The sequence below is a fragment of the Sabulibacter ruber genome (assembly GCF_017355955.1).
In the GTDB taxonomy this organism is placed as follows: Bacteria; Bacteroidota; Bacteroidia; order Cytophagales; family Hymenobacteraceae; genus Nibribacter; species Nibribacter ruber_A.
Map to the genome: position 1 here is coordinate 1 of NZ_JAFFID010000008.1, position 43901 is coordinate 43901.

At 49.7% G+C, this 43901-nt stretch carries 26 protein-coding genes and 1 pseudogene; 11 read left to right on the forward strand and 16 right to left on the reverse strand.

The genetic code is table 11. The features are described from left to right. The 9 genes and pseudogenes from JT719_RS23920 to JT719_RS23960 all read right to left on the reverse strand — a co-directional run. Window positions 1-155 (reverse strand): galactokinase family protein (locus JT719_RS23920; RefSeq protein ID WP_207436332.1); only part of this gene is annotated, 155 nt, incomplete at its 3' end. Between the two features lie 164 nt (window positions 156-319). Next, on the reverse strand, window positions 320-3691 hold the full coding sequence (locus JT719_RS23925; protein ID WP_242693451.1) for a DUF5107 domain-containing protein: 3372 nt from the start codon (window positions 3689-3691) through the stop codon (window positions 320-322). Window positions 3692-3696: 5 nt separating this feature from the next. After that, on the reverse strand, window positions 3697-5043 hold the full coding sequence (locus JT719_RS23930) for a sugar porter family MFS transporter (RefSeq protein ID WP_207436301.1): 1347 nt from the start codon (window positions 5041-5043) through the stop codon (window positions 3697-3699). 40 nt (window positions 5044-5083) lie between these two features. Then, window positions 5084-7540, reverse strand: coding sequence for a beta-galactosidase (locus JT719_RS23935; RefSeq protein WP_207436302.1), 2457 nt, complete (start codon window positions 7538-7540; stop codon window positions 5084-5086). A 111-nt stretch (window positions 7541-7651) separates the two neighbouring features. Continuing rightward, a complete protein-coding gene (locus JT719_RS23940) occupies window positions 7652-9592 on the reverse strand; it encodes a GDSL-type esterase/lipase family protein (protein ID WP_207436303.1) in 1941 nt (646 codons plus the stop codon). A 29-nt stretch (window positions 9593-9621) separates the two neighbouring features. Then, window positions 9622-9756, reverse strand: a pseudogene (locus JT719_RS25700) (hypothetical protein); the annotation flags it as partial. 188 nt (window positions 9757-9944) lie between these two features. Further along, window positions 9945-12563, reverse strand: coding sequence for a glycoside hydrolase 5 family protein (locus tag JT719_RS23950; protein ID WP_207436305.1), 2619 nt, complete (start codon window positions 12561-12563; stop codon window positions 9945-9947). 112 nt (window positions 12564-12675) lie between these two features. Then, window positions 12676-14193 (reverse strand): RagB/SusD family nutrient uptake outer membrane protein, encoded by a 1518-nt coding sequence (locus tag JT719_RS23955; protein ID WP_207436307.1) that lies wholly within the window; start codon window positions 14191-14193, stop codon window positions 12676-12678. A gap of 19 nt (window positions 14194-14212) precedes the next feature. Continuing rightward, window positions 14213-17320, reverse strand: coding sequence for a SusC/RagA family TonB-linked outer membrane protein (locus tag JT719_RS23960; RefSeq protein ID WP_242693452.1), 3108 nt, complete (start codon window positions 17318-17320; stop codon window positions 14213-14215). A gap of 1163 nt (window positions 17321-18483) precedes the next feature. Here JT719_RS23960 and JT719_RS23965 point away from each other — a divergent pair. Then, complete coding sequence (locus JT719_RS23965) at window positions 18484-18765, forward strand: hypothetical protein (RefSeq protein WP_207436309.1); 282 nt, start codon at window positions 18484-18486, stop codon at window positions 18763-18765. An 86-nt stretch (window positions 18766-18851) separates the two neighbouring features. After that, complete coding sequence (locus JT719_RS23970) at window positions 18852-19697, forward strand: alpha/beta hydrolase (RefSeq protein ID WP_207436312.1); 846 nt, start codon at window positions 18852-18854, stop codon at window positions 19695-19697. A 186-nt stretch (window positions 19698-19883) separates the two neighbouring features. On the opposite strand, the gene JT719_RS25375 is transcribed toward JT719_RS23970, so the two are convergent. After that, a complete protein-coding gene (locus tag JT719_RS25375; RefSeq protein WP_278251898.1) occupies window positions 19884-20117 on the reverse strand; it encodes a nuclear transport factor 2 family protein in 234 nt (77 codons plus the stop codon). A 407-nt stretch (window positions 20118-20524) separates the two neighbouring features. After that, window positions 20525-21142: an SGNH/GDSL hydrolase family protein gene (locus tag JT719_RS23980; protein WP_242693454.1), complete on the reverse strand. Its 618-nt coding sequence runs from the start codon at window positions 21140-21142 to the stop codon at window positions 20525-20527. A 525-nt stretch (window positions 21143-21667) separates the two neighbouring features. Here JT719_RS23980 and JT719_RS23985 point away from each other — a divergent pair. Together JT719_RS23985 and JT719_RS23990 are read left to right on the forward strand one after the other, a co-directional pair. Beyond that, the gene (locus JT719_RS23985) at window positions 21668-22126 is read left to right on the forward strand and encodes a nuclear transport factor 2 family protein (RefSeq protein ID WP_207436315.1); all 459 of its coding nucleotides are present in this window, start codon (window positions 21668-21670) and stop codon (window positions 22124-22126) included. A gap of 94 nt (window positions 22127-22220) precedes the next feature. Next, window positions 22221-23165, forward strand: a complete 945-nt coding sequence (locus JT719_RS23990; protein WP_242693455.1) for a helix-turn-helix domain-containing protein — start codon at window positions 22221-22223, stop codon at window positions 23163-23165. Between the two features lie 275 nt (window positions 23166-23440). On the opposite strand, the gene JT719_RS23995 is transcribed toward JT719_RS23990, so the two are convergent. The 3 genes from JT719_RS23995 to JT719_RS24005 all read right to left on the reverse strand — a co-directional run bounded on the left by JT719_RS23995 (window position 23441) and on the right by JT719_RS24005 (window position 25098). Then, on the reverse strand, window positions 23441-23653 hold the full coding sequence (locus tag JT719_RS23995) for a hypothetical protein (protein WP_207436317.1): 213 nt from the start codon (window positions 23651-23653) through the stop codon (window positions 23441-23443). Window positions 23654-23732: 79 nt separating this feature from the next. Then, window positions 23733-23930 carry a hypothetical protein gene (locus tag JT719_RS24000; RefSeq protein ID WP_207436318.1) on the reverse strand — a complete coding sequence of 66 codons (198 nt, stop codon included), beginning with the start codon at window positions 23928-23930 and terminating at the stop codon, window positions 23733-23735. Window positions 23931-24144: 214 nt separating this feature from the next. Beyond that, on the reverse strand, window positions 24145-25098 hold the full coding sequence (locus JT719_RS24005; protein ID WP_242693456.1) for a class I SAM-dependent methyltransferase: 954 nt from the start codon (window positions 25096-25098) through the stop codon (window positions 24145-24147). Window positions 25099-25536: 438 nt separating this feature from the next. Here JT719_RS24005 and JT719_RS24010 point away from each other — a divergent pair, with 438 nt between their 5' ends. From JT719_RS24010 to bglX, 7 genes are all read left to right on the forward strand, one after another. Continuing rightward, window positions 25537-28428: a two-component regulator propeller domain-containing protein gene (locus JT719_RS24010; RefSeq protein ID WP_207436319.1), complete on the forward strand. Its 2892-nt coding sequence runs from the start codon at window positions 25537-25539 to the stop codon at window positions 28426-28428. Window positions 28429-29156: 728 nt separating this feature from the next. After that, window positions 29157-32132 carry a SusC/RagA family TonB-linked outer membrane protein gene (locus JT719_RS24015; protein WP_207436320.1) on the forward strand — a complete coding sequence of 992 codons (2976 nt, stop codon included), beginning with the start codon at window positions 29157-29159 and terminating at the stop codon, window positions 32130-32132. Window positions 32133-32145: 13 nt separating this feature from the next. After that, the gene (locus JT719_RS24020) at window positions 32146-33612 is read left to right on the forward strand and encodes a RagB/SusD family nutrient uptake outer membrane protein (protein ID WP_207436321.1); all 1467 of its coding nucleotides are present in this window, start codon (window positions 32146-32148) and stop codon (window positions 33610-33612) included. Window positions 33613-33767: 155 nt separating this feature from the next. Further along, on the forward strand, window positions 33768-35390 hold the full coding sequence (locus JT719_RS24025) for a glucoamylase family protein (protein WP_207436323.1): 1623 nt from the start codon (window positions 33768-33770) through the stop codon (window positions 35388-35390). A gap of 48 nt (window positions 35391-35438) precedes the next feature. Beyond that, window positions 35439-36779 carry a glucoamylase family protein gene (locus JT719_RS24030; RefSeq protein ID WP_207436325.1) on the forward strand — a complete coding sequence of 447 codons (1341 nt, stop codon included), beginning with the start codon at window positions 35439-35441 and terminating at the stop codon, window positions 36777-36779. Then, a complete protein-coding gene (locus JT719_RS24035) occupies window positions 36776-38539 on the forward strand; it encodes a family 43 glycosylhydrolase (RefSeq protein WP_207436326.1) in 1764 nt (587 codons plus the stop codon). The genes JT719_RS24030 and JT719_RS24035 overlap by 4 nt, the downstream gene beginning before the upstream one ends. A 220-nt stretch (window positions 38540-38759) precedes the next feature. Then, on the forward strand, window positions 38760-41150 hold the full coding sequence (bglX, locus tag JT719_RS24040; protein WP_242693457.1) for a beta-glucosidase BglX: 2391 nt from the start codon (window positions 38760-38762) through the stop codon (window positions 41148-41150). Window positions 41151-41272: 122 nt separating this feature from the next. On the opposite strand, the gene JT719_RS24045 is transcribed toward bglX, so the two are convergent. Beyond that, complete coding sequence (locus JT719_RS24045; RefSeq protein WP_207436328.1) at window positions 41273-43627, reverse strand: beta-galactosidase; 2355 nt, start codon at window positions 43625-43627, stop codon at window positions 41273-41275. 67 nt (window positions 43628-43694) lie between these two features. Next, window positions 43695-43901, reverse strand: a 207-nt coding sequence (gene galT, locus JT719_RS24050) for a galactose-1-phosphate uridylyltransferase (protein WP_207436330.1), incomplete at its 5' end; no start/stop codon positions are given.

Genomic DNA, 43901 nt, shown 5'->3' on the forward strand with positions numbered 1-43901 from the left:
GCGAAGTAGATCTCCTTGTCAATGGCGGCGGGCAGCACGAACCCCTCGTTGTAGTCGGTGTGCTCGCCGATGAGGTTCACCCGGCCCGCTGAGCGGATCACGATGGGTTCTTGGTTGTAGAGTTTCTGAAAGGTGGTGATGATGTCTTGAACCATGGCTGGATGATAACTGATTAATGGAAACCTTTGCGGCTTCTTATGCCATTAGGCTTATTCTGCTTTGTTTTGACTATATAAACCAGTCCCTTGTCCGTTTAAAGCAGAGACAGACAAGGGACCGGTTTAAATCATTTTATATTCGGAGTCAACCCCTGCCTACCTTAGACTAGATTCACACTTCTATGAATGTCTCTGCTTTTTGATTGCACCCATTCTAAGTGCATTTTAGCACCAAAGTGCATTGCATCCAGTTTAAGAACTTCTTCCAAAGCAGCAACGGCCTCTTCTAGGTTGTTTAACCCAGCCAATCCTAGTCCAGAGATATACTTACAGTGGATAGAATTGCGGACGTTCAGGTCGTCATCGAAAATCAAAAGATTAGGCAGAGATACAGCAAAATAATCAAGTTTCACCTCCTCATCCATATGCTGCTTACCATATAGGTCAAGACTCTTGAAAATTGCATGTGCTTTTTCATGGTCGCCTAACTTCTGCCAGGCTAGCCCTTGGTAAAATATTTTGTCCGGCTGTTGGTCGTTGTAAAACATAGCAGCCCCTGGTTCAGAGAGACCTACTGTGGCTTTCTGGAAAAACTCCCTAGCCTTATCTGCCTCTTCGGTTTCCTCATAAGCACAGCCTAGCAAATAGAAAATATCGTTCTCCTGAGCGCCTGGCAACTTGCCTTCGCTAAGATTGTGTGGATAAACCTGCGCCTGTTCGAGTTGCTCGATTGCTTCGCGGTATTTCCCAGCCCTCATATTTTCTTTTGCCAGCTCTAGGAGACTGTAAACGTACTGTCCGGAAACTCTTCCTTCCCCTCCTTCCCAAGGATGAAATTTACGTCTCATTAGCAGATTAAACGCGGTCTCATGCTGTCCCAAGAAGTTATGGAGGGAAGCGCGCTCCAAGTACACATCGTCACGCTGATCAGCCACCATAAGGTTTTCTTCAAGCAAGGCTAGGCGTTCTTTAGGGTCTCGGTTTAGCCGCTTGTAAAGCTGATCTAATTCCATTAATACCCGGGCATCTGCTTTGTTCAGAGAATAAGCTTTCTCAAAGAAAGTCACTGCTTTGTCGGCGTCATGGTACTTGTTGAAGTAGGCGATACCCAAATTCCGGAAGACCGTTGGGAAAGCATTATCCCGGGCTGCCGACAATTCCCACTGGGCAACAGCCTCTTCATATTGCCTTTTGTCATACCAAAGGTTTCCCAGGTAGTAGGGCGCTTTGGCATCCTCTGGGTTCAACTCACCCGCCAACTGCAGCGCTGCGATATCCTCCAATTTATTAGGGAAGCAGTAATCCGGCTTCGCGGCTGCCGCTTTTCTGAAATATTGAAGGGCTTCCGCTTCATCGCCACGGTTGTAACAAAAATTGCCTAAGTGGTAAAACACCATGGGATTGGTGGACTCCCCCTCAACAGCAAATAGCAGAAGATTAGATGCCTCTAGGTAAAGCCCTGCAGCCGCATAATCAAGGGCGTATTCCAGATAGTTGTTGTAGGCTCCCCGTGCTAACTTGGCAAGTTCTTTCTGGCACTTTTCGACTCTAAGTGTATTGCCAAGAACTTCGTGAGCCTTTATTTGTTCAAACAATATCCCAATATTGAAAGCATCTCGTGCTAACGCGGTTTTGCAGACGTCAAGTACTTCGTCTAACCGGTTTAGTCGCCGTAGAGCTGCGGCTTTAAGCACATAGCCTCTGTTATTGCGTGCATTCCGATCAAGGGCTTGACCGAGGTGTTCTAAGGCCACCTCATAGTCTCCTCTTGACATGTCTATCTGCGCCAATGAAAAATAAGCCGCGTCTTTCCAAGCATTGGACCAAGTAGCTTTGTAAAAAGCATCGTAAGCTTCTTTCAATTTTCCCTGGTACTTGAGTGAGAGCCCCAGATTATAGTAGGGTTCCCCATCATAAGGGTTAGGATTACGTTGTGTAATAGTTGATATAGCGGTACGGAAGTAGGTTTCACTTTCCGAAAACTGCCCCCTACGGAGATACCACGCCCCTAAGGCATTGTTATTGCGAATATCCTTAGGATCACGTCGTAAGGCCTCTAAATAATAAGGAATTGGGCTAAAAGTGGCATGCCGATATTGCTCCAGGTGTTGCCCAGTTAAAAACAGCTGTTCGGTGTTCTCTACCTCCCCTGGCTCCTGCGCCGCTTTTGCCGGTGACGGTATCTCGTTTTTCCGGTTGTTAGCAGGTTCATACCGAATAATTTCCCGCTGAGTTATACTGTTGTGAAGTATCAACGAGAGTTGCTCTTCCTCAGTAGCCTCTCCTAATGTAACCTCCTGCTCAAATACCTCCTCAGGTCTAAGGTCTGTTGTCTCCTCCAACACAACCTTACCCTTGGCTGTAAGTCTGATAGTAACGCCTTGCTGCTCTGAGGTGACAAAGATCTTCATCTTTACCTTCTCCTCCAGAACCTCTAAACTCACCAACACATCCTTCGTGGCGTTTTTCACAACCCCAAGTTCCCGATACGGCATGAAATACTGCGTGAAGGATTTCTCTTCATATGGCATAAGCCACGTGAAATCAGGTTGGTTATCAGTGAAAACGCCTGTCATCAGTTCAATGTAGGGTCCATCCTCATCAGTTAGATTCCGGTCCCAGGCTAAGCCGAAATCCCCATGCCCCCAGGTCCATTGTTTTTTACCCGGAGACACATGGTGGTTAGCCACGTGCAATAATCCGGCTTGTGTATCATGCTCGTATCCGCCTACAAAGTCATAGTCTGAATTAATGGCCATGTAGGAAGTAGGTACAGGAATATTCTTGTACCTGGAAATATCCGTGCCTGGCGAATAGTCTACTTTGTAATAAGTGCCTGTGGCAATTGGAAAGGTGGAGACGTCCCGCTTGCCGTGGTCGAAAACAGCGTTTACATCGGGTGGGAAAACGGATTGGTAATCGTCATTGACTCTTACTGCCGGGTTTGCCCACCAGAGGAATGTCTGGGGCAATGGGGTACGGTTAAACAACTTGGCCTTGATCTCTAGGTAAGCCTTGTCTGGATGCAGCGTGAAGCCTGCCGCCCCTTTGGTACGGAACATCTTCTCCACCTCATTCACCCATACCGTTTTGCTGCCGTCTGGATTCTCCTCTATTGTATAATCTACCGGGTCAAACGTGCTGGGGCGATGGTGCTGAGGCCAGTTAAATTCTATTCCGCCAGAAATCCAAGGGCCACATAAGCCTACTAGCGCTGGTTTGATCACCTGGTTATAGTAGATAAAGTGACGCTCCTTAACTTTATCATAAGCCATCTGAACCCTTCCACCCAACTCCGGAAATATTAGGATCTTCAAATATTTATTCTCCAAGAACAAGCCTCGGTATGCTTTATCTACCTTTTCATCCAGGATTTTTTCAATCACTGGATTTGGATACACGACCCCGCTGCTTCCTTGGTAAACGCGCTTCTCAAAAAACATGGGATTTTTGTCCGGCTCACCCGTTCCGTAGGTTGGGATGATTACTTGCTCCTCCCAAACATTCACATATAAATCGTTCATGGCTTTCATAGGTATTAATGCATAATTAAATTCTGTTCCAATTCCTCCAGAGTCTGCCCTTTCGTTTCTTTCACCTTACTCTTCACGAAGAGGAATCCAAGCATACAGATGACTGCATACAAGTAGAAGGGACCGTATGCGCCTAACTTGTCTGCCAATACAGGGAAAGTAAAAACCAGAATGAAATAGGCGACCCAAAGAGAGACAATGGCAATTGATGAGGCTAAGCCTCTTATGTTATTGGGGAATATCTCTGATATAAGCACCCAAGTGACGGGTGCCAGAGAGGTAGCATACATAGCAATAGCCAACAGCACAAATACCGATACCATACTAGCGGCGGCTTGGCTCTGCAGCAGGAAGGCCAAGATGATGTACACAATCGAAAGCCCTAGTGAACCGATCATCATCAGCGGGCGGCGTCCTAATTTATCTACCTGCCACATGGCCACTAGCGTAAATACCAGATTGACAATACCGATGGCAACCGTCTCAAATAGCTGCTGGTTTAGACTAGCCCCTACCGACTCGAATATCGTGGAGGTATAATTGAACACCACATTGATCCCGCAAAGTTGTTGAAATACAGCTAGAGTGATCCCCACCAGTACAGCAGGACGAACCCCCTTTTCGAAGACAGCACCATAGCTTTGTTTTTTGTAACCTCTTAGTGAAGATTCAATATCCTTCAAGGTAGTTTCAACAAAGCCACTGCTTCCTATTTTTGAAAGAACTTTAGCCGCCTCTTGACCCTTTCCTGCCTGCATTAGCCATCTTGGGCTTTCCGGAAGCCAGAGAACACCCAGCATAAACAATATTGAAGGAACTGCGCCTAAACCAAACATCCACCTCCAAGCGTCAGGTCCACTATCGGCTAAGAAGTAGTTGACTAAGTTGGTGACCAGAATCCCAGTCACGATAGTGAGTTGATTTATGGCCACATTTCTTCCCCGGACATTGGCAGGGGAAATCTCGGCGATGTACAACGGGCTCAACATGGATGCCATACCCACCCCAATACCAGCCGAAAATCGCATGACGACAAACATGGTCAACCCTTGGGAGAAAGCCATTCCTAAGGAGGAAACAGCAAAGATTGCCGCCGCTAACATTAAGCCTGGCTTGCGGCCATAACGGTCCGCCAGGTTTCCGGCCACTAGACATCCTATGATACAGCCCAAGGCCAAGGAACCCGTCAGGAATCCTTCCCACCATACATCAAGCTGAAATTCTGTTCGGAGAAAAGGCAATGCCCCGGCGATAACGGCAAAGTCAAATCCAAAAAGGTATCCGCCTAATGCCGAGATAAATGATATACCAATAATATATCCACTATTAAATTTAATAGTCTCTGTTTGCATGTCTAACTAAAAAGAGGTGTTCGACTTGGAAAGGATTTACTTAGAAGGTTACTACCGTTTTGTATTGCGGAGTAAATGAGAAGCCATCCACCTTCAAATATGAATCTGATGTCCCGAAATCAGGAATGTATTGCGGATATTGCTGAAGATCAAAAAGGTAGGTTGCATTTTTCTGCATAGGCCGGAAGTAGAAAATCTTCTCTTTTGGTTTTACAGAAGAAGAAATAAACTTTCGAAGCCCTATTTGCCAGGGAAGGCCATTGTAGAAGTTATCGGCAACCAACTCACCATTAACAAAATCCATCCCCGTGTCGCCGGTATAATCTACATGAAGATAAATGTCGTTGACACTTGGAGGCATTGTTTGCGGCAAATTAACGACCATTTTACGCTGACTAATCTCCTTTGTATTGGCAGCAAACTCAAACCGCGGCAAGGCGATTTGATAAGACGAAAATGCAGGATAGCCTTCAGTCTTATTTATTGAACCAACAGTCGTTTTTGGCAGTGCTGCCGTTTTCGGATAAACGCTTAGCGTGAATTGATGTACGCTGTCTTTTAGAAGTTCAAAGCCATTTCCGTTTTGCAGCACAACGGCGTCAGAAAAAATTAAGCTTTTTTTACCATTTAAAGAACCGACGTAAGACTTTAACGCAAGTGCCTTATCTATTACCAGAACAGTTGTCTTTTTACCATTCGCCACAACTGTAAACTCGGAAACTTTTCCTTCACATTTTACCAAGGTTTGCTGAGCCGTTTGGTCAACATTAGCTCCCTGTACATTTTCTACCCTTGTTCCGGCAGCAAAAGAAAACTCGGCGTTGGTTCCTTCCGGGTTGAAGAAGACATAGTAAGGATTTGTGCCATCGCTCCTCATTAACAGTTGCGAAGTCGCATAATTCAGATGTGTTCCGTTTAGATTGAAGTTGAAAGGGAAGATAACATTTTCGCCATTCTTTAAATCAAAACCTCCTTTTGCAGGGATCATTACAGCACCATTGGCGGTTTTAATTTTTACCTGAATATTCTTTTGATCCAACATGGTAGTGTCGTCTTGGAAATTGTTCAGGAACAAAAAACCACTATTGCCTTTAAACCTTACAGAATATCGTAGATCTTTTGTGTTTTCAGGCGTTAGACTTGCAGCATTGGCAGGAAGCGCAACTGTCATGGGTGCCAGCAATTGGCCAAAATCCTTAAGGAAAAAATGAAGCAATTTCAAGCGGTGAAACCCTTCTCGCACTTGACCATATTCACCAATCGGACTTTGATATTCATAAGAAATTTTAGGCAATCCATATGCTTCGTCATTCAAGAAATTGTCTTTCCCTCTTGGTGTTGAACCGCCATGGAACATGTAATATCCAACGCCGTTGGCTCCACTACCAAGGCATCTGTTAATCATCGCATCAAAACTCTGGTGAATAGCAATAGGGCGTCTTAGGTAAGTGGCACTAATCCCAGACCCTAATTCAGCCGGAAACGAAGGATAGTCCTCCGGTTTGTAACGAACTGGTGAATAGTCTGGATTAGCATGCATGTTTTTATACAAGAAGAAGGGAGAGTAGTCTCGCTTGGTGGTCCAAAATGGATATGCGTATGCCGCCGTTACAGGAATAGATTCATTTGGGATAATGGCAGCGTACCCCCACCCTGTTGCTGTGTAAAGCGGAGCAATAATACCTTCTTTTACTGCCAACGACTTCAGCACTTTCATGTGATCATTTCCCAATTCGGCATAAGGATTATTCTCAGTTGAAACGGCAACACCCTCGTGCGTCACATTTCGATCTCTTTCTGAGGCGGTAAAATCAAGTGGCTGTCCCGGGTAGGTTAAGCCCCATGGAGCAGCACTGTGCTGATACTCATTTTCGATTTGAATGCCGATTACTGGGCCGCCGTCTTTGTAATACAGACCCTTCAATTGTGCAGCAATCTGTTTATATAGCCGCTGCACATAGGACAGATATAACTGATCGTTCATCCGTATATTCAGGGGCCTACCCAATAACCAGTCAGGCAACCCTCCATTTCTTATCTCTCCGTGAGCAAAAGGGCCAATTCGTACAATGGCGTGCATATTGTTTTTCTTGCACAACTCAATAAACTTGCGAAGATCCCTGTCGCCTGTCCAATTGAATTTCCCTTCCTCTTCTTCATGCAAGTTCCAGAAAACATATGTTGGTATAACCGTAATTCCGCCGGCTTTCATTTTCTTTATGGACTCATCCCAATACTGATTAGGATATCGGGAATAATGAAACTCAGCCGTTATCGGGATCACAGGTTTATCGTTAATTGAAATGTAGTAGTTATTAACCGCTACCTTTTCTCCTTTTGGATTAGACCCTCCAAGTTTCAGATGATCAGAATAAATTTTTTGTTCGGGCACATTAATGCTGATTTCATGAACCTTTTGTGAATAACTTGAAAAGGCACATGTAGTCAATATGAGCGCTATTCCTGACCGTAAAAAATTCTTCCTGGTTTTCTTCATTCTAATTACTGTATTTAAATGATTTAAAGGATTCAAGTTATTACCACTGAAGTCAAAGACGGCTGTGTTGGAAACCACATTGGGTTCGCCAGGTTCTCATGTTTGGCTGTTTTATCGAACGTCAAGTTTCATAACCTTTATTAAGAAATCCTTAACCTGGTATAGGGTTGAGATTTCATATTTGCCACCAGGCGCATAAAAATCCCAATGCGGTTGCCCATCGAAAATCCGGAGGTAAGATGTTCCTCCGGCAGATTTTATGGCTTCGCTGAATTTGGCACTTTGGATGTGGCTAATGGTAATGTCCTTATTACCGTGAATCAATAGTGTTTCCGGAGTTGTGGATTTTATGTGACTGATGGCAGAATTGGCGGACGCAGATGGTGTTTGCTGACCAAAATCATTGCCCTGGCCAAACCTGGCTGTGTTATTTTTTACAAAATCATAAATGCCATTTATACCAATGTAATAGTTAATGGCTGGATCTTGCTGCGCTATCAATGCTGACAAGGGAGCCCCGGCTGATTCGCCACCAATGGCAATTCGTGTTGTATCAAGGTTGTATTTATCAGCATTCGATTTCACATAACGTACCGCATCTTCAACGTCTTGCTTGGCCTTTGTAAAGTTGCCATCGGAACCTATACATCGATAGGCAACTCCGACTACAGCAACCCCCAATTTGTCAGCCAGGTAGCTGGGTGTATAACCTGTGGGCAGCGCCGCATATGACTGTGTTGGTGTACCACCAGTCCAGCCACCGCCATGGACAAAGATTAGTACCGGATGCTTACCTGATTTTTTGGGTACTCGAATGATCATCGGTATCACGTTGTCATCGACAACTTTTACAGTGCCTATGTTGATATCTGTATGTCCGTAATTAGTGCCGTTTTCGGTTATGAAACTGATGATGTCTTTACCATTTTCAAACGTACTTCCAGACGCGCTTCTAAATGTTTTAGGTAGGGTAATGGAAACAAACATGCCCGGCTCAAAACTTTTCGAAGGCTGAAAAACAATGGTTCTTGGGTCGGCAGAAATGGTCCATTTGCCATGAATGGGCTTAACGTCAGCGCCGATAGGCTCCTGGTAGGCTCCACCTTTAGTGATGACAATTTTAGTTAAGGAATTGCGATCGACGGGTTGATTGAATGTGATAGACAACGGTTTGGAAAAGTCAGCAGCTACACCTGTATGGGAGCAACTGGTAATACTAAATTGCTTTATGTTATTCGCTGTCGTTAGTAAGGAGTCTAAGGTAGGGGTAATTAAATTGAACCATCTCTGGTACCCACTTGGTGTGAGGTGTACTCCATCTGTAAAATACCCTGAAATAGTTTCACCTGTCGGCTTTCGGAAATAAGGATTTGTGTTCAGATAAGTGAAACGCCTCATCATCTCCGAACTTAATTTCAACGCCCCCGGTAATTCTTTATTTACTAGGTCAACCCGTTGATTAATCTTTGGATCGGACACAGGCATAACACTCAATAGCAACAACTTTGCTTTAGGGCGCAGGACAAGCAAGCGCTCAACACAAGCCTTGATGCCCAGCACGATCTGGTCCACTGAATCAGACCATAAATGGTTTGTGCCAATCTCCAGTACGATAACTTTAGGGTCAATTGCAGCGTTATCTAAATTCCCCATCCCAGATTGAGATTTCGGCAGAAGGCGGTATAGTACATGTTGGGTGCGATCGCCCGACACCCCAAGGTTAAGTGCATAATAAGGCGAAGAAACGATATTAAAATAAGGCTCCCATATAGCGTATCCATGTGACTTCCATTGCATGGTTATCGAATTGCCGACAAACACCACTTGTACTTTACTTAAGTCTACCCGACCGTTCAAATCAGCAATCATGTCAGGGTATTCTGTCTTGAGATAGTCATCAGTTCTCGGGACAGGAGTTGTCGTTACGTTTCTGGCGGAATCTTTTGGGTTAGGTTGTTGAGCCCACGAAGGATTGAAAAAAATCAAAACCGTGGCACAAAAAAGATAAATTATAATTTTCATCTTAGGAGAATAATCTTTCGGATTAGGCATTTCTGATTTTAAGAGTCTTTATGCCCCCTCTAATTATTGTATCTAAATGCTTTAAATGACTCAAGTTTGTAACCGCTAAAATCAAAGAGTATGGTGTTATCAACTACATTCGGCGCACCTAATTTCCACCCTACCCTAGGAACTGCGATCATCACAGGTTCCCAATAAAAACGCCCATGATCACACCTTTAATGGCCAATTTTAAACCGTTAAAGTTTCTATATAAGTAATGACGTTGCCCTTCCTTGCTGCTTGGATAAATAGTTATGTAGGGCGGTTATGCTCTAATTGCCTGCCTACACCAATGGTCGTTGTGTATTCTAGCTATAATCGTTTCCATGATTTATCAGGCCTAGAATTGTAATGTTGCCGAGCCTATGTCAATCCAAGAGTTTTTTGCAGCCTCTTTATTCCCCATATCCGATTGCCTAAGGGAAACTTGGATCGCTTCCACGTTTTCCATCCTGATTTTGTCGTTTACTCCCCCTCTTTCAGCAGCAGGTGTAAACCAATACGCCCACCTGCCTGGATAGCCTAATGGCAACATTGCTCCTTTTGATAATTCTAATTCAGCTAAAGGGATTTGGACTGTATCCCACTCCGGTTTCAGTACTATTTTTTTGCTCCAGCTCGTGCCATCATTCTCTACCAAGGTGATGTAGGCTTGTTGCTTTTGATTCATGCCCCTCACGTTAAGCAAGAGGGATTTAGCTTGCGATATGTCCCCATTTCGGGAGGAAACTTTATTATTTACCGGAACAGACAGCGTGTAGTCTTCAAGAGGCTTGTCATAGCTTGAGGGAACCTCCAGGTGAAATGCCGCTTCTCCTGTGTGAGAGGCTAGAACTAATTTGTAGATTTCAAACCCAAGGGCCTGATCAATCCTGGTAACCGCCAACTTGTCTGTGTCCTCAGCCGGGTTCAATAACCGAATGGGTGTTCCCTTATTGACAACTTTTGAAGTCCAGTTGTTGCTCCCGTAGAAATCCCAATCAGAGGGTACCTTGTTTATACCTGAAGGAAAATTAACAGTATTGTTCCCCTCTTTCACCCCAATACAATACTCTATCAATCCTTCCTGGAGCTGCTTGGCGGGAAGTTCCGCTTTATAGGTATAGCCTTCCTCCTTCTTCATGGGTATCGGGGCAAATCTTCCTGTACCCTTCGCCTTCCAAAAAAGGGTGATGCTTTCAGGTTCGTTCTTCCCGTAAACATTTGCAGAAATGGTCAGGGGTTTGCCTAATGGATACTCACTTTGGTGGTTGAGTACCACTTGTACTGGTAGTTTAGGGTCTTCTAAAACCTCAAACTCCGCCATTCCTATCTGCCCAATTCTTTCAGGAAGTGATCCTTTCTTGAACCCCTTATCACTCGTCAAAATGTAGACGCCGGGCTGGATGACGAATCCTGCATCTGTGGCTTCTGATTTGAAGTTGTTTCCTGCATTCAGGGCCTGAACGGAGAAAGACTTCCCTAGATCTGGCAGTTGGACCGTGATGGGCCAGCTACGGCTTATGGAACGCGACACGAGTTTCCCTGGACTTGGCATTTTGAAGGGATCGTCCACAAGTACCGCATCAGGGTAAACCTCTAAGCGCCAGGTACCGTTTTTTATCTTGTCTAAAAAATAAATTCCCTTTCCTTCATATTTCACAATAGGGGAAGAACCATACCCAACAATCTTGGTGAGCTTTGAAGCATTTACCGGCTTTGTGGTGGTGGTATTGGCATAAAGGAATTTGTCTGTTGTAACCATTTCACTGAGGTTACTGGCATAATCCACCCTGAAAGGACCAAACGATGTATTGGCTGGATATTTCCCGTAATTCTTATACCGTGGAACGGTCTTCATTACTTCAGCTGCGATAATCCCACTTACCGCTTTCACAGGGGTGTACACCATATTGATATAATGCGTTTGCCACCCAAGGTTGTAAGGAGCGGTTTGCAACATGTCGTATGAGAAAATGGTGGCGAATTGTGCTCCGGCCGTGCGGAATGTCCTTGTCATAGCCGGGAGCATATAACCATTCAAAAGATCAGGGCTGTCAAATTCGTAAACGATCCGGCTTAGCTTGGCCAATTCGGGTTTCAGCATTAGGGAATAATCATCTACTACCGGCAGGTAATTGCCTGGCAACGTTCTATCCGAGTTCAAACCTGAAGGATACCAGGCAAATGATGCTCCTTGGATTTTAGACTGCTGAAAGGCCTTCGCCATGTTGAAATCTTGGCTGATGTTGTGATAGAGTATCTTTTTACAGCCAGTACTTCTCACTGCATCCACCAAAGCATTTATATAGTTAACCGAACCCTGCAAATCATTGCTGTGGTGCCACGGCTCATTTATCATTTCTACGAACAGAATGTTCGGCTCATCCTTTAATGCCGTTTTCGTGTAGGGGTTAATATGATTTAGCAACTGCTTCAAATAGTTCTGCTGGGCCGCGATGGCTCTTGGGTTCTTGCCCAACTCTTCTTTTTTGAAGTAGGTTGAGAACCCTCTTGCACTGACTGTATCCTGCATGGCATCTGGCCATTGAGAGCTATAGGTAACAATTGGGCTAAGAAGAAAATAGATACCCCGTTCCTTAGCCTTGAAAATAAGATAGTCCATCAGGGCCAAATGATCATTATTGATCAGATTTCCTAAGGTATCCGTGTTTTGAAAATCACCCCATAGACACAACCGTAAACCATCCCAGCCCATGCGGCCAAAATGGGCCATATCCTGGTCAATGACCTTCTTCCTGTCTTTTGTCACATAGCCCGCCGCTCGGTAGTCCGTGGCCGAGGGAAGGCAATAATTGGCCCCGAATAAGGCGACTTCTTTCTTAGTTTTGGTCCATCTTATTACTCCTTCCTTGTCCTGGTAAACCAATTGCTGGGTGGAGGGCTGCGCCAGGGATTGAAGGGGAGAACTAAGGGAGAAGAGGATGGCAATGTAGAAAAGCAGAGGGGATATTCTCATGGTTTTGGGAAGTGGAGATTTGGACATCTGAAACTGTAGGGCATAGTCCTGCCTGAAAGGGTGCGAAGACGTACCCTACAGTTGATGATTACCTGATATCAGACTAGTTACATTAATAGCCCTGGGTTTGGCTCAAAGATCCTTTACTTGCATTGAGGGCATACTGTGGGATAGGGAGATACCCGTTAGCCCCGATTGGGTTAGGGGTTTTGCCTGCCGCCTGCAGGTACTCGTCCCACTTGCCGAAGCGCATCAAGTCAACCCTCCGGAAACCTTCAAAGTATAGTTCCCACGCCCTCTCTCTCAAAAGCGCAGCAGAAAAGGCTTCTTTGGAGGCGGTTTCTGCTGCTGTCAGGTCCTCTAAACCGGCCCGGTTTCTTACTTGGTTCACAAAGCCGCTTGCTTCACTTGTAGGACCGGACTGGCCGTTTATCGCCTCTGCCAACATCAGCAACACATCTGCATAACGAACCTGGGGCAAATCGTTCCCTTGGAAGGCTTGGGGAGCATCATCAGGATACTTGTTGATGACGGGTCCCCGCATATTGGCCCTGGTATAGGTTCCACCCCAGGTGGCAGGATAAGTATCAAGTAAAAGCTCCCTTCTCTTATCAGCAGGGTCAAAACTGTCATAAAACTCCCACGTAGCCAAAAGAGCACCTGGCCAAGCCCACCCGCCAGCTCTTGCCGAACCAGTTAATGTACCAGCTGCGTAATCACTGGGGAAGGTATAAAATCCCCATGCATTGAAATTCGGTTTTGGTTCTGTACCGTCACCTGTAGGATCAACTGATACTGCCCATATGGTTTCGTTGTTGACCTCAGTAGGTTCCCGGAACAGGTCTCTGTAACTTTGGTTCAAGCTATATCCCAGGGTAAGGATCTCTCTTCCCGCCTGCTCTGCCTTTGCGTAGTCTTTTTCAAAAAGGTAAGTGCGCATCAGTACAGCCAGCGCTAATCCCTTGTTGAACCTTCCGTATTCGGAGGGGGTTTTCACAAGGTTATCAGCCGCATATCGCAGGTCTTGGGTAATGGAGTTAACGTAGACAGTTCGGTCAGGACGGGTTAGGTTATCTTCCTCCTGGGTTCCAATCTTTGAAGGATCTAGAATAACCGGAACAGGACCGTATAAAGTAAGGAGATTGTACATGAGCCAACCTCTTGACATTCTCACTTCCCCCAGCAATTGCTTCTTTTTTGCTTCACTAATGCTTGATTTTTCAAGATCATCAATCATTTTGGTAAGACGGGTCACAAATCGCACTTTCTCAAAATGAGCACTCCGATCTTGGTTTTTTAAAAACACAAAATCTGCTTTAGTTAATAAATCCCAATTGCCGCCCCATTCAGGAAAATGAGCAATCATATCCGAAGTACCATCGTTCAGCAAAATATTGCTGTAGTCTACTCCGTGGAATAAAAACTGGTATGCGCCGGAAGGATCAGCGTACCCCCATTTTGAACCAAAGGGTTTATAAGCCTCTAATGCGTAAAGCTCATAGTCGCTTTCAGTTTTGGGGAAGTTTATTGGCGATAATTGTCCATAAGAGGTTGCCTCTAAGTCATCTTTGCAACTTCCCGCTGTAAAGCAAATAGCAGCTACGGCAAGGAAAATTTTTATATGCTTCATACAGAAAAACAGTTATAGATTAAAAGTCAGCGCTAATTCCAAGAGAGAATGTTCTAGCCATAGGGTAAGGAGCCGGACCACCTTTGACAGTTGGAGCTGATAATTCGGGATCAGAAATTGGATAGTCAGTAATAATGAAAGGGTTCTGGGCATCTACATACACCCGGAGATTGCGCACATACTTATTGATGCTCTCAGAATTGAAGTTATACCCAAGCGTTATGTTGCGGCAACGAACGAAATCTGTTTTTACTAAACCTATATCGGTCCCTGTCCGCAGCCCCAAAGCGCCTTCATTATAGGCAATACCAGGGCGAGTTCCTCCAGGATTTGAAGTTGTCCAAACCTCATTCAACTGTCTGATACCACTTTGTAAGCCAGCGACAAAATCAACCGGGCTGCTCCATGCTGCGTTTGGATTGGTTCCCCAGCCCCCTAACTGTCCATAGAACATGACAGAGAGATCCAGGTTTTTGTAGCGGAATGTATTCCCAAATCCCAAAGCCAGTTTAACGGCGGGGTCAACCCTTACTATATCCGCAGAGTCCAACTTGGAGTCGCCATTCTGGTCCACAAAGATTGGGAAGCCTGGGGTCTTTCCTGCTGCCGGTTGCCATTCTGGGGCTGTTTGCCCTACCCCCAATATACCGTTGGTCTCAAAGACATAATAGGAACTAACCAGGTCTGTTGCGCCTTCCCAACCGTTAAGATTGGTGTTGGCGTATCTTTCTTTCCAACGTAAGGTATTGTGGGTTAGGTTGATTAAGCTTGTCCATTGAAAATCCTTGGTTTTCAAGTTCGTGGTGTTCAAATTTAATTCCCAGCCCTGTCTTACTTGGTGACCGGTATTAATGGGAGCAGTTGGGATCAATGAAAGTGGAGAAGTTGTCTGATATACAACAAAACGGGTCAGGTCATCACGGAACCAATCGAATGATCCGCTGATTCGTTCATTGAGAATATCGAAATCAACCCCGATGTTTTTGTTGATAGTTTTAGGCCACCGAAGGTTAGGGTTATCTAAGGCGGTCAGGTAATAGGGAGTATAGGCCGTGGCTCCATTGTTGAAGGTGATGATGTTGTACTCTGGGCTGTAACTTCCATAAGCAAAACCACTTGCATTACCGGTTACCCCTATACTTGCTCTCAGTTTTAGGAAATCAACAACCTTAATATTCTTCATGAAGCCCTCGTTCGTCATCTTCCAGGCAACGGAAGCGGCAGGGAAAGAGGCGAACTTATTCTCTGGGAAGAACTGGCTATATCCATCGTGTCTTATGGAGAGAGATAAAACATACTTATCAAAGAAGTCAAATGAAGCTCTTGAAAAGTATGAGCGTAACTTATCTTCAGATCTTTGGGAGAAAATAGTTTGAGAACTCAGGGAGGCAGATCCTAAGGCATCTGTACCGATGGCATCTAACATATCAGCACCTGAGGCAGAGAAGGAATAGTATTTATTAGGATATTCACCCATACCTGCCACTACATCTAACCCTACTATCTCGCCAAACTTCTTTTTGAAGTTAACAGTGGCTTCCATGGTCTGGTTTTGCCTTCTTGAGTTTGTTACGGCACCTCTTGACCTGTTCAACTGATCAAAGAAGGTTGTTGACGGAATGAAGAAGTCCCTGTCTGCTGTTTCAGTATTATTCCCGTACAGCAACCTTGCACTCAACATATTTTCGATGATGGTGAAGTCAGCGGAGAAACTTGCGAATAAGCTGCTGTTCTGGGTTCTGTCCCGGATGTCTAGCAGGGAAAGTGGGTTCCCGGTTAACCGAAATCTTGAATATTCTCCAGTGGTAGGGTCATAGACTGGTAGTGTGGCCGGGTATGCCAAGGCCGCTTGCAATGCGCCGAAACCTTGCTGACCAACACCACCTCCTTGGCCACCTGCCTGCGAATTGAGGTAGTTGTTTCTGCCAGCGTTGATGTTTGTGGAAAAGGATATGTATTTATTCAGGTTAAAGGTTACATTTAGCCGGCCTGTGTATTTTTTCAAGCCAGAATTTTGAATAGTACCTTTTTGGTCATAAAAGCCTCCTGAAAAATAGTAATTCACTTTTTCATTGGAGCCACTGATACTCAAGTTATGGTTGTCAATGCTGCCATCTCTTAATACATAGCCTAACCAGTCCGTTCCCCTTCCCGCCTCGCTGATTTGCTGTTCCGTATAAGGCGGCTGTGTCGCATTATTATATTCAGTTAAATCAACTGGGTTAGGCCCAAATGGCCCCATTTTTTTATCAATAAGGAATTTGTCAAGGGTAAATTGATTATAGTAAGTCATGTATTCACTTGCAGTCAATGTTTCAAAGTAATCCATGTTTTTTACCCAGGAACGGCTGCCCTGATAACTTACATTCGTCCGGTTCCCCTTTCCTTTCTTTGTAGTAATAATCATCACCCCATTGGCCGCATTTACCCCATAGATGGAGGCACTTGCATCTTTCAGGAACTCAATTGATTCAATATCATTGGGGTTTATTCCGGCAAATCCGCCTCGGTTCACACCAGCGTCCATGGTGCGGTTTCCACTGCCCGGCTCTAATCCAGAATAAGGCATTATGACACCGTCAACGACCACCAGAGGGTTCCCTCTTCCACGGATGGATACATTTACCGCCCCACCGGGTTCGGCACTGCTCTGAACGGCAGTCATACCCGCTGCTCGTCCAGCAAGCAGCTGTGTAACGGAGCTGTTAGCCGCTTGGGGAATGTCCTTTGGATTGACTTTTGCGATGGAGGTGGTAAGATTTTGTCTCGTGGTAGTCCCATAACCAATAACCACTACCTCATCAAGAGCTTTGGTATCAGGCACTAGGATTATGTCAATAGTAGTGCGGTTGCTTACTGGAACTTCCTGCGTTTGATATCCTATATATGATACCACTAAAGTTCCTGTTCCAGCTCCTAGAGGAAGTGAGAAGCTGCCGTCTCCTCCCGTAGAAGTAGCAGTGGATGTGCCTTTCAATAGGATTGTCACCCCAGGCAGACTTTCTCCCCCTTGATTGGTTACCGTACCCCGAACAGTAATTTGCTGTGCGGAGGCACCAATAAGTGCCATAATGACAAAGATACCTGTTAGCAAGTACCTCACTTTTTTAAATAGAAATTGTTCCATAGGTATATTGAGGTAAAAAGATTAAACTCTATATCAAGAAAGTTTCAATTGAACTCCTCTCTTTCAATGTAAGTAACCAGTCAACTTTGTTCTTAAGGATCGCAAAGGGGAGATTTATAAGTTTTCAAAAACCAACATCAATAACCCACCTGCTTTAACTTATTCGAAAATTTTCCTGCTTTTTATTCTTCAAATGTAATTGATAGGGATTCTGGCAAGAATAGACAAAAAGAGGGAAGACATGGATTATCTTACGGAACACTTCAAACCTTAAGGCTTTTCCATATCTCCCCAAGGATTCTGTCAGAAAAAGGACAAACTTCACCTAAATGAATTGTCAAATTCACCCTAATGATTTATTAGGAGGGCTTCAAGAATGAGGTATACAATTTTGTGGCACCTGTAAAGTGCTCCTAGCCTTTAGAAAGTCTCGCCAAATGAATCCATTTATAATATGGACTCATTTCCGACTTTGTGCTAGGTTTGGAACAGAAACTAGAGACTAACCAAAATGGACTACAACTAATGTAGAGGCTATTAAGATTCGATAATCCTATTAGGTACTTCTATAAGCTATATTTTATAAGCGAGACTCCAGATAGCAACGTATGGATTATAGGGCATGATCCTTTGAATTTTGCCGACTTTATTTCTCCACTTAGACAATTGAGGGAAGTGCAGGATGGATGGAACCGCAAAGGAGTAATTTCAAAAAAAGGATTCAAGGAGAAAGCATTTTACATCCTAAGAGATTATTACAAAAGGGGGTAGAAATTACAACGGCAACTCATCGTTTTGGGAAACCGGTGACCTGTGGGGAGACAATGATTTCCCCAGCAAAGAGAGACAAAGGAAAATCCCTATCCATTGAAGGGGCACGATAACCGGAAAGCAGGCTACCTCCCTCGCCCTATCCACGACATTAGGTAACAAAAAGATAATGTTATAATTTTAATTTAATAGATTATATTTATCTGAATTCACCCAGAACTTCCCCAAGCTTGTTCCTGATGGAGGCGACCCAATAGAAAAGAGGCATGAACGCTCTACATCCGATTATCCTAGGTTCCCCTTAGGGCACAAGGAACTGGAATCGGATCACCCGTCTCGCGTGATCGATATCGACGGCCCGCGGATTACTCTTTATTAAGGAGGAGGATCCCGTGAATGAACATACTCCTGAATATAGGCATGTGACGGATAACATTGATCTGGTATATAAAAAGAACAGCTCTTCCCATCCCATGGTTCTGCATCCAAATCCCAGCAAAATCGCCCCCGGCCTTGGGGAGCAAAAGGATTCGCCTTTTGGTATAAACGATTTGGGACCGTTATCCGGCAATGGCAAAGTTGTGAAAGCCCGGGGAAAGCGCAAGAACGAACTGCCGGCAGGGGTATCGCCCATTGGTCTTCAGGCGCTTGCCCTTGTCCTGGCATCGGAATAAATCGGTGGTTAGTCAGTCAAATGGGGTTTTACGAGAGTGCTTAAAGAATAATCAAATCTTAGGTATATTTTAAAGGTGTATCGGTTATGCAAAGAAATAGTCAGGCTTTCGTCGATACTTTCCATGTTGCCGACAGGCAAAAGGTATTCTATAGAACTTGGAAGGCCCCCGGCAGACCCAAGGCGGTGATGGTGATAGTGCACGGGTTCAACTCCCACAGCGGGTATTACCAGTGGGCGGCGGAACGGTTAACCTCGGATGGGTTCGAGACCTATGCCCTTGACCTGCGGGGCCGGGGAAACTCTGACGGGGAACGGTTCTACATCGCCGATAACAACGAGATTGTCTCAGACATCCACCGGTTGGTATCCATGGTAAGGGAAGCCCATCCCCACCTGCCCATTTTCCTATTTGGCCACAGCGCGGGGGGCGTGTTGTCCACCTTGTTCGTGTTGGAGCATCAGGAAAGCATCGATGGCTTTATCTGCGCGAGCTTCGCCTACCAGGTCCCGGCCCCGGATTTCGCGATTGCCGTCCTGAAGGGGTTAAGCCACATCGCCCCGCACGCCCATGTGCTTAAATTGAAGAACGAGGACTTCTCCCGTGACCAGGAAGTGGTCGCCGCTATGAACCGTGATCCCCTGATTGCCCACGAAATACAACCCACTAAGACCGTCCAGCAATTGGCCCTTGCGGATGAACGGTTAAAAAATGAGTTCCCCAACATCGGATTGCCGGTGCTCATCCTACACGGCACCATGGACAAAGTCACCAAGCCAGGCGGCAGCCAGGAATTCTATGACCGGGTGAGCTCGGCTGACAAGACCCTTAAGCTTTACGAGGGGCATTACCATGATCTGCTCAATGACTTCGGCAGGGAGGAAGTGATGGGCGATATCCTGAAATGGCTAAATGAAAGGGTGTCCTCCTGAATCCTGGGCTAAAGGGGTGATTGCGGTTGCAGGGCCGTCAGGTGTCCTGGAGGGGCTGTGCCTGTAGGCGGCACACAGTTCTCCCGAAGGTCCTTAAGCTACCCTCCCCCGGCCTGTTCTGGTAAGCCCGGGACCAGCCCCGATAGCCGTGCCTGTACCTGCCAGGCAATGCCCGGCCGCTGGTTTTTACTCCGGATCGGCCCTGATGACGAAGGCCTTCAGCTCGGCCATCTTTCCGTCCCGGAACCGCCAGACATCGCAGTAGGAGTAATCGGCCTCCTTGCCGTCCCCGTCCCTCAGCCGGATGGTGCCGAGGGCCGTCACGAAATCTCCCCCTTCTATCAGGGTCTCCACCATAAACCTGGGTGGTTCCTGGTAAGCGGTTGCCATCCATTCCCGGACAGCCTCCTTCCCCCGCAGGGTTTTCTAGCCCACGAAGGTCCATTCCGTGTCATCGGTACAGTAAGCCAGGAAACCCTCATGGTCCCCCAAGTAGATAGCTGCGTTCGCCTTCTCCAGTATTACCTTGTTGTTCTCCATCATCTGGACTTTTCTTGTTTCAGGTTCGAGTGCGTCTACTATTGGCAAAGGAGGTCCTGTCTATCCGGGGCATTGCCATTGCCTTTCGGAGCACTGCTGATGCCCCTGTTCAGCCCATCTGGATAAACCGCTCCGATTCCTCTGGCAGTTGGGCTTAAAAGCGGGCCGATGGTACCGGCGATAGGTTCTGTTAACCCCATGGACTTTTTCCTCACACCCCCACTCTGCTGCCCCGGATGCTTCCCCGGCATTGCCACTCCTGGCAAAATCTTCAATAGAATGCCTGGCTAGGGGAAAGCAAGGAACGACACCTGCAGTTCGCCCAGCTTTTTATACCCCAAGGCATTCATGTGGATCGCGTCGCTGTAATACAGTTGCTTGTTGTAGACATTATAGCCGCCCAGGGAAAACTGATCGAGAACGGGAATCCCGTGCAGTGAGCAGATCTTCTTCTGCATCTCGACATACCTGCCCATCCCCTGCTCGTGAAACGGATCATACCCACCCCGGCCATTGAAGGCTTTACTGGAGGTGAAGAAGTAGATGATCGCCCGGGGATTCTTCTCATAGATCCTTTTGATGCAGTAGTTGATCCCTCCTGCCTGGGTGGTCAATTTGCTCTGGTCGTAGCCATCGAACTCCGTGTAGTCGGTGTAGGACCCGATGTCCCTATGGTTGGTGTAGTCGTTGGTGGAAGCCCAGAGGATGTAGATGTCAAACACCCCGGCTTCATCCACCTGCTTCTGAACGGATTTTCCCTGCAGGGAGGAAAAGCCTGCGCCAGGCACCCCGTAATTGGTGATTCTCATCCCCAGGGATTTTCTCCACATGCTTTTGGCGCTGTCACTTTCCGGAATCACGGAAACGGAGCCCCCGAAGACCGCCACGGATTTCCCGTAATTCAAGGATTGCGCAATAGGTAGCTTCTCACGCCTGTTTTGTGAAAGGACATTGGTTGAAACCAGAAGGAATAAAACGACCAGGTACTTCATGCTTTCTCTCATGGTGGTAGGTGCAATGGTTTGCCTGCTCAATATTAAGCAGCCCAGCAGCTGTATCAAATGAAATCCTTTATTTTCGAATAGGGCGGTCAGGAGACAGGAGACAAGCAGCAAACAGGGTATCTGAAGCAGGGATTATTTTTTAAGCGGAGTGCTTGTCTTCCGTGAATGTAGGTTAGTGCTGTTTATCTCGGACGTGTTTCTCACAAATGCCGTCCCTTCCATCTGTAAAGAAGCGGGCAGACTTCCCGTCCTGGCAGGTAGATAGTGAACAGGCTATCCCTGCATTGTGTTTGATTTCGATAAGCTTCTGTTTGATTCGTGGTAACCCGGCCCTGCCTTGGTACCCTACCTTTGTTCCAACAAACAGCACCACTAATCACCTGGTGTTAAACAAGGAAACAATAAACTAAAAATCAAAAAAGAACTATGAACACGTCTGAAAACATCCAAGCGCTAGGACAGCAAGCATTCAAAAACCACCTTAAGTATCTTTCCTCCGGCCGTATAGAGGAATGGGTGGATCTTTTTACAGAGGATGGGGTACTGGAGTTCCCGTATGCTCCCGAGGGTACAGGTTTCCCGTCGAATGTCATTGGCAAAAAGGCACTATTCGATTACATGAAAAATTTCCCGGAACACTTTAAGGTAGAATTCGAGAACCTTCATTTTCACGCTACCGCAGAGCCTACCCTTGTGATCGCGGAGTTTACAAGCAACGGACAGGCTATCTCCACGGGCAAGCCCTACCTTCAAAAATACATTTCCGTGGTGACCACCACCCCAGAGGGCAAAATTGCCAGATACGTGGATTTCTGGAATCCGCTTACTGCTTTTGAAGCCCTGAATGCACCCCTTGACAAGTTTCTAACGGCGACAGCCGAATAACCCTTAAGCAGAAGAAGCCAGCATCTGCCACCGGTGCCGGCTTCTTCTAATCCTACTGCCCTGTAGGAGTCGTTGCACATTTTCCTTTAACTTTATGGCATCTACTTTTAACTATCTGAGGTATTACTTCAATCTCATGGTGACGAAGCTGCAAACCCTGGAGGAATTTTATGCCGAAAGATCTTTGCCGAAACCGGCTGGTTTGGATCGGGGAATAGGGCATTTGAATGTTTTCAGGATAGAGGAACAGAATGCCAGCAACTCCTTACCCGTTGCATTTAACCGGAAAGACTATTTCAAGGTATGCCTGACAAAAGGGAGAAGCAGGATCCATTACGCTGACAGAAGCTTTGAGATAAAGGAATATGCCTTGCTTTTCGCCAATCCCCTTATCCCCTATAACTGGGAACCGCTAGATCCAGAACAGAAGGGTTTCAGCTGTATTTTCTCAGAGGGGTTTTTCACTAATTACGGCAGGCTGAAGGAGTATCCGGTTTTCAAACCAGGAGGGTTCCCTGTCTATGACCTTGATTCCACCGAAGTCAGCGCCATCTCCTCCATCTTCAGGCAAATGATTGAGGAGCTGGATTCTGATTTTGAATTCAAGGACGATGTGCTCAGGAACCTTGTCTTCCAGCTTATTCATAGCACCCTCAAAATGCGGCCGAGCGAGTCTATTATCCAGGAAAAGCAAAATGCCTCCTCCAGGATTGCGTCTCTCTTCATTGAGCTGCTGGAAAAACAATTTCCTATAGAGGAAAATGACGACCAGGTCCGGCTCCGTTCTGCTTCCGACTTTGCCGATCAGTTGGCCGTTCACGTCAATCACTTAAACAGATCGGTAAAAGAGGTAATGCAGAGAACTACCTCTGAACTGATTATGCAGCGCCTCTTCCAGGAGGCTAAGATCTTACTGAAACATAGTGCCTGGAATATCTCTCAGATAGCCTATACCCTTGGCTTCGAGAGTCCTACCCACTTCAATACTTTCTTCAAGAAGCACGCAAAGCTTACCCCCTCTCAGTTTAGGGGGATTTGACACCTTACCCTCGGTGTCTCCACCCGGGCTCAGAGTCACTTCCAACAGGTGGGTACTCCTCTATAATGAGGTACCACCGAAAATCCAGTCTACTGTTAAGGCATACTGGTAGTCATTGATTAGATCTACCTGAGCTGATACAGGCCCGAAACGTGGGTCCATGGCCTACTGGGGGGTACCGCCTACCTTCTAGGGTGGGAAACCTGTGCCACCGGGCATTAGGTTCTTTTTCTTTCTCCAGTAAACCTCCTACAGAACCCATGCGGTGATTTACCTCAATCGCCAATGCGGTTCAGGTAGTAGGTGATTATAGTAATGGCGTACTCATCCTTGCTCCCCACCAGGTTGCTGTCATCAAAGCACACAATGTACTGGTCGTCTAGAAAAGTAGACACGTTGAACCGCTCCAGCAGGTACTGCAGTTCTATCATTTCGGCTACCTTAGAGGTGAATACCTCGTCGTCATGCCTTTCCCAGATATCATCCATACAAAATAAGGTAATCGATTGAAATGTAACTGCATTAACTAATGCGCTCAGGCAAACTCCTTGGTCAGGAGCACTTCTATCAGGTGTCTTTTCCTTGTTCTAAAATGCATAGGACCGCAAATACCATCAAAAGAAAGGCAACCATACAGATCATGATAAACATGCTGCCGTGATAAGGTCTCTCTGTAAGCGCCAGTAAAGCCATTGCCCCCAGCACAACCATGGTAATTAAAATAAGTAAGGCAATCAGTACCCTCTTTTCTTTGACGGGTAGCATTCAGGTGACGTAAATGGGATGGAAAAGCAATCAGGCAGGAGCCCAACCTGATGGATCCACTGTTCAGGACTAAAAGGTGCCATGGCATACTCCTTTAGTCCTGAACAGTGGATGCTGGGAATGGCAGAAAGACAAACAATCCTGCTCAGCTTTTTCTTAGCGACGGAATAAATACTAAACCAAGAAACGAGCAGTGACACAAGCCATAACTTGCTCAAAGGACCACACCTTCGCGCACGTTCTCTACTTTGGCTCTTTCTTGCTTAAGTTCTGGGGTTGCTGCTGGTTTCTTTTTAGCTACGCACATTAGGGTAAGGGCGCTGCCTTTGGCATTAGGGTTTCTGCCGGAGAGAAGGTTCCCCAGCCGGTACTTGAACTCGGCTTTGCCTGTCTGCCCTTTGAACACCTCTGAGCCCAGCACGTGGTTATGGGGGTAAACCTGCACGTCAAAGCCCAACGGTTTAAGAGCGTCCATGAAGAACTCCTGGGTAACGCCGTGCCCTGGTTGGTGGTGGATCTCTGAAGCCAGGGCCCAGGCCTGTTGGTCATCAGACTTATGGAAACTGTGCTTCATCATTTTGTAAATCACCAGACGGGCATTCCAGAGCAGTTTGGCCAGGCCTTTGTAATCCCAGCAACTTAACTGAGGGTCATGGTCGGTTACCAGCAAACCGCCGGGTTTCACCAGGCGGGCGGCTTCTATTAGAATGGCTTCCATGTCCTCGCAGTGGTGGAGGGTGGCGTTCAGGGTCACCACATCGGCAAAGCCAGAGACAAAGGGCAGATCGGTGGCATCGGCCAGCACGGTAATATACCCCTGCTTTTTAGCAAACCTAAGTGAGCCTGGGGCAATGTCTACCCCAATCAGGAGAGCAGGTTCCCCGCCCAGGGTTGCAAAGATATTTCCGGGGCCACACCCTATGTCTACCACTATCTTGCCCGTCCAATCCCCGATGGCGGTCTGCCAGCGGTCCCGGAACTCTTCGCTCCGGTGACAGTAAGTCAGGTATTCCTCTGCCCACTCGGGATGTCCGAAGTAATAGGCATTGGCTAACAGCCCTTCGCTTTGATCTTCAACAGGATACTCCAGGTAATCAACAGAGTCTTTGGGTATTCTGCCGGGTAAAAGGTAGGGAGCTATCAGCACGCTCATTTCCTGTGTTTTCATTTTATTACTGTTTACTTTGTTGGTGAAGAGAAAGGATAGATGAACTGATTTGAAGGGGGGAGTTGGGAAAAATCAGAGACGTGTAACCGTGGAGCTTTTGTGAAAATACAAACTATATTGTTTTAATCCAAATAAAATATAATTAAATAAAACTATTATATGACTATTCCATTCATGTACTTGCTTTGGTTAAAAACCCGACTTTCTCATTTCTTTTAATATGTCTTGATTTATCTGGCAGAGCTTAGCTGATTTTTAATGGAAGCAGGAGGTGGTTTAAGTGAAAAATAGCGAAAACAGTAAAAAAATGACTTCTCCTGCCCCGGCACTGAATAATGTATATGTGGAAGATTTTCTGTATTTTAGGATACATCTTAGTATGCGGGGTACGCATGCGGTGCGTTTCTGATTGTCAGTTGCTTTTAACTCATTAAAAGAATGGCCCGAGGAGTAAAGCTTATCGAATGTATTGTTCTGATTCTGCTGTTCTTTTCGGTTTCCGGCGCGAAATCACAGAACAAGCAGAACCACAGTTTTCCTTTTGTCCAGAACTACACCAAACTCCTCTACCAGGCCGGAAACCAGAACTGGTCTGTGACGCAGGCCAAAGACCGGGTCATGTACTTCGGGAACTCTGAAGGGCTGCTTTCCTACGATGGACAATACTGGCAATTACACCGGATGCCCAATAAAGTCATTGTGCGGGCAGTGGCCGCAGACTACCAGGGCCGCGTGTATGCCGGAGGTTTTGGGGAGTTTGGGTACTGGCAGAACAACAACAAGGGGCAGTTTGTGTACCAATCGCTCACCCATCTTATTCCCAAGCAGGAAGCCATCAAGGAAGAAATCTGGAAGATTTATGTAGAGCCCAACAGAGTGCTTTTTCAGTCTTTCTCGGCCATCTACGTGTATGAGCAAGGCAAAATCCACGTGGTGAAGGGGCAGAACACCCTGCTGTTTCTGCTAAAGGCCCAGAACCGGTACTTTGTGGAAGTTATCTCCAAAGGACTTTACGAACTCAAAAACGACAGCCTGGTACACGTGCCCGGCACCAGTTCATTGGCGGGCATTCTTTCCGTTCTTCCTCTTGAGGCAAACAAATACATCATCGGGACCGCCAAAAACGGTTTGTTCCTGTACGATGGGGCTACCGTAGTTCCGTGGGTTAACCAGGCCACGGACTTTCTGAAAGCAAATCAACTGAACAACGGCGCTCTGCTGCAAAACAAGTACCTGGTGTTTGGCACCATTCTCAATGGCCTGGTGGTACTAGACAAACAGGGCAACATGGTACACCAGGTAAGCAAAACCAGCGGTCTCCAGAACAACACGGTGCTGAGCCTGTACGCCGACCAGGACCAGAACCTGTGGGCGGGCCTGGATAACGGCATTGACCGGCTGGAGGTTAACTCCCCTTTCTACTTCTATTTTGACAAAACCGGCAAATTCGGGACGGTATATTCCAGCATTATCCATGACGGCAGAATTTACCTGGGCACCAACCAAGGGCTTTTCTACAGCACCTGGTCTGCCAGCAGCATGCAGCCGTACCAGACTTTTGACTTCAAGATCATTGAAGGTTCTCAAGGGCAGGTCTGGGAACTGGCTTTGCTGGATGGGCAACTGCTTTGCGGGCATAACGAAGGCACCTTTAGGGTAAACGGGGACAAAATCACTAAAATCTCAGATTTCAAGGGCGGGTGGACCATCAAACGGCTTGCCTCGCACCCAGATTTGCTCATCCAGGGCACCTACAACGGTTTGGTCTTCTATAAGAAAAACCAGCAGGGAAACTGGGAGTTCTCCCACCAGCTACAAGGCTTTGGAGAGCCATCAAGGTATGTGGAGCAGGATAACTCCGGCGATATTTGGGTGAGCCACGCCTATAAAGGGCTGTATCGGTTGTCGCTTACCAATGACCTGACCAACGTGCGGCTTTCCAGGTACTATGAGAAAGACCGCGGCCTGCCCAAAGACCACCAAGTGAATGTGTTCAGGATGGACAGCCGGATTGTGTTCTCCTCCAACGCGGGGTTCTTTGTCTATGACCAGATCAGTGACAGGTTCTCCCGCTACTCTGAGCTGAACGAGAAACTGAGCTCCTTTGCCACAGCAAACCGCATCATCAAAGCGGCCGGCAACCAATATTGGTTTATCAACCATGGCAAAGTGGCCCTGGTTAGCCTGGCAGAACCCGGCACACTTAAGATTTGCTCCGCCCCTTTCAGTATGCTCAACGGGCGCATGGTGCAGTATTATGAGAACATCAGCCGCATTAGTAACTCCATTTACCTCATCAGTATTGACGATGGGTTTGTGGTGTACAACACGGCCGTGCGTTCCCCCAAAAGAAAGGCCTTGCCCCCGGTGTTGATCAGGCAAGTACAGAGCAGCCTGGAGGACTCGGTAATTTCTATAGGGCACAGCGCCCGAGACGTAAAAGTGCCTTACAGCCACAACAACATCAGTATAGCCTTCTCACTGCCGTTCTACAGCCAGACCAAGCCACAGTTCCAGTATTTCCTGGAAGGTTACTCACAACGGTGGTCAGATTGGAGCAGCGCCACACAAAAAGAGTTTCTAAACCTGGAGCAGGGAGAGTATAGGCTCCTGGTGCGGGCCAGAATTGACAATGAGGCGGCCTCTCCGGTCACAGAATTCCGGTTTACCGTGGCACCGCCCTGGTATGCCACGTTTGGGGCTTATGTTGCTTACGCAGTCCTGGCCTGCTTGCTGTTGCTGCTGTTCCGGCATCTTTATCTTTTAAAGCTGCAGAAAGACAAAGAACGCATCCGGCTGAAGCTGGAAAAAGAAAAAGAAGAGATTCTGCGGCAAGAGGCCATCATTAATGAACAGAAGCTGATCAAACTCAGGAACGAGCAATTGCAGTCTGAACTGGCGGCCAAAAGTCGGGAACTGGCTAATTCTGCCCTCAACATTGTCTCCAAAAACGAGCTCTTACATAATATAAGGGAGGAGATTTTGCTGTTGAAAGACCAAAGCGGAAAGAAACTGGGCGACGACCAACTGAAAAAGATCCAGAGGGTTATCAATGATAGCATGACCGATGACTATGACTGGAACCTGTTTGAAACCAGTTTTAACGAGGCCCACGAGAACTACTTCAAGAAACTCAAAATCAAGCACGCTGATCTCACCCCCAATGACCTGAAACTCTGCGCCTACCTGCGCATGAACATGAACAGCAAAGAAATTGCCTCTCTGCTCAACATTACTTTGCGTGGCGTAGAAATACGCCGGTACCGGCTGCGCAAGAAACTGAACCTGGATCATGAGCGCAACTTGGTAGAATTCCTCATGGAAGTATAAGGTCTCACACACTCCTCTCCTAAGCCCGTGTTTCAAGGCTACTTTTCACAAAACAGCCTTGAAACACGGGCTTTTTCTTCTGTTAAAACCCGGGCTTAGATCCTGGTGACTCTTCTTCTGGTTAACACCTCATTCTCTAAGCTTGCACTTGGCGACTGCCTACCAACTGCAAGGAGACAGTAAGTCACTTCTGTTTACTGTCTCAAAATGAAAAAACTGGCCTAAAACAGAAAAATCACCCCTTCCCTGCTTTAAAGACCATCTCTTCTTTGACTCTTTGAGGCACCCCACCTGTATTTGTGACCTCTACAGATGGTACACCACACCTCTCATCTGCCCTGAAGGGAATTCCCTTTTGATTGAGAATTTGCCAAAAACTCCCAACTTTTCACCGAAGAAGAGAAGATACACTCGCATCATCAGGTATTTACCACCTCTCTTTGGGATATTTTCTCAGCACAACAGGCAAGAAACAGATCCATATACCGCCAAAACACTACATCATTACCTCTCATACCCCCTACTCAGCAGGTTTGCTTTCAAAAAGCGGCTTTTGCAAAACCCTCCTAAATTGACCAATTTTCAACAAAACACGTCTTTTTCTTCCTATAATTTACAAATCCTCAAAATGATGTAGTGTTGTTGAGGCACTTTTTTAGAATTTGGCAAAAAGTCTCTTGACTTTTAGGCGTATTCAGTAGAGTGTGTACCCTTAGACCAAAACTCCTATGCAACAACGCCTACTCCTATCCATTTTCTTCCTGTTAACACTTCAACTAGCCTACGGCCAGGGAAACATTACCATTACCGGTAGGATTTCCGATGCCGGCAATGGCGATCCCCTGGTGGGCGCAAGTGTGCAGGTAAGAGGCACCACGCTGGGTGCCCAATCTGACCCCAATGGCAATTACACTATTGCCAACGTGCCTTCAGATGCTACGCTGGTTGTAAGCTACATTGGCTATGTAGACCAGACCTTAGCCGTGAATGGCAGAACTTCTATTAACATTCAATTACAGCCTTCCTCCACCGAGCTGGAACAAGTGGTGGTGGTAGGGTATGGCACGCAACAGAAACGCGACGTGACCGGCTCCATTTCATCGGTGAAAAGCGTAGAATTTGAGCGCCAATCGTCGCAGAACCCGGTCAGCTCCATTCAAGGGAAAGTGGCCGGGGTGCAGGTAACCAACTCCGGGGCACCGGGTGCCTCTCCGCAAATCAGGGTGAGGGGTGTGGGCTCCGCCCAGGGCGGGGTAGAGCCGCTGTATGTGGTAGATGGGACCTTCGTGTCTGACCTGAGTTTCCTGAACCCGGCCGATATTGAATCCATGGAAATCCTGAAAGATGCCTCCAGTGCCTCTATCTACGGCATCAGGGCGGCCAACGGGGTAGTGATTGTGACTACCAAACGTGGGAAAGCCGGCCAGGCCAGAATCAACTACAATGGGTTTGTGGGCGTGCAGCGGGTGACCAATAAACTGGAAATGACCGATGCCACCGAGTACACCCAGTTGTACAATGAGAAAAACGCTCCTAACACCCTAACTCCCAACCTACCCAGCACCGACTGGTACGATCAGATTCTGCGCACGGCCATGATCAACAACCATCAGGTATCAGCGTCTGGCGGTACTGAGAAAATGACCTATAGCGTAAGTGCTGGATATTTAAACCAGGAAGGGGTTGTGGAAGGTCACAAATACGAACGGATCACCGCCCGCGCTCAGCAAGATGTGAATCTGTCCAGCAGGATAAAAGTAGGGTATAGCGGTATCTTCTACGGCTATCGGTCAAGAGACATACCCGGCGACATTTTCTACCAGGCCTTTGTGGTACCACCGGTATTACCGGTCAGAAAGGCCAACGGCAACTACGGAGATCCGGCAGACTTCCCCATCGGGAACTTTGCGAACCCACAGGCCTCGCTGGACTGGTATAACCAGCGTTCTAACGGGCAGCGCTTAACCGGCAACGTATTTGGGGAATGGAACTTCCTGAATGCCTTCACCTTCCGGACCAGCCTGGGACTTGATTACGCCATCAACGAATACCGGAACTTTCAGTCTGAAGACTCCTTAACCACCATCCAGAAGGCCCAAATTAGTACGTTGACCAGGAGCAGAAGCAAAGCCAATAGCTGGCTCTGGGAAAATACCCTTACGTTCCAGAAGACGTTTGGAGACCATGAACTCACCGTTCTAGCGGGAACTTCCTCGCAGGAGGCCTTCAACGAAACCTTAGGCGGCTCTGTAAATGGGGTAACTTATGAAACAGAAGCCAATCTATACCTGGGCAACGGGGACCAAACCACCCTTAGAGCATTCAATAGCGCAGGCAGAGAGAAATTCTTGTCTTATTTTGGACGGATCAACTATTCACTCCTGGGAAGATACCTCTTAACGGCCACCCTCCGCTACGATGGCTCCTCTAAGTACCCAGAAAGTGACCGCTATGACTATTTCCCATCTGTAGGCTTAGGCTGGGTATTGTCAGAAGAAGCTTTCATGCAGAACCAAAACATCGTTGACTTCCTGAAACTGCGGGCTAGCTGGGGCAAACTGGGCAACAACAACGTACCAGCAAACATCACTTCTACCCCCGTTTCCAATCTACCTAGGTACATCGCTATCTTTAACGGCATACCTTACTCCGGAGCCAACGTTACCTACGTTCCACCACCCTTCTTGCTTTGGGAGGTAGTGAAAGAGACAGACATTGGGGTAGAATTTGCTTTCCTGAACAACCGGTTAACCTTTGAAGCAGACTGGTACAACAAGGATACAGAAAATGGCGTGTTCACAATTCCCTTGATTGGCACTTCCGGCGCTGAGAACAGTTCTATCACCGGCAATTACGCTTCTTTCCGCAACCGGGGAATTGAACTTGCCCTCCGCTGGAACACCACAGTTGGCAATGATTTCTCGTACAGCGTAGGTGTCAACTTCTCCAAAAACAAAAACGAAGTAACAGGCCTAGCTACGGGAAACACTTCCCTGGCGGCTGGTCCATTGGGATTGGGCGGGTACTTTGCCACCATTTCCAGGGTAGGTCTTCCCATCGGCTCTTTCTATGGATACATTGTGGACGGCATCTTCCAGACCGATGTAGAAGCTGACGAGTCTGCCCAGCCTGATGCATCCGCCGGTGATTTCCGGTACCGGGACCTGAACGGAGACAACACCATTGATGAACGAGACAAAGCAGTGCTGGGCAATCCTAATCCGGGCATTCTGTACGGCATCAACACCAGTTTCACGTATAAAAACATAGACCTGCAGCTGGATATCCAAGGAGTGGCAGATGTTGACATCTATAACGGGAACCGGAACATCCGTTTCGGAAACGAGAACTACGACCAGGACTTCTATGACAATCGTTGGAGAGGGCCCGGCACGTCCAACACCTATCCCTCTGCTGACCTGACTGGCTCTAACCTGGACCCCAACAGCTTCTATGTAGAAAGCGGAGACTATATCCGTATCCGGAACCTGCAACTGGGCTACACTTTTCCTACTACCACAATCAGCCGGTGGAAAATGCAAGGGCTTAGAATCTTCCTGAATGCGCAGAATCCGCTTACCATTTTTGATTACAACGGCTTTTCGCCGGAAGTGGGCGGCCCTTCACCTGTTAGTTACGGTATTGACCGCAACGTCTACCCACTCTCAGCTACTTACAACTTAGGTGTGAATGTTACCTTCTAACCAGACAAAGACCATGGAAAACAGACTATATCATAAGAAGCGTAGGTCCTGGCTGCTGGCAGGAACCCTCTCACTCGGCCTCTTTTACTCCTGCAGCGACTCCTTCCTGGACGTTCCGCCAGAAGGCCAGGCAGTGGAAACGCAATTTTTCCAAACCCAGGCCCACGCCTTACAAGCCGTGAACTCTATCTATGGTAACCTGAGGGAGTGGAATAACATTGCGTTTGCGCACCTGGCGCTTACCACCGTTTCCTCAGACGATGCCGACAAGGGCAGCGTACCCGGCGATGCTGGCTTCATGAACCTGTATGACCAATTCACCGTCACCCCCACCGAAGGGCAGTTAAACGGCTACTGGGTAGGGCAATACCAAGGCATCAACCTGACCAACCGGGTACTGGACAACGTGCCGGGCATCACCATGGACGAAGCATTGAAAACCCGTCTGCTGGCCGAAGCCAAGTTTCTGCGGGCTTACCACTACTTCAACCTGGTGCGGGCCTTTGGCGGGGTGCCTATCATTAGCAGCGTACCAGAAACCCCCGAGGAACTGAACCCAGTCCGCAATTCCCGCGAGGAGGTATATGCCTTCATTGAACAGGACCTTACCGAGGCGGCCGCTGTATTGCCAACCGCCTACACAGCCTCAGATGTTGGGCGGGCTACCAAAGGCGCCGCGCTAGGCATGTTGGCCAAGGTGAAACTCTACCAAAGCGAGTGGCAGGATGTGCTTTCCCTTACTGAGCAGGTCATGGGCCTGGGCTACAGCTTAACGCCTGATTTTTACCAGATTTTCCGGATTTCGGGCGAAAATAACAGCGAGTCCATTTTCGAGATCCAGGCCCAGACCATACCCGGTAACTGTGACGCCTCCAACAGCCAGTGGGCCGAGGTACAAGCCGTGCGGGAACAGTTTGGTTGGGGGTTCTTCACTCCCACCGAGGACCTGGTCAACGCCTTTGAACCCGGTGACGAACGGAAAGAAGCTACCATTCTGTTCCGCGGCGAAACCACTCCGGAAGGGGATATTATCAACCCCAACGCCCCCAACCCCCGCTATAACCAAAAGGCTTACGTGCCTTCCAGCGTAACCCAGGTGTGCGGGTACGGCAAAGACCAGAACATCCGTATTCTGCGTTACGCCGAAGTCCTGCTCATGCACGCCGAAGCTGCCAACGAGTTAGGCCAAACCGGCAAAGTGGAAAGCTCTTTGAACATGGTGCGGGAGAGAGCAGGTTTAGACCCAATCTCTTACACCACCAAAGAAGACATGCGCCTGAAAATCTGGCACGAGCGCCGGGTAGAACTGGCCCTGGAAAACGGCGAGCGGTTCTATGACCTGGTACGCCAAGGCCGCGCCGAACAGGTGCTGAGAGCCCACGGCAAGAACTTTACCGCCGGTAAAAACGAGGTCTTCCCTATTCCGCTCAACCAGATCACCCTCAGCGGCGGAAGACTGGAGCAAAACCCCGGATATTAAGTATTTGGATTAGGCAAAGGGCCGGGGCAGAGAGCCCCGGTCTTTTCTTTCTGCTTCCAGGTGTTTTGAGCTTTGTTTTATAGAAACGGCTTAAAAGCAAAGCTGCCTCTACTAACTGACCAGCAGATCCACCAGAAATCTATGCCACGCCCCCAATGACAAAACTGACCGTTTACTTCTTCTGTGCTTTGCTGAGTTGGCTTGCTTTCGCCTGTGACTTAAACGTTACTGTAAAAGATGACAACCCGGTGCTCCCGCCGGAGAACCCCACAGATGTAGGCCCTGATCGGGAGTTGCTGGACCGTGTGCAGCGGGAAACCTTCAACTACTTCTGGGAGTATGCGCATCCAACCTCAGGCATGGCACGCGAAAGAACCAACTCCGGCGAAACAGTAACCAGCGGTGGCACCGGGTTCGGCGTGCAGGCCATTATCGTGGGCGTGCACCGCAAGTTCATCACGCGGCAGGAAGCTACCGAACGCCTGTTGAAGCTTTGCAATTTCCTGGCCTCGGCAGACCGGTTTCATGGGGTTTGGCCGCATTGGCTCAATGGCAGCAACGGCAAGGTGATTCCGTTCAGCGCCAAAGACAACGGCGGCGATGTGATAGAAACCGCCTTCCTGATCAATGGGCTGCTTACCGCCAGAGCTTACTTCAACGGCTCCGATGCCAAGGAAACCGAGCTGCGCACCAAGATCACCCAACTCTGGGAAACCGTGGAATGGGACTGGTACGCCTCCCGCGGCGACAACAAACTCTACTGGCACTGGAGCCCCGATTTGGGTTGGGAAATGAACATGCCCATCCAGGGCTGGAACGAGGGTTTGATTGCCTATGTATTGGCGCTGGCCTCTCCTACCCATGCCATTTCCCCAGCAGTTTACCAGACTTCCTGGATTGGCAGCGGCTTCCGGAACAGTCAGACCCTGGAAGGCTATAAACTGGAGATTGGGCCGGGTTTCGGCGGACCGCTGTTTTTTGCCCATTATTCGTTTTTAAGCCTTGATCCGCGGCAGATGCAGGACCAGTACGTGAATTATTGGCAGCACAACGTGAAACACACGCTGGTGAACCGGGCGTACGCCGTGCACTCTGCTAACAAAGACTACGGCTATTCTGAAAGCTTGTGGGGTTTGACCGCCTCTGATGACCCGTTCGGCTACTCGGCCCACAGCCCTACCAATGACAACGGCACCGTTACGCCTACCGCGGCACTCAGTTCTTTCCCTTACACGCCTTACTACTCTATGCAGGTGCTCCGGAACCTATACGGCGGCCTTGGCTCCTTTATTATTGGCCCTTACGGACCTTACGATGCCTACCACCGGCAGCGGAACTGGGTAGGCAGAGATTACCTGGCCATCGATCAAGGACCCATTGTGGCCATGATTGAGAACTACCGCAGCGGGCTTTTATGGGGTCTTTTCACCAATCTGCCCGAAATCCAGGCCGGCTTGACCAAGGCCGGCATCACAAAACCTGTCTATGAAACCGGCTTCTACCTGGCCATCCCGGAAGTAAGAAGCGGTCAGTTTCATCTGCTGAAACACCCCGATGCCGATGCTTACCAAATAGACGTGGCGGTGAAAGAGGCAGGCCCCATGACGCTGACGGTGGAGATGCCAGACGGAACCGTCATGGAGACGCTCTGGAACAATGAAAGTAAAGCCAGCGGGCAGTACCAAATCAATTTCGGGAAAACACTTTCGCCGGGGGCTTACAAACTCAAACTTAAAACCAGCACCCTCAACAAAGAACTGGCGGTTTTCCTGCATTAACGGAAAAACGGCTTAAAAACAGAACGGCACACCACATACCAACGAACTATGAAGCAATTCTACACCATAGCACTTCTGCTGATTCTCTTCTGCGGCTGCGTGAACGCCCAGAAGAAAGGCACCGTGAAACGCCCCAAGAACCTCTCCGATGAGCAACTCATGGAGCTGGTGCAGCGGCAGACGTTTCGGTATTTCTGGGATTTCGGGCACCCGGTGAGCGGCATGGCCCGGGAACGCAGCAACGTGGCCTTTGACTACGGCGGCGAGGTAGTGACCACCGGCGGTACCGGCTTCGGAGTGATGGGCATTATTGTGGCCGCCGAGCGCAAGTGGATCACCCGCCAGCAGGCCGCCGAGCGGATGCTCAAAATTGTGAATTTCCTCTGGAAAGCCGATCAGTTCCACGGCGTGTTCCCCCACTGGCTTAACGGCGAGACGGGCAAAGTAATCCGCTTCAGTCCCAAAGATGACGGTGGCGACCTGGTGGAGACTTCTTTCCTGTTCCAGGGCCTGCTCTGCGCCCGCCAGTACTTCAACCAGGACAACCCCACCGAGAGCCAGGTGCGCAACAAAATCCTCTGGATGTGGGAAGGCATTGAATGGAACTGGCACACCCAAGGCGGACAGAACGTGCTCTACTGGCACTGGAGCCCCAACAACGGCTGGAGCATGAACCACCAACTCCGCGGCTGGAACGAGGGGCTGATCACCTACGTGTTGGCGGCTTCCTCGCCTCGGTTCAGCATCAGCCCACAGGTCTACCATCAGGGTTGGACCACCAACAATTATTTCCGCAACGACCGCGAGTTCTACGGCATCAAACTTCCGCTGGGCTTTGACTACGGCGGGCCACTGTTTTTTGCCCATTATTCTTTTTTGGGGCTTGATCCACGCGGGCTCAAAGACCAGTACGCCGATTACTGGGAGCAGAACAAGCGCCACACGCTCATCAACCGGGCCTACTGCATTGACAACCCCAAGAAGTACAAAGGCTACTCAGAGAACTCCTGGGGCCTCACCGCCAGCGACAGTTACCGGGGCTACGCCGCCCACTCGCCCACCGAGGACCTGGGCGTAATCACCCCTACCGCGGCCTTGTCGTCGTTCCCCTACACGCCCGAGTATTCCATGCAAGCGATGCGGTACTTCTATGACACCCTGGGTGATAAAACCTGGACCGAGTACGGCTTTGTGGATGCCTTCAGTGAACACCACAACTGGTACGCCAACTCGCACCTGGCCATCGACCAGGGGCCCATCATCGTCATGATTGAGAACCACCGGACCGGCCTGCTCTGGAAGCTGTTCATGAGCATCCCCGATGTGCAGAACGGCCTCCGGAAACTCGGATTTGAGAGTCCTCAGTTACCAGTAAATGCAAGCAAATGAAAACAGTCCTACACCTGGGTCTACTCCTGCTCATCGCCTTGCTAGCAATGCACCTGCCGGCCACCGCGCAGCCCAAACCGCAGCGCACCTACTGCAACCCCATGAACCTGGATTACGGCTACACGCCCATCCCTCACTTCACGGAGGCGGGCAAGCACCGCGCCACCGCCGATCCGGTCATTGTGATGTACAAAGGCGATTATTACCTGTTTTCCACAAATCAGTGGGGATACTGGTGGAGCAACAACCTCTACAACTGGAACTTCGTCTCCAAATCTTTCCTGAAGCCGCACCACAAAGTCTACGATGACCTGTGCGCCCCCGCGGTATTTGTACTGGGCGATACGCTGCTGGTCTTCGGGTCCACGCACGAGAAGAACTTCCCGCTCTGGATGAGCACCAACCCCAAGGCCAACCAGTGGAAAGAAGCCGTGGAGCCGTTCCAGGTGGGTGCCTGGGATCCCGCCTTCTTCCTGGACGATGACAACCGCCTGTACCTCTACTGGGGCAGCAGCAACGTGTATCCCATGTACGGCATCGAAATCAACCGGAAAACCTTTGAACCGATTGGCGAGAAAAAGGAGATGATCGGGCTGAACCACGAGCGGTTTGGGTGGCAGCGTTTCGGGGAGTACCTGGACAACACCTTCCTGGACCCGTTCATGGAAGGCGCCTGGATGGACAAGCACAACGGCAAGTATTACCTGCAGTACGGCGCGCCCGGCACTGAATTCAGCGGCTACGCCGATGGTGTGCAGGTAGGCGACAGTCCGTTGGGGCCGTTCAAGCCGCAGGCGCATAATCCCTTCGCGTATAAGCCCGGTGGTTTCGCGCGTGGGGCCGGGCATGGCAACTCCTTTAAAGACAAATGGGGCAACTGGTGGCACGTCTCCACGGTGGTGATCTCGGTGAAAAACAACTTTGAGCGCCGCCTGGGTGTGTGGCCCGCCGGGTTCGACAAAGACGGCGTGCTGTACTGCAACACCACCTTCGGAGATTATCCGCATTACCTGCCCAACGGCCCCGCCGACCATCTCAAGAGCCGCTTCACCGGCTGGATGCTCCTCAACTACAACAAACCCGTGACGGTTTCCTCCACGCTGGCGGCCTACGCGCCCAACTACGCCGTGGACGAGAGCATCAAAACGTACTGGAGCGCCGCCACGGGCAACAAAGGCGAGTGGATCCAGACAGATCTGGGCCAGCCCAGCACCGTGAACGCCATCCAACTCAACTACGCCGATCAAGACGTGACTTTCCTGGGCAAACAAACGAACATCTATCACCAGTACAAGTTGTACAGTTCCCTGGACGGCAAAACCTGGAAGGTGCTGGTAGACAAAAGCCAGAACAAAACCGATGTGCCGCATGATTACATTGAGCTGGACAAACCGGTGCAGGCCCGTTACCTCAAACTGGAGAACCTGCACATGCCCACCGGCAAATTCGCGATCAGCGGGTTCAGGGTGTTCGGGAACGGCAACGGCAAAAAGCCCCAGGCCGTGAAAGACCTCACCATCCTCCGCACCGAGAAAGACAAACGCAGCGCCTGGATCAAGTGGTCGCAGGTGAGCGATGCCTACGCCTATAACCTCTACGTGGGCGTGGCGCCCGATAAACTCTACAACTGCATCATGGTGCACGGCGGCGGCGAGTACTACTTCAAAGGCATGGACAAAGAACTGACCTACTACTTCCAGATTGAGGCCATCAACGAGAACGGCGTCTCGGAAAGAACCAAAGTGATAGAATCGAAATAGAGGCGTTTAGAGGCCGATTTCAGGAAATCAGCCCCGAAATACCTCGCCTGAGTTCCGGTAAAACAGCAGGTGAAATACGCCCAAAGTACTGCTCCGTTTTTGGGCTGATTTCACCAGAACTGCCATAAAACGACAGGCCAGATTTCCTCCGGTGAGAAGCCATCGGCTGGCCGCCAAAGAACATGAGAGCATACCATTAGAAGCCACTAAACACGCGCGCATGATGAGAAATTTTACCCTTGCTTTGATCCTGCTCATAAGTGGAGGCTGCACGCAGATGCCCCCGCAGAAAACCCCGGAAACCGCCTCCACCGGCACCGGACAAAACCAACCTGCGGCCACCGCCACCAACCCTATCCCTAACCGTCCGCAGGACCCCAAAATGAAAGCCTTCATTGACGACCTCATGGGCAAGATGACGCTGGAAGAGAAGATCGGGCAGCTGAACCTGGTGTCGGTGGGCTTTACGGTGACGGGTCCGGTGGTGAGCGAGAATGTGGATGAGAACATCACCAAAGGCCTGGTGGGCGGCGTATTCAACACGTTTACGCCCATTGCCGTGCGCAAACTGCAGGAGAAAGCCATCACCCAATCACGGCTCAAGATTCCGCTGCTCTTCGGGTACGATGTGATTCACGGGCACCGCACCATCTTCCCCATGCCCATTGCCTTGGCCGCTTCCTGGGATTTGGCCGCCATTGAGCGTAGCGCCCGCATCGCCGCCGATGAAGCCTCGGCCGACGGTTTGAACTGGGTCTTCTCGCCCATGGTAGACATTGCCCGCGATCCGCGTTGGGGCCGCATTGCCGAGGGCTCCGGCGAAGACACCTGGCTGGGTTGCCAGATCGCCAAGGCGATGGTGCGCGGCTACCAGGGCAATGACCTATCGGCTAACAACACGGTAATGGCCTGCGTGAAGCACTTCGCGCTGTACGGTGCCGCCGAGGCCGGCCGCGACTACAACACCACCGACATGAGCGAGCGCCGCATGATGGAGGAATACCTGCCGCCCTACAAAGCCGCGCTGGATGCGGGCGCCGCCAGCGTCATGTCTTCGTTCAACGACATCAACGGCGTGGCCGCCACCGGTAACCGCTGGCTCATGACCGAGCTGCTCCGGAACCAATGGGGCTTCGATGGGTTGGTGGTCACCGACTACACCGCCATCAACGAGCTGATTCCGCACGGTTTGGGCAAAAACGAATACGAAGTAGCCAAGGTGGCCCTGGACGCCGGCATTGACATGGACATGGTGGGCGAAGTCTTCCTGAAACACCTGGGCCAGCTGGTGAAGGATAAAAAAGTAACCGAGGACCAGATCAACGTCGCCTGCCGCCGCATTCTGGAGGCCAAGTATAAACTGGGCTTGTTTGAGGATCCGTTCCGTTACGCGAACGAGCAGCGCGCCAAAGAAACCCTCCTGAAAAAAGAGTACCGAGATGCCTCCCGTGACATCGCCCGCCGCACCATGGTGCTGCTTAAAAACCGGAACCAAACGCTGCCCCTCAAGAAAACCGGTTCCATTGCGCTGGTAGGCCCGCTGGTTAAAAGCCAGGTAGACCAACTGGGTAACTGGAACGGCGCCGGCGACTGGAAACAGGCCATTAGTGTGGAGCAAGGTATCCGGAACGTGGCCGGACCGGGCTTGAAAATCACCTACGCCAAAGGAGCCAACATCGCCGATGACACGCTCATGCTGCGGCGGCTGAATGCCCATGGCGGTAACATTGAAGTTGACCCACGCTCCGCGGAGGCTATGATCCGGGAAGCGGTGCAGGTCGCCCGCAAAGCAGATGTGGTGGTAGCAGTGGTAGGCGAATCGCAGGGCATGACCGGTGAAGCCTCCAGCCGCTCCGACATCACCTTGCCCGGCCGTCAGTTGGATTTGCTCAAAGCCCTGAAAGCCACCGGCAAGCCTTTGGTGGTGGTGCTCATGAACGGCCGGCCCATGGCGCTGAAGTGGGAAAACGAGAACGTAGACGCCATGCTGGAAGCCTGGTTCCCGGGCACCGAGGGCGGCAACGCCATCGCCGATGTGCTGTTCGGCAACTACAATCCGTCCGGCAAGATCACGGCCACTTTCCCGCAGAACGTGGGGCAGGTGCCTATCTATTACAATGCCAAAACTACCGGTCGGCCGTACGGCGGGCAGCAGTTGGACAAGTACAAATCGCGCTACCTGGATGTATCCAATGATCCGCTGTATCCGTTCGGGTTCGGGTTGAGCTACACCACGTTCTCCATCTCGGCACCAACGTTGAGCACCGCCAATCTGCAGCCGGGCGGTAACCTGACGGTGACCGTGCAGGTGCAGAATACCGGCAACTATGACGGCGAGGAAGTGGTGCAACTGTACGTGCAGGATTTGGTGGGCACTGTCTCCCGGCCCGTGAAAGAGCTCAAGAACTTCAAAAAGGTATTCCTCCGGAAAGGCGAGACCCAGACAGTAACCTTCACCCTCACCGAGAACGACCTCAAGTTCTATGACATCAATATGAAGTACGTAGCCGAACCCGGCGATTTCATCGTGTACGTGGGCCCCAACTCCCGTGACGTGAAGTCAGCGCCTTTTACATTAACTACTTCTGGGGCCTCGGCGGGTAATCCGTAAGGGCAAATGTGAAACTAGCCACTCCGTTTCAGGGCTGATTTCCCGGAAACAGCCCTGAAACAGAAGATGCTCCAAAAAGAAGGCTAATAAGGCCTTCTCTTTGGAGCATCTTTCTTAATGTTTTACATCTTGAAGGGGCTGTTCTTGAGGTAAATGCGGTAGTCTTTCACCATGCCGCCCGTGTTCTTGTCGGAGCGGGGCAGGTAACGCAAGCCTTTCACGGTCACGTTTTCGCCCAGGTCAATCACCAGATGGTGCGGGTGCTTGGGCTTTTCGCCGGAGTACTGGGTGTGCCAGAAAGTAGACTCCTGCTGGTCATACACCTTATCGGCGGCGTTGTTGGCGCCGGTCACCTCTTCGCTGTCGGCGTAAACGGCTTTCCATTTCAGGCGAGACACGGGGTTTCCTTTCTCGTCCACCAGCTCCAGCTCTGCGATGGAGGAATAAGGATCATCTGCTTTCTGCGAACTCAGGGCCTCTAAGCAGAGGTAACGCCCCTGCACCGCCTTGTCGAAGGTCACCTGCTGCCAGGCGCTTCCGGCCGGGAACGAGCCCGTGGCCACTGCCTTCTCCCCTTCCAGGTTCAGCGTCTGCCCTTTGGCGCGGTGCGTTAAAGACTCCTCGGCCCGAAGCTGGTCCAGAATCGGTTCTTTCAAGCCCGCGATGGTGGTCGCCTCGGGTTGGTCCACGTCCAGCACGATGATCTCGTTTTTGCCTTTCTTGAGCCACACGCCCGGTACGAACAGCGTCTGTTGCGGCCCGATTTTCCAGAAGCGGCCCAGATTCTGCCCGTTCACCCACACCATGCCTTTGCCCCACTTGCTCACGTCCAGGAACGAGTCGCCGGTTTCCTTCAGCTCAAACGTGCCCCGGTACCAGGCCGGACCCTCTGCGGTGCCCTTCCTGAACTTCGCTTTTTTCTGGAATTTATAGTCCACGGGGAAGTTGTAGACGAGCCAGTTTTTGAGCTCGGTGTTCTTCCGGCCGTCGTTCAGCTCCACTTTCTCGGTGATGCCCTTGCGGTCGATGATGGCCTTCCCGTAGTTCACCCGACCGGTGGCCTCTATCAGGATGTCCAGTTGCGCGTCCCCCTGGAGGGCGGGCAGCGTCACGGTGTTCTCGCCCCGGCGCCGGTCCAGCTTGCCGATGGACTTCCCGTTCACGAACAAGTTGGCCCAGTCATGCACCTCGGTGATCACCAGCTTCTGCCCCGAGGCCGAGGCCGGCAAGGTGGTGCGGTACAGGATGCGGCCCCAGCCCTGGTCAAAGTTCTCCATGGGCTGGATCGTTTCGGTTTTTTTGGCGGCCGGAAGGTTGGCGAACAGCGCCGCGCTCTTGGTCAGGTTGAACGCGGGGATCTCGATGATGGGTTTGGCGGCCGGGATCTCGCCCAGGGTCTCGCCCTCCTGCAGGTAGTTCTTGAGCAGGTCGCGCACGGCGAAGAACTTCTCGGTGGTGTTGCCCTGCTCGCCTACCGGCGCGTTGTAGTCATAGGAAGTGGCCATGGCCGAGTAGGGTGGCGCATTGGCCCCGCCCCACTGCCCGAAGGTGGTGCCGCCGTGGGCCATGTAGAGGCTGAAGGAAATCCTGCGGTCCATCATGTCCTTGAGGCTGCCGATGAAGCTGCTCACCGAGCGGGTCTCGTGCGGACGGCCCCAGTGGTCAAACCAACCCGACCAGTACTCGCTGCACATCAGCGGCGCGGTGGGGTTCAGCTCCTTGAAGGTTTTGAAGGCCTCTTCCACGTTGGTGCCCGCCCCGAAGTTGAGCGTGGTGGCCACGCCGTCCAATTTGTATTTGTTGAAGTTAGAAGGCCAGTCGCAGCGGAAAAGCTGCACCTTGTCAAACCCGGCCTCGCGCACGGCGTCGCGGGTAGCCTCCATATAGGCCTGCTCCTCCCCGAAGGTGGCGTACTCGTTCTCCACCTGCACCATCAGGATGTTTCCGCCGTTCTGAATCTGCAGGGGGGCCAGCTGCTTGGCCGCCTCTTTCAGGAACAGCTTGGTGCGGTCCATGAAGTTCGGGTCCTGCAGGGTGCGCACCTGCGCGTCCTTCTGCTTGAGGAGCCACCAGGGCAGGCCACCCATGTCCCACTCGGCGCACACGTACGGGCCGGGCCGCACAATGCAGTACATGCCGTTTTTCTGGGCCAATTTCACAAACTCGGCCACATCGTTCTGGCCTTTGAAGTCGTATTGCCCCGGCTGCTGCTCGTGCAGGTTCCAAAAAAGATAGATGCAGATGGTGTTCATGCCCATGGCCTTGCTGAGCTTGATGCGGTGCTCCCAGTACTCACGCGGGATACGGGGATAGTGCAGCTCCGCCGCCCTGATCACGAAGGGCTTGCCGTTAAGCAGGAACTCCTTGTTCCCGACGGTGAAGGTGCCAGGCTTCCCGTTGAGCTGCTGGGCCTGTCCGGTGAGGCTGAGCAGAAGCAAGAGAAGCAGAAAGTAAAGTTTGGGCCTGGGTGTAATCATTGTACTGTAGAAATCAATGGTAAGAGGTAAGATGCTGGTTTTCAAAATCCTTTACTGAAAACACAATTTACAATAATCCTCTCAGGCGCTCGGCGGCGCTCTCGGGGGTGATGTCGCGCTGCGGGTCGGCCATGAGCTCGTAGCCCACCATGAACTTCTTCACCGTGGCCGAGCGCAAGAGCGGTGGGTAGAAGTGCATGTGCAAATGCCAGCCCGGGTAGTCCTTGCCGTCGGTCGGTGCCTGGTGGATGCCCGCCGAGTACGGGAAGGAAGT

Bases quoted from the DNA above. Each gene is read 5' to 3' on its own strand.
- JT719_RS23925 (WP_242693451.1), bottom strand. From the start codon at position 3,691: ATGAAAGCCATGAACGATTTATATGTGAATGTTTGGGAGGAGCAAGTA.
- JT719_RS23930 (WP_207436301.1), bottom strand. From the start codon at position 5,043: ATGCAAACAGAGACTATTAAATTTAATAGTGGATATATTATTGGTATA.
- JT719_RS23935 (WP_207436302.1), bottom strand. From the start codon at position 7,540: ATGAAGAAAACCAGGAAGAATTTTTTACGGTCAGGAATAGCGCTCATA.
- JT719_RS23940 (WP_207436303.1), bottom strand. From the start codon at position 9,592: ATGCCTAATCCGAAAGATTATTCTCCTAAGATGAAAATTATAATTTAT.
- JT719_RS23950 (WP_207436305.1), bottom strand. From the start codon at position 12,563: ATGAGAATATCCCCTCTGCTTTTCTACATTGCCATCCTCTTCTCCCTT.
- JT719_RS23955 (WP_207436307.1), bottom strand. From the start codon at position 14,193: ATGAAGCATATAAAAATTTTCCTTGCCGTAGCTGCTATTTGCTTTACA.
- JT719_RS23960 (WP_242693452.1), bottom strand. From the start codon at position 17,320: ATGGAACAATTTCTATTTAAAAAAGTGAGGTACTTGCTAACAGGTATC.
- JT719_RS23970 (WP_207436312.1), top strand. From the start codon at position 18,852: ATGCAAAGAAATAGTCAGGCTTTCGTCGATACTTTCCATGTTGCCGAC.
- JT719_RS23985 (WP_207436315.1), top strand. From the start codon at position 21,668: ATGAACACGTCTGAAAACATCCAAGCGCTAGGACAGCAAGCATTCAAA.
- JT719_RS23990 (WP_242693455.1), top strand. From the start codon at position 22,221: ATGGCATCTACTTTTAACTATCTGAGGTATTACTTCAATCTCATGGTG.
- JT719_RS23995 (WP_207436317.1), bottom strand. From the start codon at position 23,653: ATGGATGATATCTGGGAAAGGCATGACGACGAGGTATTCACCTCTAAG.
- JT719_RS24000 (WP_207436318.1), bottom strand. From the start codon at position 23,930: ATGCTACCCGTCAAAGAAAAGAGGGTACTGATTGCCTTACTTATTTTA.
- JT719_RS24005 (WP_242693456.1), bottom strand. From the start codon at position 25,098: ATGAAAACACAGGAAATGAGCGTGCTGATAGCTCCCTACCTTTTACCC.
- JT719_RS24010 (WP_207436319.1), top strand. From the start codon at position 25,537: ATGGCCCGAGGAGTAAAGCTTATCGAATGTATTGTTCTGATTCTGCTG.
- JT719_RS24015 (WP_207436320.1), top strand. From the start codon at position 29,157: ATGCAACAACGCCTACTCCTATCCATTTTCTTCCTGTTAACACTTCAA.
- JT719_RS24020 (WP_207436321.1), top strand. From the start codon at position 32,146: ATGGAAAACAGACTATATCATAAGAAGCGTAGGTCCTGGCTGCTGGCA.
- JT719_RS24025 (WP_207436323.1), top strand. From the start codon at position 33,768: ATGACAAAACTGACCGTTTACTTCTTCTGTGCTTTGCTGAGTTGGCTT.
- JT719_RS24030 (WP_207436325.1), top strand. From the start codon at position 35,439: ATGAAGCAATTCTACACCATAGCACTTCTGCTGATTCTCTTCTGCGGC.
- JT719_RS24035 (WP_207436326.1), top strand. From the start codon at position 36,776: ATGAAAACAGTCCTACACCTGGGTCTACTCCTGCTCATCGCCTTGCTA.
- bglX (WP_242693457.1), top strand. From the start codon at position 38,760: ATGATGAGAAATTTTACCCTTGCTTTGATCCTGCTCATAAGTGGAGGC.
- JT719_RS24045 (WP_207436328.1), bottom strand. From the start codon at position 43,627: ATGATTACACCCAGGCCCAAACTTTACTTTCTGCTTCTCTTGCTTCTG.